Here is a 50,569-nt window from a genome sequence, read left to right as displayed (position 1 = left end):
ATGCGCGCCTCCAGCGCGTCGGGGGTCGGGACGCCGGGGGACCGGGGCATGCGCGTGACAGTACAGGGAACTCCAGACAATTCCAGCGTTTTCCAGCATGGCGGCGGAGGATCCGCCGGTCAGGAACGCGGGTCACGGCGCAGCGGATGCGCCTCGGGCACCTCCACGACGACGATCCTGACGCCGTCGGGGTCCTCGATCCACATCTCCACCAGGCCCCACGGCTCCTCGCGCAGTTCCCGGACGATCCGCGCGCCCGCCGCCGCGAGCCGCTCGTGCTCGGCGCGGACGTCCCGGACCTGGAGCCAGATCATCGGGGACGGGCCCGTGCCGCCCTCGCCGTGCCCCGACACCTCCAGGAACCCCGGGCCGAGGAAGAACACGATGCCGGGGGAGTCCGCCGGGCCGAACTCGCGGTACACGGCGAGCCCGAGGACGTCGCGGTAGAAGCGCTGGCTGCGTCCCGGGTCCGCCGGGCGCAGCAGGATGCGGCTGCTCAGAACCTCCATGCCCCCATCCTCGCGTCCGCCGACCCGGCGTCCCGCACCGCCACCCCGCATGCCAGCCTTGCCACATGTCCGACACCCAGAATCCCGGCTCCGGCGGCGCGCCCGCTCCTCTCCCGGTGGACTCGCCCGTGGAGGCGTCCTACGACGCCGGTGCGGAGACGGGCGCCGTCTGGCTCGTCCGGCACGGCGAGAGCGAGTCGAACGCCGGGCTGCCGACGAACGGCCCCGGCGCCGCGCCGCTGACCGCGCGCGGCCGCGCCGAGGCCGATCGGGTCGCCGCGTCCTTCCCCCGGCCGCCGGGGCTGGTCGTCAGCTCGCCGTTCGTGCGGGCCAGGGAGACCGCGGCGCCCACCCTGGCCCGCTTCCCCGGCGTCCCGTACGAGGAGTGGCCCGTCCAGGAGTTCACCTACCTCGGCGACCTGCACGGGCCGCGGACGACGAACGCGGAACGCCGCCCCTTCGCCGAGGCGTACTGGGACAGGGCGGACCCCGCACTCGTCCTCGGCGGCGACGGCGAGTCGTTCGCCGGCCTTCTCGACCGCGTGCGGGCCTTCACCTCGCGCCTTGAGGACGGTCTCGCGGGGCGCCACGCCGGCGAACTGATCGCCGTGTTCACGCACGGCATCTTCATGCGCGCGCTCATGTGGTCGCTGTTCACCGGCGTGGAGCGCCCCGGCCCGGCGGACATGCGCGCGTTCCGCCGGTTCGCGGACGCGTGCACCATGCCGAACGGGGGCATCGTCGAGCTGCGTCCGCCGCGTCCCGGCACCGGCCGCCGGGGCCTGGTCGTGATCGGCGGCGCGACGGCGCACCTCGCCCCCGCGCCCGCTCCCGCACTTGCTCCCGCGCCTCAGCCGGGGAAGCTCGCGAAGTAGGTCGCGGCCATGTCCTCGTCGCCGTGGCCCTGCGCGAGCGCGCGGCGGAACCGCTCGTTCGCGGCGTCGTTCAGGTCGAGGCGGACCTTGGCGGACTCGGCGGCCTCGTGGATGAGCCGGGTGTCCTTCTCCGCGTTGCGGAGCGCGAAGCTCGGCTCGAAGTCCTCGGACAGGATGGCCTTCATCTTGACCTGGAGGTAGCCGCTGTCCAGCGGGCCGCCCGTGACGACCTCCCCGAACAGCGCCGGGTCGAGCCCGAGCGCCTTCACCAGCGCGAGGGACTCGGCGATGATCGAGGTCGTCGAGATGGCGTAGCCGACCGCGGCGAGCTTCAGCCGCGTGGCCGCCCCCGAGGCGCCGTCCTCGGCCAGCCACAGCGTCTTCGCGCCGACCGATCCGAACACCGGCTCCAGCGCGGCGCGGACGTCCTGCGGGCCGGCGGCCAGGATGATGAGCTTCCCCTGCTCGGCGGGCTGCTTCGTGCCCTGGACGGGCGCGTCGACGAACGTCAGCCCCCGCTCGGCGGCGAAACCGGCCAGCTCCGGCACGGCGGCGACGCCGACCGTGCTCATCTGCGCCCAGACCTGCCCCTCGCGCAGGCCGGGGGCGGCCTCGGTCATGGCGGACAGCACGGTGTCGCCGTCGGTGAGCATCGTGATGACGACCTCGGCGCCCTCGACGGCCTCGGCGGGCGATCCGGCGACGGCGGCGCCGTCGGCCCGCAGCGGCTCGGCATTGGCCGCGGTGCGGTTCCACACGGTCACCCGGTGGCCGTTGCGGAGCAGGTTGCGGGCCATCGGGGCGCCCATGATGCCGGTGCCCAGCAGCGCGACGGTGGTCATGCGAGACTCCCTTTTTCTTGACCGATCATTACAGTTCGTTGAGGATGGTGCGGCACCCGCCGGACCGGGTCTCTACCCGGAAACGGGCAGCGCCCCCAGTGCGGTGTCGACGACCGCGGCGAGGCGGCGCCGGTCGGCGCCGGCCTTGCCCTGGACGCGCAGCCCCTGGACGGCCGTCGTCACGAAGTCGGCGAGCGCGGTGACGTCGGCGTCCGCGGGCAGCTCGCCCCGCGCCCGCCCGCGCCGCAGCGCCCTCTCGACCAGCCCGGCGACCGCGTCGAACGAGTCGCCGACGATCCGCCCGGCCACCGCGTCGCCCGGCAGGCGCTCCACGGCCGCGTTCGTCATCAGGCAGCCGCGCCGCCGCGGGTCGCCGACCGTGTCGTCGACGACGTACAGCAGCAGGTCCCGGACGAGCTCGCGGACGGGCGCGTCGCGCTCCAGGCGAGCGGCGATCCCGGCCAGCGACCGTTCGGAGTAGTGGCGCAGGGCGAGCTCGTACAGGCCGTCCTTGCTGCCGAACGCCGCGTAGAGGGAACCCCGGCCGATCCCGGTGGCCTCGACGAGGTCCTGGACCGACGTCGCCTCGTAGCCGCGGCTCCGGAACACCTCCGTCGCCGCGGCGACCGCGGCCTCGGTGTCGAACTCCCTGCTGCGCGCCATGCGACCGACGCTAGGCGAATCTGTAACGTCCGGTCAAGTTCGGACGCGAGGCCGAAGTCCGCTCAGCCGTAGGCCGGACTGTCCTCCGGGACGTCGGCGTCGCCGTGCGCTCCGGAGCCGGCGCCGTCGAGCGGATCGGTGTAGGGCGCGGCGAACACCTCCAGCGTCCGCTCCAGCTGCGCCGACCACCACGTCACCAGCGCGGCGGAGGCGCGCTCACCCGCGCCGTCCTCGCCCGCGGCGCCGCCCTCCCCGCCGTCGCCGAGGTACCGGTGGCGGAGCGGCGCGACGTCGCACAGCCGCTCCCACCACGTCCGGTGCACGGCGGACTGGATCTGCCCCGCGTCCAGCGGGAACGCGGCCCGGTGGCCCCGCACGAACGCCTGGACGCGGTCGAGGTCGAGGCCCCGGTCGTCGTCGCACGCGAACAGCCGGGCCGCGGCCCGCACCACCTCGCCGGCCACCGGCCCGGTGGTGAGGCCGTCCCAGCCGAGGACGGCCGTGACGTTGCCGGACCCGCCGTAGCGCAGGTGCCGCGCGCCGAACGAGCCGTGCAGGTGGCCGACCGTGCTCACCTCCATCTCCGGCGGCTGGTGGTCGGCCATCTCGTCGAGCAGGGCGCGCCGCTCCCGCAGGCGCCGCGCGGTCAGCGCGTCGAAGTCGGTGCCGCCGCCGTCCGGGACGGCCGCCAGCAGCGCGTCGACCGCCGCGACGGCGTCCGCGGCGCGCGGGGTCGGGACGAGCATGCTCTGCTGCACCGGCGGCGTCAGGCGGTCGAGGCCCGCGTGCAGGCGCCCGAGCAGGCCGCCGAGCTCCTCGCACTGCCCGAAGGTCAGCTCCAGGCCACCGCGCCGCCGCCCGGCGACCCACGGGTACAGGACGTAGCCGCGCCCGCCCGCAGTGACGAGCGTCCGGCCGCCGCGCGCCGGGACCGGCGCGAGCACGGGCAGGCCCGCCGCGTCGAGCGCCGCGGTGACCCGGTGCTGGAACAGCACGCGCCGCCGGTCGGGCTCGGCGTACTCCTTGAGGAAGAACGGCCCCGCGGCCGTGCCGACCCGCCAGCACCGGCGGCCCGGCGCGGTGCGGACGGGCGCCGCGTCGAGGGGCCCGGCGCCCGCGGACCCCTCCGGCGTGAGGCCCCAGCGTCCGAGCAGCCGGGGCGGGGGCGGCTCGGTGTCAGCCTTCTGCGACATCGGCACCTCGGTACCTCGGCGGCCTCGGACGGTCAGCGGTCGAACTGATGTTCCCCACCGACGCTACACGCCCCGGCGCCCGCCGCGAAAGGGAACCGCCCGTCTCAGGCGCGTTCGAGCACGACCACCGGGATCGGCCGGCCGGTCTTCTTCTGGTACTCGTCGTACTGCGGCCAAACGGCGGCCATCTTCTTCCACAGCGCCGGCTTCTCCTCCGGCGTCGCGGTACGCGCCCGCGCCGTGAACTTGTCGCCCTTCACCTGGACCCGCACCTCCGGGTTCGCCTCCAGGTTCCGGTACCAGAGGGGCGGCTCGTCCGCGCCGCCGTTGGACGCCACGACCAGGTACGCGTCGCCCTCCTGCTGGTAGATCAGCGGAGTGGTGCGGGGCTGCCCGCTGCGCCTGCCCGTGGTCGTGAGCAGCAGCGTGACGGTGCCCTGCCATTCGTGCCCGACCTCGCCGTCGGTCTCCTGGTAGCGCTTGACGTGTTCCTTACCGAACAGCATGGTTCCCCTTCCCTCGTCCTACCCGGTCGTCCGGGCGGCGACCGGTCGCGCCGGCGCCGCTCCGCCCGGTGGTCCTTCCCGGTCGGTGCCCGTCGATGCCAGGCGATCACTACGCTGGGCCGGTGAGCGACGCGGCGGAGGTGGCGCGGCGGTGCGCCGAGACGATGTACGCGCGGGACAGGGTCGCCCAGGACCTCGGCATGCGGATCGCCGAGATCGCGCCCGGACGCGCCCGCCTGCGCATGACCGTCGGCGGCACGATGGTGAACGGGTTCGGCATCGCGCACGGCGGCTACCTGTTCCTGCTGGCCGACTCGGCGTTCGCCTACGCCTGCAACACCCATGACGCCGTCACGGTCGCCGCGTCCGCCGACGTCGTCTTCGTCGCCCCGGCCCGCGCCGGCGACGTCCTGGAGGCGACGGCCGTGGAGCGCACCCGCTACGGCCGCAGCGGCGTCTACGACGTGACCGTGCGCCGCGTCCCGGACGGGGAGGTCATCGCCGAGTTCCGCGGCGGCAGCCGGACCCGGAACGAGCGCGTCCTGGACGACGACGCGCCGCCGTGACCGCACCGCCTCCGACCGAGCCGTGTCGCGACCGGCCGGCTCGGGACGTGCCCGGGGTCAGAGCTCGCTGAGGATGCGGGAGAGCTGGCGTCCGGTGTCGTCGGGACGCGCGGCGGTGATGCAGAGGTTGTTCATGGCGCGCATGTAGGTGTCGACGTCCGTCGGCTTGTCGAGGTAGAGCGCGCTGGTGAGCTGCTCCAGGTAGACGACGTCGGACAGGCCGGGCTCGGCGAACCGCAGGATGGTGAACGGGCCGCCCGCCGCGGCGTGCCCGCCCGCGCCGAACGGCACGATCTGCAGCGTGACGTTCGGGAGCTCGGACATCTCGATGAGGTGCTGGATCTGGCGCCGCATCACGTCGCGGCCGCCGAGCGGGCGGCGCACGACCGCCTCGTCCAGGACGGCCCAGAGCGTCGGCGCGCCCGGGGCGACGAACCGCTTCTGCCGGGTCGTGCGGACCTGGACGCGGCGCTCCACCTCCTCCTCGGAGGCTTCGGAGAAGCCCAGGCGGACGACGGCGCGCGCGTAGTCCTCCGTCTGGAGCAGCCCGGGGACGAACTGGAGCTCGTAGGTGCGCAGCAGCGACGCCGCCTCCTCCAGCCCGAGGTAGACCTCGAACCAGCTCGGCAGGACGTCGCCGTACCGGTGCCACCAGCCTGGGGTGTTGGCCTCCTTGGCCAGCTCCAGCAGCGGAGCGCGCTCGGCGGGGTCGGAGACGCCGTACAGGGTGAGCAGGTCGGCGACGTCGCGCTCCTTGAAGCCGACGCGGCCGAGCTCCATCCGGCTGATCTTGGAGTGCGAGCCGCGGATCTCGTATCCGGCCTGCTCGGTGGAGATCCCGCGCGCCTCGCGGAGCCGGCGGAGCTGGGCGCCGAGCAGGATGCGCAGCACCGTGGGGCCGCCCCGCCGGGGATAGTCGATCAGCCGGCCGGCCTGATCGCCCTCGGCCGGAGGGGTGGGTGCAGCTGAATCCTGGGGCAAGGGGTCACCAGCCAGTCGACGGGTCTGCGCGAGGGCGGAACGGCACCGCCCTATGTTAGAGGATGGGACCGCTCTTTTGGGAAGTATGAAAAACGCGTCATCGGTGAAACGACGCCTCCATGGTAGACGGCCCGCGAGGGTGCGGTGAGCGGCCGAACGGCGGCTTCCGGGCCCACTCCCGCCACCCGCGCCCGCCACCTGGCTGAACGCGGTTCGGGCGCCGATCCGGTCACTTGGATCGTGACCATCGCCCGTGACCAGTGCGGTCGGTGGTGGAGCGGGTGCGGAACGTGTCATCCGGCGCGCGGTCCCGCAGGTGCGATGGTCATTTCCGATAAGGGCCCGACCGGGGACGCCCCGGAAAATGGGAAGCCTTCTTATGCGTCCCGCATGGCCAATGGACCCGGTTTATCGCGTCCGCTCGCATGACACCGTAATGACGGACGGCTTGCGCTTCGGAGAACATTTGCCGCGCGCTCCACCCGGTGACCGGCCGGTCGCCTCCGGTGCCGCCCCGGCGGCGTTCCGGCGGCGGCCCGTCTCCCGGCGCCACCGAATGATCCCGTCCGCACCGGGAAGATCGAGCCGGAGGAGCGGGTTCGGATCGTCGGAGGAGCAGGCCCGCCACGAGGAGGAACACCATGAGCAAGCTCTCGGACGACGCCAAGGCGCTGCTGAGCCGCCCGCTGCCGGCCTTCGCCACGACCATCCGCGCGGACGGCTCGCTGCACAACACCGTCGTATGGGTGGACGTGGACGGCGACGACGTCATCATGAACACCGCCGTCGGCCGCGCCAAGGACAAGAACCTGCGCCGCGACGCGCGCGTGTCGGTCAGCATGCTCGACCCCGAGGACGCGTTCCACTGGGTGTCGGTGTCCGGCGAGGCGCGGCTGGAGACCGAGGGCGCGGACGAGGTCATCGACAAGCTCGCCAAGAAGTACCTCGGCCAGGACACCTACCCGTTCCGCCAGGAGGGCGAGGTGCGCGTCACCGTCCGGATCACCCCGGATCACGTGCTCTACAACCCCGGCGGGTGACGAAGCTCTCGTCCCCGTTCTCCCAGCATCCGGCTCCGGTGACGAAGCACACGCCGGATCGGTGCGACTCCCGCGTCCCGCGCGGCGTTCACTGGTTACGCAGGGTTGCGCGCGGCGCTCCGGCGCCGCGGCTCCCGGCGATGCGGATCACACCGCCGTCACCACGCGCATCCTGGGGAGAGCCATGAACGCGACGATGAGAGAGACACCGCAGATCCGTTTCCTGACCTCGGGAGAGGTCACCGCCGACGAGCGCGCGGCGGCCGAGCGCGCCGTCCGCTCGGCGCTGGCCGACGCCCGCGGGGCCGTCACGTCCGTCGAGGTCACGCTGAGCGTCGTGGCCGACGCGTCGCTGCCCCGCCCGGCGCTCGCGCAGGCCGTCGTCGTCCTGGACGGCCGCCGGCTGCGCGCGCAGGCGGCCGCGCCGCGGCTGGAGGAGGCCATCGGCCTGCTCCGCGACCGCCTCGCGCTCCGCGCGTCCCACCTGAGGGCGGGCTGACCCCGCCGCGGCCGCCGCGGCCGCCGCGGCCGTCCTGACGGCGGCGTCCTCCTACGAGGGCGCCGTCGTCAGGCGTCCCGGCGCGCGAAGAGCAGCGCGGCGAGACAGAGGGGCAGCAGCGCGTACGCGGCCATCGCCGCCGCCGCGACGGGCGGCGCGAGCAGGTCACCGTAGATCGAGTCGTCCGCGTCGAGGCCCGCCGCCTGCGTCGCCAGCGCGCCCGGGAGCACCGAGCCGGTCCGAGCGTCCCAGGGCGCGGGCAGGTGGAAGGCCAGCAGCGGGACGATGTGCCACAGGAACACCATGATGGTGATCGCCCCGGCCGCGGACCGCAGCAGGAGGCCCAGCGCGAGGCCGAGCAGCGCGAACACCGCCACCGACGTGCCCTCGACCGCGAACGCGGGCAGATCCTGGCACAGCGACCCGGTCTGGTCGGTGAAGGGCTGGCCGCCGATGGCGAGCCGCGTGCCGATCACCGCCGCCAGCGTCACCGCCTCGCCCGCCGCCAGCGCGACCGCCGCCACCACGACCGCCTTGGCGGCGACCAGCCGTCCCCGGCGCGGCACGGCGACGAGGCTGGCGCGGATCGTCCCGGAACGGTACTCGGACGTCGCGGCGAGCACGCCGAGGATCCCGAGGCACAGCCCAGCGATCCACGGGCCCAGCTCCTGGATCGGCCGCAGCGGCAGATCCGCACGGCGCGCGGGGGAGAGCCCGTCGAAGGCCCGCGCCGCCTGGAAGGCGATCAGCCACGTCAGCACGGCGCAGCCGGCCGCGACGGACAGCACCGCGAAGGTCGAGCGGATCGAGCGCAGTTTGCACCACTCGGCGGCGACCACATCGCGCATCACGCGTCCCTCCGCGAGAACACGAAGGCGCCCGCACCGAGCGACGCCGCCACATACGCCACCAGCAGGAGACTGGCGGCCGCCGGCGGAAGGACGCCGTGGCGCACCGTCACGCCGGGCGCGGGCGCGATCTGATCGGCGAGGTTGCCGGGCATCACCGACCAGATCCGCTCATCCCACGGCGCGGGCAGGAGGGTCGCGAGCGTCGGCAGGACGAACAGGACCCCCGCCCCAGCCGTGATCGTCGCCGCGGTGGAACGCAACACGACCCCGAGCCCCGTGCAGATCAGCGTGACGGCCGCCGCCGTGACCGCCATGAGCAGCAGGTGCGGGACGTGCTCGGCGAACGGGCGCTCGAACGCGGGTAGTGGCCGGTCCCCGACGACGGCCTTCCCGGCGGCCAGCGCGGCGGTAGTGCTCACGAGCCCGGCCACGAGCATGACGGTCCCGGCCACCAGCGCCTTGGCCGCCAGCAGCCGCGGCCGCCGGGGGAGCGCGGCCAGGCTGGTGCGGATCATCCCCGTCGCGTACTCGGACGTCACCGTCAGCGCGCCGAGCACGGCACCGCAGATCGGCAGGGCCAACGCGAGCGGCTGCTCCGGAGGAGCCGAGGCGTACGCCTCCCGGCGCTCCGCCGAGAGGCCGTCCCAGTAGCGGCCCGCGTACCACGACCACCACGCGCACAGCAGCAGGAAGGCGGCGACCGTGCCCAGCACGTACGCCGTCGAGCGGACGGACCGGAGCTTGCACCACTCCGCCGCGATCGCGTCGGTCACGGCGCCACCGCCCCGAACTCGGCGCCGTCCCCGGTCAGCCGCATGTACGCCTCCTCCAGCGACGCGCCGCGCGGCCGCACCTCGTACAGCGGGATGCCGCGCGCCGCGGCATGCTCGCCGATGTCCGCGACGTCCAGCCCGGTGACGGTGAGCGCGCCGTCGGCCGCGGCCTCCACGGACCCGCCCGCCGCGGCGAGCACGCCCGTCAGCTCCGCCGGACGCGGTGACCGCACGACGACCCCGCGCCCGAACCGGTCCGCCAGCTCCCGCACGGACGTGTCGGCGATCAGCCGCCCGCGCCCGATGACGACCAGCCGGTCCGCGGTCAGCTCCATCTCGCTCATCAGATGGCTGGAGACCAGCACCGTCCGGCCCTCGGCCGCGAACCCCCGCATCAGCCCGCGGATCCAGCGGACGCCGTCCGGGTCCAGCCCGTTCACCGGCTCGTCGAACAGCAGCACCCCCGGGTCGCCGAGCAGCGCCGCGGCGATCCCGAGCCGCTGCCGCATCCCGAGCGAGAACCCGCCCGCCCGCTTGCGCGCCACCCCCGCGAGACCCACCCGCTCCAGCACCTCGGCCACCCGCCGCGTCCCGATCCCGTTGCTGCGCGCCAGCCACCGCAGATGGTCGAACGCGGTGCGCCCGCCGTGCACGGCCCCCGCGTCCAGCAGCGCGCCGACCTCCCGCATCGGCCGCCGCAGCTCCACGTACCGGCGCCCGTTCACCAGCGCCTCGCCCGACGTCGCCGCGTCGAGCCCCAGCAGGACGCGCATCGTCGTCGACTTCCCCGCGCCGTTCGGGCCGAGGAACCCCGTCACCGCCCCCGGCCGCACCTCGAACGACAGTCCGTCCACGGCGACCGTCCCGCCGTAGCGCTTGGTCAGCTCTCGTATCTCGATCATGCCGCCAACGGTGGTCCGCGCCGGCCCCGCCGCGCATCGGAACCCGGTCCGGACCCGCCGCTCCCACCACCGCACGAGACGCGCCCGCGGCCCTCCGACCGTGCTCCGACCCCGCCCCGCCGCATCCGACCCAGGGCTGACGCCCGGCGGCACGACGCGGCCCGCGCGGCCGCGCCGCTACCGTCGTGACGTGGACGACTCCGAGCTGCGCTCCCCCTTCGCCCGGCGGCTCAGCACGCGGCAACTCATCGGCGCCGACGCCGCCGTGGGCGTGCTCGGCACCCTGCTGCTCCTGCTGCTCGCCACGACGCCGCCCGTCCCCGCCCTCCTCGCCTGCCCGATCGCCGCCGCGACCGGCCTGCCCCTCGCGGTCCGGCGCCGCTGGCCGGTGCCCGTCCTCACGACCGTCTCCGGCGCCTCCGCCCTCGCGCTCGTCCTCGGCCTGCCCTGGGACTCGTTCGCCGCCGCCGCGTACGCGCTCTACCCGATCGCCCTGACCCGCCCGCACCGCCGCTGGGTGCCGACCCCGCTGATCGGCGCGCTCAGCGCCGTCGCCATCCTCGGCGGAGCCCTCGTCGGCCCCGCGAACTGGCAGGCCCAGCAGATCGGCAAGGCGGTCCTCGGCCTCGCCGTCCTCGGCGCGTCCTGGACGCTCGGCCGCGTCGTCCGCGAGCGCCGCGCGCACGCCGCCCGCTCCGCCCGCCAGCTCGCCGACCGCGCCGTCACCGACGAGCGCCTCCGCATCGCCCGCGAACTCCACGACGTCGTCGCGCACAGCATGAGCCTCATCGCCGTCAAGGCCGGCGTCGCCGTCCACGTCGCCGAGGCCCGCCCCGGCGAGGCCCTCGACGCCCTCCGCGTCATCGAGACGACCAGCCGCGGCACGCTCACCGAGATGCGCCGGCTCCTCGGTGTCCTGCGCGCCGACACCGCAGCCCCCTCGAACGGGATGCCCGACCCCGACCTGACCCCCTCCCCGGACCTCGCCGCCCTCGACGGCCTCGCCGAACGCGCCGCGATGACCGGCGTCCGCGTCGACCTGGACGTGCGGGCCGGCACCCTCCCGGACGGCGTCGCCCTGTCGGTGTACCGCATCGTCCAGGAGGCCGTCACCAACGTCGTCAAGCACGCCGCCCCCGCCCGCTGCCACGTCCTCGTCGAAGCCCGCGCGGGACGCGTCCGCATCGAGGTCACCGACGACGGCCCCGGCGTCCGCGTCCTCCCCGGCGCGGCGGACGGGCAGGGACACGGGCTGATCGGCATGCGCGAACGCGTCATGATGTACGGCGGTGACTTCACCGCGGGCCCCCGCCCCGAAGGCGGCTTCGCCGTGTCGGCCGCCTTCCCCTACGACCCCGCGCGACCGTGAGGCACCCTTGGCAGACATCCGCGTCCTCGTCGCCGACGACCAGGCGCTCCTGCGCGGCAGCTTCCGCGTCCTCATCGACACCGCCCCCGGCCTCACCGCCGTCGGCGAGGCCGGCACCGGCGCGGAGGCCGTCGAACTGGCCGGACGCGAACACCCCGACGTCGTCCTGATGGACGTCCGGATGCCCGAGATGGACGGCATCGAGGCGACCCGGCGCATCAGCGAGAGCCTCCCGGACGTCCGCGTCCTGATCCTCACCACCTTCGACCTGGACGCCTACGTCTACTCCGCGCTGCGGGCGGGGGCCAGCGGATTCCTCCTGAAGGACACCCCGCCCGCCGACCTGCTCTCCGCCGTCCGGGTCGTCGCCGCGGGCGACTCCCTGCTGGCACCCTCCGTGACCCGCCGGCTGATCGCCGAGTTCGTCCGCGGCCCGGGTCCCGGCGCCGCTCAGCCCGCGCCCGCCGGCCTGGACGGCGTCACGGAACGCGAACGCGAGGTCCTCACCCTCGTCGCCCGCGGCCTGTCGAACGCCGAACTCGCCGCGCACCTGCACCTCAGCCCCGCCACGGTGAAGACCCACATCGGCCACCTCCTGGCGAAGCTCCAAGCCCGCGACCGAGCCCAACTGGTCATCGCCGCCTACGAGACCGGCCTGGTACGCCCCCGCTGACAAGCGCTCGCGTTCCAGGACCGAGCCGCCCTCATGCCCGCTCGCGTCGCCGGGCCGGGCTGGCAGGACCGCGCCATGCCCTGCGGCGGCCGCTACAGCAGCACGGGGGCGAGGCGCTCGTACTGATCGGTCGACGCGCCGAGGTCAGGACTCATGACCACGAGACAGACGTGGTCGGCGCCGGCGTCGAGATGCGCGTTGAGCCTCTCGCCGATCCGCTTCTCGTCCCCCCAGGCGAGGCAGGCGTCGATGACCTCGTCGGACCCGCCACCGGACAGCGCCTCGTCACCGAAACCCAGTGTCCTCAGCGAGCGGACATAGGGCGATCCGGGCACCGTGAGCAGCGGTGACTGCCGGGCGATGCCCCGCGCCTCCACCGGATCGGGTTCGAGGATGACGCTCTGCACGACGACCAGCAGCTTGTCCGGCCCGAGCAGCTCCCGCGCCCGGCGCGTGTGCTCCACCGGCATCGCCGCTGGCAGCGCCCCGTCCGCACGGTCGCGCGCCAGCCCCTGCATCTTCGGTCCCAACGCGGCCAGCAGCCGCGGGAAGGGGACGGACGGCACCGGAGCGGCGGCGACCGACGCGTCCATCCCGTCGAGGTACTCGCGCATCTTCCCGAGCGGGCTGGACCACCTCTGCCCGCTGCCCTCCACGATCTGCTCCATGCTGACGCCGACCCCGAGCGCCAGCCTGCCGGGATAGGCGTCGGCCAGCACGGACGCGGCGCCCTGCATCACGGCCGGATGCCGCGCCCACACGTTCGCGATCGCCGAGCCCAGCACGATCCGCTCGGTCGCGGGCAGCATCACGCTCAACTGCGTGAACACCTCTCGCCCGCCGACGGCCTCGTTCACCCAGATCGCCCCGTACCCGGCGTTCTCCATCCGCTTCGCCGCACTCCGCCAGGCGTCCGCGGGAGCCATCGGGGCCATGAGCGCCACCCCGAACCGTCCCAGCCTGCGCCGCGCCTCGTCCACCGCCGTGCCCGTCATCGCCGCTCCTCGCGTCCTGGGGACCGTACAATCGGAACCATCAGCCCGCTTAAGACCGTACCGGAACGATCGCCCCGTTTGTCAACCGAAGGGGAGCCGCCATGGACACCGGCCCGTCCGACCCCGCCGGTGGTCCTCGCCGCGCGGACGCGCGCCGCAACCGCGCACGCATCCTGCAAGCCGCCATGGAGGCCTTCGCCGCCGAGGGCATGCTCGTCCCGCTCGACGACATCGCCCGCCGCGCCGGCGTCGGCGCCGGGACGGTCTACCGGAACTTCCCCACCAAGGAGGCCCTGTTCAAGGCGGTCATCGCTGATCGCGTCGAGCGCATCGTCGACGAGGCCCGAGCCCAGATCGACGCCGAGGACCCGGCCCAGGCGTTCTACGGCTTCCTCTCCTGGGTGATCGAACGCTCGATGTTCAACCACGCCCTCTGCGACGCCCTGGCAGTGGACGGCGGCGTCGCGTCCTTCCATCGCGACGGCCTGGACGAAGAGTTCACCGACGCGCTCGCCGGTCTCCTCCGCAGAGCCCAGGCCGCGGGTGCAGTGCGGGCCGACGTCGACGTCGCCGACGTCCGGACGCTGATGGTCGGCTGCATGTTCATGGAACGCGCCCACCGCGCCACGGGCGCCCCCGGCCGCATGACCGCCCTCGCCTGTGACGGACTCCGCCCGTCCACTGTCACGGAACTCCCCACGAAACGTAACGAAACGAGAACCGCGCCTCGTAACGAAACTCAACACTGCGACGTTTGCGGTAAGCCCCTAGCCGTCGCGCGCACAGGCCGCCCCGCCCGATACTGCAGTGCCGGCTGCAGGCAAAAAGCCCACCGCCGCCGCAACACAACCCCCCGCTGACCCGGTGCCTCCGTCCGCCACCGGGTTCCGTGACTACGAACCTCCCGCCGCAGGACTGGCGAGCCTCGCCCTGACGCATGAGCGATACGCCCCACCTACCGGCAGCACGCTTGACCATGGGCACACGCGAGATCCGCACCGTCCACGACCGCGAAGCGATCACGATGCATCACAGCTACAGCCCCGCGATCGGCGAACCAACGGCAGAGAACAGAGACGGTGCTCGCCGTGCACGTAACCAGGCCGGGCTGCAAGCAGGCACTCGGCCTAGCGGTGCCCACATCTCCGGACCGACGGATGCCTGACAGTCCGGACGAACGGCGTGACCGGTTCGCGAGCGCGGTCGCCACGCCCAAGGGGACCGGAGCACTCTCTAAAAGGACGGATCCCTCAAACACCCCTCAGATCGGCCTGATCCGTCGAGTTCCCAACCCAGATCACCAGAACATCATCGACCAAAACGCCCACCGGGTCCCGCCCTGCCTCCGCGAGCCACTTTTCTCGAACAATAGTTCGAGATAGGGTGCGGTCCCGTGCTGATCGATGAACCCGTCTCCGCGGAGACCACGTCCACGGGGCGTCCGTCCCAGATCTCCGGAGCACGAGGCTGCTACCAGGTGCGGCGCGTCCTTGAGGAGTGGCAGGCGCCCGGCCAGGCGCGCTTCTACCGGCTCCAGGTCATCACCCCGGACGGTCTGGCGATCGCGGAGGTGACCGCCCCGCCCGCGCCCGCCACCGACTCCTGGACCCTCCGCAGAGTCTGGTCCTGAGCCGGTCCTCGGGAACCCGAGAGTCGATCAGTGAGCATCTCCGGCAAGCGCTTGGGCGATCGCCGTGCTGTCCTGGTACTCGCACCAGTGCACCACCAGGCCGTCCCGAACCCTGAGGACGAGAACGAACGGCGCCGTCGCGCGATGCCCGGTCGCGGTCGCCGTTCCCGTCACCTCGTACTGGGCGACGATCACCTCTGGATCGGTGGTCTGATGCAAGGCGATGGTGCGGAACTCATCGAACGTGACCGGTAGCGCCTCCCTGCCCGCCGCGGTGAAAGCGGCGACCTGCTCGCGCCCGGCGATGCGGTGCGGCATGCCCGCTCGCGCGAAGGGCAACTCGACGACCACGTCGTCAGCGCAGAGTTCGCTGGTCAAGCCGGGCTTCCCGGCGAGGACGTTGGCGCGGAAGCGTTCGAAGACCTGCGTCGGGCTCAGCGCCGGGGCGGTATTGGCGGCCATGGGGTTCCCTTCGTGCCAGCCAGAACATGAGTGGTGACTCAGGATGCAAAATATGAGTCTCCACTCATGTTGTCAATGAGAGGATGCCGGAATGACGCCTCCGCCTTCGTCCGATGCTCCGGGAGGCAGGCCTCTGCGCGCGGACGCGCGGCGCAACCGGATCCGCATCCTGACCGCGGCGGAGGCCGTGTTCGCCGAGAAGGGTCCGGACGCCTCGACGGAAGAGGTGGCGGCGCGGGCCGGGGTGGCGATCGGCACCGTCTTCCGTCACTTCCCGACCAAGGACGACCTGCTCGCGGCCATCATGAAGGACCTGCGTCAACGCCTCGCGGAGCAGGCGGACCAGCTGAGCGAGAACGGCGACCCGGCCACCGCCCTGTTCACGTTCTTCACCTCGCTGGTGGAACAGGCCGCAGCGACCAGAACAGTGGTCGACCTGCTCGCGCGTACGGGTAACGAGATAGAACCCGGTGGGCCGATCCGGGAGCTGGAGCAGGCCCTCAGCCGCCTCCTGATCCGGGCGCAGCAAGCCGGCGCCATCCGTCCACAAATCCGGGTGACCGAAGTCATCGCGCTCCTCACCGCCGCATGCCAAGGCGTCCTCAGTGGCGCCTGGAGCGAAGACCTACGGCATCGCACCCTGGAGATCATCTTCAATGGGATGCGCGTCAACTCAGCCACTCACAACACACCGCAAGACTGAGCCACACCAAGCTCCGACTACGGAGTCCGCGACAAGAAGCCCGACAGCTCTCACTAAACCCGCTACCAAACGCAACGCCCCAACAACCCGAGACCCGGCTCCAACATCAGCCGCTCAATCGCGACGTACCAGCACGAAGCGCAGCAAACCGAAGTCACGAAACCCGAACGAGATCAATGCGGCAGTGACAAGCAACGCCTACGGCATCTGAAGGACGACGCGCCCGTCGAAGCCGCCGCGTTCAATGGCCTTCTTCGAGCGAAGTTCTTCGAGGTCATCGGGAGTGAGCCCGTGGAGGGCAGCCAGAGCGTGGACGACCTCCAGAACGTCCGCGAGCTCAGCGGGATTGCCATCGCTCACATACTCGCCGGCTTCCTCGTACAGCTTGGTGCGGAGGAGCAACTCGTACTCCCCGGCATCGGCGATCCGTGAGACCGGTTCGCCTCCACTTCGCTCGATGATCTCGGGTATGCGGTCACGAACGAGCTTCTCGGCCACTCCGCCTTTCCCCTTGGCCCCGTGCACCGCACCACGCCGCCGATCCAACGACTGAATCCATTTCACCGCCACGGCCGCCGTCTGGACGAGCTCGTTACGGAGCCTGGCCGGATCAGACTCCGCCAAAGCCTCGAAGAACTCCTCCGCGAGAATGTGCCGCCACGTCAGCCGTCCGTCCGCCGCTGCCTCACCGCACTCCCTCTTCGCGTCCTCCGCGCGCGGAGTGAACTCCGGCCCACTGCCGTCGGGGAACTCCTGGACGCCCCACATGCGGTCCTGAGCCTCGCGCTCGTCCGCAACGTCCGACAACACCCTGGCCAACGAGCCTGGTACTCCCACAGCCTCCATGCCAGACGACCCTAACGGCCACCAGCGAAGAAGACTCCGGAGTCGCCCCCACTCCCTCAACCACCACCAGAACCACGCCCCCGGAGCACACACCACACGACCACCACCCGCCCCTGAGCACAACTTCCCCGGAGTCTCTGGCATCTCGGGAGGCAAATGAGACGAACTCCGGCATGGACGTCCCGCAAGCAGCCTGCTGGATCCAGGAGCCCAAGAGTCCAGAAGCCCTCGGCGACCGGCGACCCCGGTGGCCCGGGCAGCCCCGGTGCCCGGGCCACCCGGGTGGTCTGGTGGTCCGGGCGGTTCGGTGGTGCGGTGGTCCGGGTTGTTCGGTGGCCGGGTGGCCGGGCGGTCCGGCGGAGCGGTGGCCCGGCGGTCCGGTGGCTCGGTGGTCCGGCGGTTCGGCAGCCCGGTGGCCCGGCGGCCCCCGGTGGCCCGGTGGTCGGGAATGGTGGCCTCGCATCGCGATCCTTGACGTCGACGCGAGCTGGCGATGGCTACTCGCGTTTGAGGAGGCCGGTCAGCCCGGCGACCACGGCGGTGGTGAGCACCCACCCGGCCGTGGTGAACGCCCAAGACCAGTACATGGCGGCGCCGTGGGCTCGCCAGGCCTTCTGCTGGCCGAGGTCCGCGATCGGCAACAGCACATCAAGGGTGTAGCCGAGTGCGTTGAAGTGCGGAGCGCGCGTATCGACGCGTGTCAGGTCGTGCGGGTAGGCGGCGGTGAAGATCCAGGTGCCGAGGGCGAGCAGGCCGACCAGCCAGATGGCGGCCAGCCATGTGCGGTAGCCGTAACCGACGGTCAAATACAGTAGCCAGTTCGCCACCTTGCCCGCCGGGTTGAGCACCGCGCGGCGCCGCCACTGCTTGGCGATCGCGACCTTGCCCGCCGCCTGTTCGTCTCCGGCGCGCCGGTAGGCGGCGGCGAGCTGATCGTACAGTTGCGGCGCGTAGCCGCCGGGGTCGCGGGCCAGCCAACCCACCCGAGTACGGACATCGGCCTTGTCGCTGCGCGGGCCGAGGCTGTCGTAGGTGAATCCTCGCAGGTGGATCGAGGTGGGCCAGGTCGCCGGGTCGTCCTCGAAGATCTCGACGCGGGCGTTGGCGAGGTTTACGCCGCCATCGGGGCGGTGGCGAGGCAGCAGGACCAGGGCGACGGCGGTGGTGCCCTCGAGATCCAGGGCCTGCCGACCCGGCTTGGTGAGCGTGGAGTCGGACAGGTCGAGGTATCCGTCGATGCGGGCCCCGGCCAGCAGCAGTTCTCCTTCTGCCTTGAATCCTGCGCGACAGTGCAGACCGCCACCGGTCGACAGCCGGAAGGCGTACAGGGCCCGTCGGCCTGGGTTGAGGAGCGTGGCGGCTTCGAAGGAGAGCAGGCCGCCGATGCGGGCGCCGACCAGTCGGATCTCTCCCTCGGCGGTGAACCCGTCGGTGGCGTGAACGTCGCCGTCCGCAGCGAGACCGTCGGCGTTCAGCGCCTGGCCGCCGGGGTTGGTGAGGTGGGCGCCGGCCAGTACCAGAGTCCCGCCGACGTGGGCGTTGGGAAGGCGTACTTGCCCGTTGGCGGTGAGTCTCTCGCCCAGCACGCCGTCCTCGACGGTGAGTCGATCGGCGGTCAGTGCGGTGGCGCCGGGGTTGGTCAGGTGCGCCTGGTTCAAGTCGAGTCGGCCGCTGATGCGGGCACCGGGCAGACGTACCTCGCCTTCAACGGACAGGTCACGGCAGAACCTGTCGTGGCCGACCGTGAGCCTGGCGGCGGCCAGCGCGTCGGCGCCGGGCGCGTTGAGCCGGGCCTGGGTCAGGTGCAGGGTGCCGCCGATCGTGGCGCCGCGCAGGTGGACCTCGCCGTCGGCGGTGAATCGATCCCGGCAATCCAGATCGTGTTCGATGGTGAGGCCGTCGGCGGTGAGGGCGTACCCCCGCGGGTTGGACAACCGGGCGCCGACCAGCGACAGTCGTCCCAGGTGCGCGCTGGGCAGGCGTATTTCGCCTTCGGCGGTGAAGCCGTCCCGGCAGGTCATGCTCTGCTCGACGGTCAGGCCGTCGCCGGTCAGTGCCCGCCCGCCCGGATTGGACAACCGCGCGCCGACCATGGAGAGCCGTCCACCGATGCGGGCGCCGGAGATGTGAATCTCGCCGATGGAGGTGAAGCCGTCCCGGCACCACATGCTCTCGGTGACGGTGAGCGCCTCGGCCCGCAGTGCGTGGCCGCCCGGATTGGCCAGGTGGGCAGCCTTCAGCGACAGGTTCCCGCCGATGCGGGCACCTGCCAGGGCGATAGGCCCCTCGGCGGTGAGGCCGTCGAGGTTGAGATCGCCGGTGGTCCGCAACTGGTCGGCGGCCAACCTGGGCAGATGGCAGCCAGGCAGGCGGATCGCGGGCGAGGTGGCTCCGCGCAGGTTGACCGGCTGCTCGATGTGGCAGTCGGCCAGCACCAGCGGGCAGGCCAGCTCGGCCTCCTCCAGGTCGAGTTCGCCGACGATGCGGGCGCCACGCAGCTTCACCGCCCGCAGCCGGCCGCCCTCGGGGGTGTGTTGTCCGGTGAGCAGATCGATCAGCACTCCGGCCCGCACGGTCCGCTCGGCGCCCCAGGCGGTTGCGTGGGCGGGAGCGTCGTGTTGGGCATCGCCGATGCGCAGGTCGACGGGTGTGCCGGTGGCGGCGGCGTGCAGCAGTTGTCGTTCGGCGGTGCCCAACTCCTCCTCGGCGAACTGCGGGCCGACGTGCGGTGCGGTCATCGCGGTGATGCTCCCTGGGATGGTGCAGCTGGGCGGCTGGACGGCATGGTCGGTTCCGGGGGACGCCGGGTTCGGCGACGCCCATGACGCTGGTGTAGCGGTAGGCGCCCGCGATCGACAGGCCAGACAGGTCGTACAGGGCGAGGATGCCGCCGCCAGTGGCGACAGCCTCGTCGAGATTCTGGTCGCGGCGGATGAGCTGGCCGGGCAGACGCAGCTGATACCGGACCCACCACGCGGTCACGTGCCGGGTGGTTCCCCAGTTACGGGTGTGCAGGAACAGGTAGGGGTGACCAAGGTCGGCCACGTTCGGATGCGATGATCCAGGTAGGTGACCGAGCCGGTGGCGGACCGGCTCGACCAGCGGGATCACCTGGTCGCCGACGAGCAGCCGTCCGTCCCAGGTGTCGTCCAGGCAGATGACGGTCAGCTGGCCGATGCGCACCGCGTGGAAGGCTAGCAACGCGGTGATCGGCGCCTCGGCCGGATTGTCGAAGTCCAGCGCGGCGCGCAGCACCTCCAAGTCGACCGGAGCGGGGACCTGTTCGTCGGACGTGGGAACGTCGAGCCGGGCGGTGGGGTTGGCGAACACCAGCTTGCGAGCCCTGCGCACGCGGAAGATCGACCCGCGCCTGGGCAGGCAGCGCCGCCAGCACCTCGTCGCGGCCGATCTTCCGTCGCGACTGGTGTGAGAACGCCCATCGGCGCAGTGCGGGCAGCGCCCCGGGCAGGAGGTAACCCACCACGATGTCGCTACGCGGCCGTACCCAGGGCGCGGTGGCGGAGCCGGCGCGGGCCACCTGGAGCCAGCCCTCCAACTCGGCGTGCATCATCGGTGCGGACAGCTCGGCGATGCCTGCTCTGTCGCAGTGTGCTGGTCACCGGTTGCTGGGTGGCGTAGTGGTCTGCCACCCAGCGCCGGCGCCCAAGTTCGGCATCTTGCGGCCTGTCGGTGTGCGCTCCCGGTACGCGCTGCCCCGCTCGCGTTGCTGCATCTACGACAGAGTGGTGGCAGTGTGCTGGTGGTCGCCGGTGAGCGTTTCAGTCAGGGCGTGGTGTCTCGTCGGGGTCGTAGCTGAGCATCTCGTGTAGGACGGGAGGTAGTTCGTCCCACAGCCATTCGTTCAGTGTGCCGGGGAAGTCATCCGGCGGTCGGATGCGCAGACGGTCATCCGCAGCCTCGCTCAGGCGGACGGGGACGGGGCCGTCATCCCATGCCGGTTCTGTCCCGCCCCAGAAGGCAGCGAAGTCCTCCCCGGCGAGTGAGTACTCGGACGGAAGGACGTGCTCGCCGGCGTGCTTGCCGAGGGGGAGTAGGCGCTGGGCGGTGGCACGGAGGACGTTGAGCGCCGCGAGGTCATGGGCGCAGCCCACATCGACCAGTTCCAGCTCCGGCAGCCCGAAGCGACGCAGGCCTCTGGTCACGAGTTCGACGCACGAACAGCCGTCGACGTCGTCGTCGGCTGCGGTGCATCGGCCGGCGTTTCGGTAGGGCGGCAGCGAGGTGCCGAGCCAGTCGTCCGCGAGGACGAACCCGCTATCGCGTTCGCGAGGTATGGCCGGGAGCACCTGGTCGAGGTCGAGGTCCACGGGCACGCCGCAGACGGACTCGGCGATCGCCTTGGCGGTGGCGCGTGCCAGATGGACGCCCGTGGGGAGATCGCTGACCGGCAGGGTGGACGTCACGCCGATGTGGCGGTCGGCATGGCGTGCGCGTTCGATGTCGTCGATGTCGTGGCCGGTGACCTGGCTGAGGTCCCACGGCGAGTCTTCGGCGCGATGCTCCGCCACTTCAAGGCGTGCTGTGCCGAGGCGTTCCGCGATCTCCAGGGCGTCGCCGCCGGAGAACCGCTGGCGGATCGCGATGGAGACTTCGTCCGGGACGTGGTCGGTGGCGACGACGAAACCCGTGGTGATCTTCTTGGGCACGTTGATGGTGATGGCCATTGCGGTCTCCTCGAATTCCCGGCGGGCGGCGTGTGCTGTCCAGCCTCGAGGAACCGGCGAACCGCCGGAAGTGGAACGCGATTCTGTGGAAAACCAGGGCCGAGGAGATCGGAGATGGGGCACAAATCCGCTTAATCGCGAAATGTCTGAATGGTTCGCGCAGGATGGTGTCTGAGATCACCGGCGTCCATCAGAAAGCGCACGGCAGGGACTTGATCCCGTTGATGAAGCTGGTGCGCTGCCGGACGGGCGGAGCCGAGGCATGGAGGTCGGGGAGGCGCGTGTACAGCTCGCGGAGCAACACCGTGACCTCTCGTCTGGCCAGGTGGGCGCCGAGGCAGAAGTGCGGGCCCGGTGCCCCGAAACCGATGTGCGGATTGGGGGAGCGGGTGATGTCGAAGGCGTGCGGGTCCTTGAACACGGCTTCGTCCCGGTTGGCCGAGTTGTAGTAGAGGATCACACGTTCGCCTGAGCGGTAGACGTGGCCAAGCAACTCGTAGTCGCACTTGAGTGTGCGGCGCATCCACGTCACCGGGGTGGCGTAACGGACGATCTCCTCGACCGTGTCGGGGAGGTGCTTTTCGACGTCCGCGAGGAGCAGGGCTCGCTGATCGGGATGGGCCGTGAGGAGGGCGAGGGCGTGCGAGAGCGCGTTTCGGGTGGTCTCGTTGCCCGCCACCACGAGGAGCGAGAAGAAGCGCGCCAGCTCCAGGTCGGTGAGGGCCTCACCGTCCACGTTGGCGTGCGTCAGAGCGGTCACGAGGTCGTCGGCGGGACGCTCGCGGCGCATGCGGCTGAGATCGCTCATGAGGGCGTGCAAGTAGGAGAACTTCTCGCTCAGAGTCGTGGAGCGGTCCTTGCCGTCCGGGCCGACGTAGTCCGGGTCTCCGATGGCCAGGATCGCGTTCGTGGCGTCGATGACCTCGTCGTAGGCGGAGTCGGGGATGCCCATCATGGAGCAGATGATCCGCAGCGGCATGGGCATGGCGACGTGCTCGACGAAGTCGCAGGGACCCTGTGCGGCGAGGTCGTCCACGATCCGGCGCGCGAGGACGCTCACGTCGCCCGTGAACCGCTGGATCATCCGCGGCGTGAACGAACGGGAGACGATCCTGCGGAGCCTGGCGTGCCGTGGATCGTCAAGGCTGATCATGGAGCCGGAGTACTCCACGATTTGCGGCGGTGGATCGATCAGACTCACCGACGTCGGCTGGGAACTGAACACCTCGGGACGGCGGCTCGCCTCGGTGACCTGGTCGTATCTGGTGAGCGCGTAGAAGCCCGGGGCGTCCGGCAGGGGACAGTAGACCGGTCCCTGCGTCGCCCGGAGCGCTGCGAACAGGTCGTCGCGTTCCGCCTGTGGCTTCGCCCAGAAGTCCAGGTCCGACAGTTGCGTTTCGACAAGGGCATCCATCGTCCCGGATCGCCTTCCGCTGGGAGCGTCGCGGCTTCAGGCTAACCCGAGCGGTCTTGCGAGGCGATCCGCGACAGGACGTGGATTCCCGTAGGAGATCCGGAGACGGTGCGCGCGGACGGGATGGGGCCCGTCCGCTGCGCACGGAACCGTCAGGGCGACGGGGCGGCCCTCTCGCTGTCTACTCGACTGGCGGGGCCGCGGCGGTGTCCACGACGCCGTTGTCGTGGACGAGAGTGCCGATCAGCGGGCGTTGATGTCGGTGTAGTGGCGCTCGGCCGGGCCCACGTACACCTGGCGCGGACGGCCGATCTTGGTGGAGCTGTCGTTCATCATCTCGCGCCACTGGGCGATCCAGCCGGGGAGCCGGCCGAGCGCGAACAGGACCGTGAACGCGTTGGTCGGGAAGCCCATCGCCTTGTAGATGACGCCGGTGTAGAAGTCGACGTTCGGGTAGAGCTTCCGCTCGACGAAGTAGTCGTCGCTCAGCGCGACCTCCTCAAGGCGCATCGCCAGGTCCAGAAGGGGGTCGGACTTGCCGAGCGCCTCCAGGACCTTGCCCGTGGCCTTCTTGACGACCGCCGCACGCGGGTCGTAGTTGCGGTAGACGCGGTGGCCGAAGCCCATGAGCTTGACGCCGGGCTCCTTGTTCTTGACGCGCCGCACGAACGAGTCGATGTCGTCACCGTTCTCGTGGATGCGCTCCAGCATCTCCAGGACGGCCTGGTTGGCGCCTCCGTGCAGGGGACCGAACAGGGCGTCGACCCCTGCGGAGACCGAGGAGAACAGGTTCGCCTGGCTGGAGCCCACGAGGCGCACGGTCGAGGTGGAGCAGTTCTGCTCGTGGTCGGCGTGGAGGACGAACAGCATGTCCAGCACCCGTACGATCTCGGGGTCGATCTCGTACGGCTGCGTGGGCAGACCGAAGGTCATGCGGAGGAAGTTCTCCACGTACCCGAGGGAGTTGTCCGGGTAGAGGAGAGGCTGGCCGATGGACGTCTTGTACGCGTACGCGGCGATCGTCGGCAGTTTGGCGATGAGGCGGATGCTGGACAGGTCGACCTGCTCGGGGTCGAACGGGTCCAGGCTGTCCTGGTAGAAGGTCGACAGCGCGCTGACCGCCGAGGACAGGACCGCCATCGGGTGCGCGCGGCGCGGGAAGGCGGAGAAGAACGCGCGGAACTTCTCGTCCAGCAGCGTGTGGATGCGGACGCTGTCGGTGAACTCCTGGAGCTGGTCGGTCTCCGGCAGCTCACCGTAGATCAGGAGGTAGGCGACCTCGAGGAAGGACGACTTCTCGGCCAGCTCCTCGATGGGGTAGCCGCGGTAGCGCAGGATGCCCGCCTCGCCGTCGATGTAGGTGATCGCCGACGTGGTGGACGCGGTGTTGGTGAAACCGGGGTCGAGGGTGACGTGCCCCGTCTCCTTCAGGAGAGTGCCTACGCCCAGTCCGGACGGGCCCTCCGTCGCCGCCGTCACCTCGAGGGGCATCCGGCCGCCCGCGTGGTTGAGCTCGAAATCCGACATACTCGCTCGCTCCCAACTCCGTCCACACCTGCGTAGACGTTCCGGCTTTCATCGTATCCAGGTGATCACATGGGCCAATCCGGGCAGGTTCGTTGACGGGACCCGCGGTGAAGTACTCCGGTGGAGGCCATGAGCGACCACATCGCCGCCGAGCTCGTCGCGCGCGCCCGCACGGAGATCGCGGCCGCGGCCACGGGCAACCGGTTCCTCGACCTGCTGGAGACGGGTGACTTGCCCCGGGAACGCCTGGCCTGGCTGGCTGCAGAGGAGTATCGGATCGTCCGTAGCGATCGGCGCAGTTTCGCCCTGTTGGCCGCCCGTTTTCCTGATCCGCCCTCGGGTGACCTCTTCCTGTCCCTCGCGCAGGGTGAGGGACAGGCGCTGACGCTACTGGACGACTTCGCCGCGGCCCTCGGCGAAAGTGAGAAGAATCTCAAAGCCTACGAGCCGCAGCCCTTCGCCCAGGCCTATCCGGCGTACCTGGCGCAGAGGGCGGCCTTCGGCTCGGCCGCCGAGGTCGCCTTGGCGATGCTCGCCAACCTGGAGGAGTGGGGCGCCTACTGCTCACGTACGGCTGCGGCCCTACGGCTCCACTACGGCTTCGACGACAAGGCCGTGGGCTTCTTCACCTTCTTCGCTAGCTCGCCCCCGGGCTTTGAGGAGCAGGCTCTCGCCGTCATCGCCGCCGGACTCGCCGCAGGCGAGGATCCCACGGAGATCGCCTGCGCCGCACGTCTCCTGCACGCCTACGAGACGGCCTTCTGGCAGGTACTCGCCGAGGACCTGCCTGACAGTCCCCGTCCCTAAGGGGCCGCTTCGGGGACCTCTCGGACGGTGGGTAGTTCGGCGGTCATCTCGACGAGCGTCCTCTCCTGCACCCCGATCAGCTCCTCCACATCGGTCGGCGGCCATTCGTCGCCGTAATGCGCGTCCAGGAGCGTGGTGAGGGCGGTAAGGACCTGCTCTGGAGAAGGCCGTTCCTGCGGCTCCTTCACCAGGCAGCGGGTCACGAGTCCACGCATGGGATCCGGCAGCCTACTCAGGTCCGGGGCGGCGTGGACGATGCGTCCGCGCACCTTGTGACCGGTGCCGAAGGGCGCGGAACCCGTGGCTGTGTAGACCAGGGTGGCGCCCAGCGAGAACACGTCGCTCTGCGTCGTCACCGGTTCGCCGAGTGCCTGCTCCGGTGACATGTAGGCAGGCGTTCCGAGAACCTCCGAGCGCGACAGGGGCAGGGCGTCCAGGGGCCTCGCGATGCCGAAGTCGATGACCCGGGGCCCGTCCGAGGCCAGCAGGACGTTCGATGGTTTCAGGTCGCCATGGACGATCCCCGCCTGGTGGATAGCGATCAGGGCCTCGGCCAACCCGGCCCCCAGTCGGCATGCCGCCTGCTCGGGAAGCGGACCCCGGTCACGTACGACCCCGGACAGGCTCACGCCGCGGATGTACTGCGTCGCAAGCCACGGCTGGTCCGCGTCCGGATCCGCGTCGACGACGGGGGCGGTGTAGAAGCCGCTGACCGAGCGCGCCGAGGTCACCTCGTGGCGGAACCTGGCCCTCCACCTCGGGTCGCCCAGCAGTTCCGACCGGATGACCTTCACCGCGACCAGCCGCCGGCTCGGCGACGTGGCGAGGAAGACCTCGCCCATCCCGCCGGACCCCAGCCGCGCGACCACACGGTAGGGGCCGAACGTCCGCGGCAACTCTGGCTGCATGGGCACGAATCCGATCATGGTGGGCGCGCTTCATCGTGCCATGGACCGGCTCCACGTCCCGCACTGGCGACGGGTCACGTCCAGGGAAGCGCGCTCCGCTCGGCCCAGTACCTTTCCGGCGGGATGCTCAGACCGGCCAGGATGTCCAACTCGTCCTGGTCGAGCGATACCTTCGTCGCGTCCAGATTGGCCTCCATCTGTGCCGGACTGACTGCGCCGATGAGGACGGTGTCCGCCCATGGACGGCTCAGAGCCGCGGCGAGGGCAAGGGCGTCGGGCTGGACATAGTTCTTGGACGCGACACGGCGCACCGCCATGGGCGGCCTGATGGCGAGTTTCCCATTCGCCATCGCCTCCTTCACGATGACGTGGAGCCCCGACTCGTGCGCCTCCCGTAGAGCGTCCTCCGCAGACGTCTCCAGGATGTTCCACGTCGACTGCACAGTGCTGAAGAGCCGTTGTCCCGCCACCTCCAGGGCCATGGCTCGACGAATCGTGTCGGCCTGACGCGGGCCTGAGGTGGAGAAACCCACCCGTATGCCCTTGGCGGCCAGCTTCGCGAGAGCCGCCTGCAGGCGGACGTCATGGAAAAGAGGGCTGTCCTCGGTGAGGGAGTGCACTTGGTACACGGACAGCGAGCCCTCCAGGAGCTCGGACGTCTCGGCGTACTGGGCGCGGAAGCGTTCGAGGCTGTGCTCCTTGACCTCGTGCACGGGCGCGTCCACCTTCCACTCGCCGACGTACGCGTAGCCCCACTTACTGGAGACGGTGAGGTCCTCCGGCTCGCGCGAGGCGAGCCATTCGCTCAGGAACGCCTCCGCCTTCCCGTAGGAGCGTGCGGCATCCACCCAGCGGATCCCGACCGAGTACGCCACGTCCAGGACGTTCCAGGTCGCTTTGCGCAGGCTGGCGACGGTCCGGTCGAAGGGCAGCTCTTCCGCCCGTCCCACGTTGATGTACGCCGGCCGCCCCAGCGCCGCCAGCCCGATCCCCAGCCGTTGCATCGCATCCATGCCCCCAGCCTGGCATGCCTGGTGCCTCCCTCACCGGGCAAAGGACAGTTATCCAATCTGTCCAGACAATCGAGGAATGTTTTGCTTGCCTGGCGTGTGCCACTTTGAGGTTAATCAAGATGGCACGGATTCATGATCGGCATGGGAGTGGCCATGAATGACGGCGACTGATCAGAGTTATCCACAGAATGGCATTCTGGTGTCCTCTGTGAGCGGCGTGCGTGAGGCTGATGGGTGTCAGCGCTTCACAGCATCACAGGAGGCACGAAGATGCCCGCTCGAATCGTCCGCGGCGACTACGGAATCCACCAACTCGCCAGCCACCTAGGGCTGTCCCCGTGGCAGCTACGCCTCGGCCGAGAGCACGGGATCGTCCCGGCTCCCGACCTCGATGGCGAGCGCTGGTCCCCTGCCCTCGTCGACAAGGCCGAGGACGCCGGTGCCCGGGTGACCTCGACCTTTGGCGAGGAACCCCCGATCGGCTCCGCGAAGGCTGCGGCAAGACTCGCCGCGCGAGTGGGACTCGACGTCGAACGCGGCGACGTCGAAGTGCTCGTCGCACGCGGTGACCTCAACGTTGTCAGCAAGTTCCGAGGCCACCCCGTCTACCTCCTGCGTGACCTGGACCGGCTCGATGCCGACGAGGTACGCGCCGTTGTCTCCGCAAGGAAGGGACCGCTGACCGACAGCGTCGACGCGAGCGGTGCGTCGATGATCCTCGATTGGCCCAGGAAGATCTTCGACCGCATAGCCGTGGAACGAGACCTGGCCTCCGACCAGCTCGGCCGCTACGCGCTGTCGGATATCAAGGCGCTGAGCGCAGATCAGGACCTCGTAAGCCGGGTCACTGAAGAGAGGCGCCGCTTGTTCCACGACCGCTTGCGCAAGTCAGAGATCAAGGTCGAAGACCTCGTTCGCACATGGCTACTCCAGTGCACTGCCTACGTGGACCGCGAACTGGACCACCCGCCGGATACCGCCCCACTCGGCCGGACGCTCCGCGCGCTCGTCACCGCCAGAGCCGAGAGCGCACGCCACGATCCTGGCGTCGCCTGAGCCTAGAGATAGCCGAACGCACGCTCAAGCGAGCGCAGGGGGTATAGGGGCATGCAGACATCGGGCGGTGGCCGCGATCGAACAACGAACTGGGAAGCCTCACATACCGATGCGAGGCGAGAGAGGGATCGGAGGTGAGACCCAAGGTGAGCTTCCCCCCGTGACACGGCAACGTGGGCTGAATTGGCCGTGGGTCAACGGGAGAGAAGTGTGGCTCGGCTGACAGAGAGCGAGGCCTCGTAACGCCAGCCGGCCACCGTGTCACGACGTCGGAGCAGGGACGCAGACCCTCACGCTCCAGTCGAGCATCGGACGCATCCGTACACGATGGGCCTGAACGACACCGTTCTCACCACCAAGCCGGAACCGTCCCGCGGTCATCAATCGCCAGCTCACGAGCCGCCGATGACGACGACTCAAGACCCAATACGCCTATCGAGCCCGCGGCCCGAGCTCGCCATGCCGAGCTCGGAAAGTCGACCCGGAAAGTCGACCCCGGAAAGCCGAGCCCGGAAAGCCGAGCCCGGAAAGCCGAGCCCGGAAAGCCGAGCCCGGAAAGCCGGGCTCGGGAGCTACTTGGCCAGCCACGACGGGGGAGAGCTACAAGGTTCTGATCCAATCGTTGTGGATGCCTACTCAGCGTGGTCAGAACAAATGCCGTCAGCGCAGGGTGACGCGGATGGCTCCGTTGAACGGTGCCAGTGACAACACCGTCCGCGGTGTTCTGAGGTTCGGGTTCTCGGTGAACATAGTGCGTGCGATGTCGAAGAGCACCTCGTCTCTGGTGGCCTGTGCGACTTGGTCGTAGAGGTCGCGGACGGCATCGGTGAGTGCGTCGTCGTTGTCGGCGCTCGCTCCCCAGGTATCCCACAACAGCGTCTCCGCCTTGTTGAGCGCGGCAAGGTCGAGTCGCAGGTTGCCGAGGACGAACCACTCACCCGCCAGCATCCGATCCGGCAGCGGGATTCCGAAGGACGCCGGGTCTGCGTCGCTCGCGCGGATGAGATGCAGTGCGGCGCCGGCGACCAGGAAGCGGTCGCGGGGCACGTTCATGGGATCGAAGTCCACCGCGAGCGCGGTGGTGACGCGCGGGTCGGCGAGTTGTGGGTCGGCCAGCCGCCACCCCTCTCGCTCGTTCCAGTACTCGGTGACCATGTGGTCGAAGTGGAAGCCGCCGGTGCCGAAGTAGTCGGCGAACCCTGACCGGAGCCGGGCGGGGATGCCCGCGTGCCGCAGGAACGAGCAGAGCAGCAGTGCCATGTCGCGGCAGACGCCGACGAACCGGTCGCCCGGCGTGCGGCGCTGGAGCAGCGGAGCGTCGTTTCGATCGGTGATGACAGCAAGGATGTCGTCGAGGTAACGGGTCTCGGCGTCGTTGTGGAGGCGATCCGCCGGGATCTGGTAGTCGAAGAGGTCTCCTTCGAGGCGGTGGATCACTAGGCCTCGCGCGATCTCTGAGAGCCGTGTCGGGTCGGTAGGCAGGGCGTCATAAAGCCGGGTTAGGCGACCGGGGGAAGAGAAGCCGCTTTGTGCTGCGTAGAAGGCGGCGACGTCCGGCGCGAGCGCACGTGCTGGTGGCATAGGGCATCTCCCAGACAAGATGCGCTCCTCGAGCGCAGTACGGTGGCCTGAGGTGAGGCTGTCAAATTTCCGCCGAAATTGTCGAGTGTCGCTGTTTCACGCGCCAGTCGGACGGAAGCAGCAGGCAGTCGTTCTCGTCAGTCGACGTGGAGACTCTGCAGGCGGAGTACGTCGAAGTTGGTCCGCCTTGATCCGTCGCGTTCGATCCGCTTGATCCGATCAGATTTCTCCTCGAACCGACCGGAGGTCCATCCAAGCTAGGTCCAGCGATGACAGCGTCGAGGTCCTGGCGGATTCCGTTGACCAGTGCCGTTGATCCTCAGGGACGGGAAGCCGTAGCTTCGGCGTGTTTCAGCCAGTCAGGCAACCGCCGCCCATCCAGCCCGGCGATCATCCGCGCGCGGCTCGACTTCGAGTACGTCTGCGCGGGCGCTGCGCACGCGCACCAGGCGGGCGAAGGACTCCACACACGCCGTGACGGCCTCCAACTTGGGGGCAGTGGGTCAGCAACTGCTTCAGCCAAAGCACAGCGTTCCGATGCAGGTGGTCGGGCTGATAGAGCCGGTCGGGGTGGCTGGTGATCAGTTGGGTGGTGCGGCGGACGTCAAGTTGCTTGCTGACCTTGGGGGTTTCCCATGGCACGAACGGCCTGCAAGTGACGGCGCACGGTGCGCTGGCTGCCGGTGTAGTCGCGTGGGCGCGTCTTGTCGGATAAGCGGGCGGCGTCGGGCCGCGGCTTGGACGCCGGAGCGAGCAGGTCGATCTGGACTGAGCCGTCGTTGGTGCTGCCTTCATTTCACCGTTCGTGGAGGTAGGGCAGGAATGGGTCGACGCGCGAGTCGCGCCGTCCGCCTCGGGCGGGGGCCAGGTCCTCGGGTCTGGTGGCGTGGTGTAGCGGCGCACGGTCTTGCGCTCCAGGCCGAGCGCTTCGGCGATCGCGAAGATCTCCACGCCCCTGCTCAGCAGCTCGTGCAGCGCCGCGAGCGGTTCGCACCGTTTGGTCGCTTGTAGACCTTCCGACTCGGCGGGGACAGCCGTGGAGGCGGTCGCCTCTGGCGGGACGGACGCCGCCTCTGGCGGGACGGACGTCGCCTCTCCCGGCTGGACGGACGTCGGCTGGTCAGGCTCGGTGTCGTCGGCAGGCTCGGGCAGGCAGGCGCGGTGAGTACGACGCACTTCTCCGCCGCGTCGCGGAGGGTTCTGGCAGACGTGGAAGCAGTCGGAGGCCTGGACGACGTCGGGCGCGGCGTCCGTACGGCCTTCGCACTCGTCCCGACGCGGCCGTGGTACATGATCTTGGCGTCCGGATGCTCCCGCAGCCATGCGGCCAAGGTGTCGGCGGTCCGGCCGCGGGCAGTACATCGACCCGGGCGCCGGTCTCCGTGTTGACCAGAATCGTGGCGTATATGTGCCTCTTGCGGGTGGTGAAAACGTCCACGCCTCTGTACGCGTGGTGTGGCTGTCCGCGGCTGCCTGTGGCTGTCGGCGGCTGCCTGTGATTGCCTGCGGTTGGTCGGGTTGGCCGTGTAGTGCCCCAACAGTGTGTTTGGAGCTGACTGGGATGCCGGATGCTGGTGAGGCGTGCGGCAGGGCGCCCGGCCGGCGTCTGCGTGAGCCGGTCTGTTCTGGGGCGTGTGCGCGCTTGGTCTCTGGCGTTCGGCCTGCCACGCTGGTCCGCGACATTGGGCGGCGGCGTCCGTTTCACTGTGGCCGGTCGGTGGTGCTGGGCATACGAGGCCTGGTTTGCGGTTGGTCTGGGTCGCTCGGGTGATCAGGTGTGGCTCGCTATCACGAACGGGAGAAGGATGATGACCACGACCATCGACAAGGTGGCCTGGATCTACTTGCACGACGGCGAGATCCTGAGTACCCGATCGCGTGGCAAGGACGTCTATTACCTTCCCGGTGGGAAGCGTGAGCCTGGCGAAACCGACGTCGAGACCCTGGTACGGGAGATCGATGAGGAGCTCGCCGTCACGATCAATCCGACCAGTGCCGAGCACATGGGTACTTTCCGTGCCCAGGCGCACGGCCACGCCCACGGGATCGTGGTGCAGATGACTTGCTACACCGCCGAGCATGAGGGGACTCCGGTCCCCAGCAGCGAGATCGAAGAAGTCGTGTGGCTCGCCTATCGCGACCGCGACCGTGTGTCACCCGTTGACCAGATCATTTTTGACCATCTGCACCGGATCGGCCAGCTTCGCTGACTCGGCGGCTCCATCCCGTCTCACCTTCCCATGGCGAAGGATGGAGCGACTTGCACGGCGGTGGGGGTGTTGGCTGGGCGGCGTGGCTTCGAGGCGCAACGTGCCAATTGTTGCGTGCGGCGACGCTGCGCTCGACAGCGGCATGCGGTGGGTCGTCGACTTGGTCGAGGACGATCAACTACCTGTACGGCTGGCTGGACTGGGCGGTCAGCGTGGCCACAGCCCGCTCTGACGACGAGCGGCTGCTGGTGGGCGTGGGCGCAGAGCCGGGTACTCGGTCTGTGAACCGGCGTTCCGTTCGGCGGCGGCACCGTGGGCGACGGAGCACCGGTTCCCGTCTTGGCCGAGCGCGATCTCGCTTGGGCGCTGGTTGAGCTCGACCTTGGCCGCGAGGAACAGCGACCGCTGGCGGGGTGAATGATCGACGCGTTTGTGCCTTGGATGCGGGACGGGCTGCGGGACGGCAGTGCGGCGGGGCGGGCAGTGCGGCGGTGGCGTTCGCGCGGGTTGCTACGGGCCGTGCGTGACGGGTGGCGGGGCGCCGGTGTGGCGGTGGCGTTCGCGCGGGTCGCTACGGGTCGTGTGGACGCTCTCTGGGCGCTCTCTGGCGCCGTGTCTCCGGCTGTGGGACTGTGCGGCCGATGTCTTGCCCGTCCAGGAGGTAGGCGGGATGGTGGGCGTCATATCGGGGGCGTGGCCCGTTGGTGGGGACGTGCTGGCCGTTGCGCCTGGTCTGTGGGCGTCCGCTACGGGCTCTTCTGGACGACGTCTACGGGTCGATCGGAGCCCGTCGCTAGCCGGCTGGTCTTTTGCGGATCTCCGTGGCGGGCGCCGGGTGGACCGTGCCATTCCATGAGGAGGACGGTCGCGTCGTCTCCCAGGCTGTTGACGTGGTCGTCCAGCAGGGTGCGGATCAGGCGGCGCAGCGTCTCCGGGATGGGGTAGCCGTCGGCCATATGGCGGATGACGAAGTCGACGAAGCGCTGGAGGCCGAACTCGCGGCCGTGGCGGTCGCGCGCCTCGGTGATGCCGTCGGTGTACAGCAGCAGCCGGTCACCGGGCTGGAGTTGCTCGGTGCACAGGGTGACCGGCACGTTCAGATCCATGCCCATGGGGTGGGCGGGCGGGCAGGAGAGCCTGCTGGTCCAGCGGCCCTCCCGGATGATCACCGGGGGGTGGTGGCCGCGGTTCACCCAGCTGAGCACGCCGGTCCGGGTGTCGAGATCGGCGAGGATGCCGGTGACGAAGCGGGTGTCCTCGCCGAACTCCTCCAGCAGGATGGCCTCGATGCCGTCGCTGATCTCGTCGAGCGGGGTGCCCTGGCGGCGCTGGTTGCGGCAGGAGGCCATCGCCAGGTTCGCGGTCACCCCGGCGATCACGTCGTGGCCCATCGCGTCGAAGACGGCCAGGTGGACGGTGTTGTCGGCGAGGGCGTAGTCGAAGGCGTCGCCGCCGATCTCGTAGGCCGGCTCCAGCACCGCGCCGATCGCGACCCGGTCGTTGGCGAACGTCAGCGGCGGCAGCAGGTTCCACTCCATCTCCGCCGCCACGTTCATGGGACGGGTGCGCACCAGCCGCGCGTAGGAGTCGCTGTACTGGCGGACGCTGCTCAGGATGAGGGCGATCAGCGAGGCCAGGTGTCGCATCCGCTCGATCAAGATGTTCTCGGCGGGCGCGTCCGCGGCGGCGCGCACGCGCAACACCCCGAGGCGCTCGGTGCCGTCCAGGAGCGGCACCCACCAGCACTCGCCGGGCGAGGCCTCGGCCTCACCGGACCCCTTGGCCGGCAGGATGCGGACCTGCTGGTATGCCCGTCCGGCGAGGCTGCCCTCGACCCGGCGCTCGGCCGGTGCCGCTCCCGCGTCCTGGTGGGCGTCGAGGCCGCGGCCGGTCACCAGGCGCAGCACCGTCTGCTGCATGTCGACGAGGTAGACCAGCACCTCCTTCAGCCCCGCCTCGCCGATGTGCTCGGCGATCAGGCCGGGCAGGCCATCGAACGATGTCAGGTGGCTGGCCTCCAGCAGTCCCGTCAGTGCCCGCTCGAATGAACGTTCATCGCTCATCGGCCCCCGCTCCCGTAACTGCAGTCACAGGAGCCGTACCCGCACCGCGGACATCGCGGTGCAATGATCCGCACAAATCTCCGAAACCGCGCTGTCCTCCGGTTCCGGCCGCGCGGAGACGTCCGTCGCCGCCTTAACTGTTTTGCCGTTTATATGGTGATTGCCGGGTAAAGGTGGCGCATGGTGGCGAACGAGGCCCGGGCCTCCCTGGGGATCTATCTGAACGATCATCTGGCCGGCGCGGCCGGCGGGGTGGAGCTGGCCCGGCGGGTGGCGCGGGTCCACCGCGGGTCGGACGGGGCGGAGCGGCTGGCGCGGCTGGCCGAGGAGATCGCCGCCGACCGCGGGGCGCTGCTGTCGATCGCGGGGGCGCTGGGGATACCGGTCCGCCGGTACAAGAGCGTGGCGATGTGGGGTGCCGAGAAGGCGGCGCGGCTCAAGCTCAACGGGCGGCTGCGCACGCGGGCGCCGCTGAGCGACCTGATCGAGCTGGAGGCTCTGCGGCTGGCGGTCGAGGGGAAGGCCGCCGGGTGGCGAACGCTGCTCGTCCTCGCCGATCGGGAGCCGGACCTGGACGCCGGTGCCCTGCGCCTGTTGCTGGAGCGCGCCGAGAGTCAGATCGCCCTCCTTGAGGAGTTGCGGCTCAGGACCGTCGACAAGGTCTTCGGCGACGCCGCGCCGTTGCCGGCCGAGACCGCCGTCGCCGAGTCCACTGCCGCTGGGACCGCCCGCTCCGAGCCGGAGACGTCCCGATAGAGGTGGTCGGCCGCGATCAGGCGCCGAGGGAAGGGACGCAGCCGTCGCAGGAGCGGTCTGCGGCTGTCCGGCCTGGGCGGCGGCCCGAGGCACTGGCGCGGGCCCAGGTGTCTTCAGTCTGATCGGCGGGGCGTGGCCGTTGGTGAGCGTGCGGAGCTTCGAGTGCGTTCTCGGCTGCGGGGAGGGTGAGTGGCTGGAGCAGACCGTGGCGGGGTCTGCTGATCACGGTCGGCTGGTCGCAGGTGTGGGCGGGCACCTCTCTGGACTGCCTGGCGCAGGCCCGGTGGATCGGCGTGGGTACGGCCGCGACGCTTCAGGCGATCGATCTTGTCCATGTGCCCTGCGGCAGGCTCTGCTGGACCTGCCTGCTGGACGCTGTTATGGAAGCGGAGGGCTCGTCGCTTAATAACGAGCGCGGGGTACTGGCTCGGCGCAGGGCCGAACGGCTGGCTGGCTGATGCGCCTCGACTTGGGTGTTTCATTCCGATTGACTGGGCAGGTGCTGGGATCACCTTCTCCTGCGCGGTGTTGGCGCGTGTCGCTCGGCAGCTAGGAGGCGGTACGGGCCGTAGCGGGGAGGAACGCCGCTGATGAGTACGTTCGTCCTGATCCATGGTGGGGGCGACGCCGGCTGGTACTGGCATCTGGTGGAGGCCGAGTTGCGCGCTCGCGGCCACGACACCGTCGCCCCTGGCCTTCCCGCCGGCGATGAGGTCGCGACCCTGACCGATTACGCCGATGCCGTGGTCGAGGCCGTCGGCGGGCGCCAGGACCTCGCCGTCGTGGGGCATTCGTTCGGCGGGTTCACCGCGCCCTTGGTCGCCGAGCGGCTCAGGGCCAACGTGCTGGTCCTGGTCGCCGCGATGATTCCGTCTCCGGGGGAGGCTCCCGGGGACTGGTGGTCCAACACCGGCTACCACGAAGCCGTGCGGGAGCAGGCCGCCCGTGACGGCGGCGCTACCGGCAACGACGACCCGTACATCAGCTTCTACCAGGACGTGCCGCGCGAACTGGCCGACCAGGCGATGCGCATGGAGCGTGCGCATCCGTCCGCGGCCTCCATGAACGCTCCCTGGCCGCTCAAGGCCTGGCCGGACGTCCCGACGAGGTTCGTCCTATGCGAGCAGGATCGGTTTTTCCCACCCGCCTTCTTCCGTCGGCTGGTGCCCGAGCGGCTCGGCATCGTGCCGGACGAGATCGCCGCCGGGCACTGCGTCGCGCTCAGCCGTCCGAAGGACCTGGCGGATCTGCTGGAGGGGTACACGGACGTTCCCTGAGGCGGGTCGTCCCTGGGGCAAGCCGTCCCTGGGGCAGGCCGTCCCTGAGGCGGGTCGTTCCTGAGGGCGGGTCGTTCCTGAGGCGAGTGTCCTTGAGTCAGGTCGTTCCTGGGGCGGGTCGTCCTTGAGTCAGGTCGTCCTTGATGCGGGTCTTCCTTCAACTGGTCGTTTTTGAGGCGGGTTGTCCTTCAGTTAGGTGGTTCTTGAGTTTCGTCTGTGCGTTGCTTGGCTGCCCATGGTGTGGGTGATGGGCCCTTTGGAGTGGGGACGGCGCTCAGGTGTCGGCCCCCGAGGTGGTGGTTTCTGGATGCGGTGGCTTGAGGTGGACGGGCCTTCGGGGGCTACGGACGTTCAGGGGGCGTGACCTTCAGAGCGTCATCTTCAGGGTGTGTGTGGGCTTCAGGGTGTGGTGGGCCTCCCGGGTGGGTGTCGCGGGGATTGGGGCGGGCTTGACGGGTCAGGCCCGTTTCGGGCCGGAGCGTCGGCCGGAGGGGCGCCGTTTCGGCTGCTGGTGGCCCGCTAGGGCCGCGTGGAGGCGGTCGCGGGCCTCGGTCCGGGACATCGTGGGCAGGCGGTCCGGCAGGCAGGCCGCCAGGTTGGGAGGCGCATCGACCAAGCCGTCGTCGTCGACGACCGCGCGGTCGCCCTTCCATCCTCCGAGGAGGATCGCTGAGACGCCACCTGGGTGGCGGGCGAGGAGGTCGCGGATGCGGGAGGACTCGTTCTCGCAGTCGGCCACCAGGAGGAGGCGTCGCCCCTGGGTCACTCCGGTGCTCTTGCGGATGGCGAGCTCTGTCTCCAGGTAGGCGAGTGCCGCGTCGAGGTTGCCGGGGATGAACAGCCCCGCGGGGGCGTCGTCGAGGAGTTCGTCCTCGTCCAGCCCGAACAGGATGGTCGCGTCGGAGCGGGGGATGACGAGGAGCGAGGTGTCGCCATGCTCGCTGAGTGCGGCCAGGGCGAGCAGGCGGGCCGTGGCGACCGCTCCAGGGCCTGAGAGCCCCATGGCGGACGTGGCGAAGGGGTCGAGGGCCGGTCGGTAGGTGAGGTGGACGGTGTGCGTCCTGGGGGGCGGTACGACGGGAGCCGCCGTCAGGAGAGGACTCGCGGTCGCGGCGGCGTAGATGCGGTGCCGGAAGGGGTAGCAGATCGCGGCTGCGGCGGGGAGGAGGAGGCCCAGCAGCAGTACGGGCTGGAGGGAACGGGTGCGCGACTCCTGGTCGGCGGCCTGTTCGCGCACGCGGGTGGGGGCCGGTGCGGGAGAACTCTCGGTCGGAGGGGGCAGGGCGGGTGACGCGGGCGCTGCGGGCTTGGTGGGGCTGGGCCGTGCCGTTCTGGTCGGCTTGGGGACCGGCTTCTTCGCCGGTCTGGGAGGCGGGACGCGGGTCTCGGTCTCCGGAGTCGGTGCGGGGCGGCTTGGCCGAGGCGCGTCCGGGCCGCGGTGCGTACGTCTCTTCATGGATTTCTCGTACATCGCCAACCAGGCCTCCTTGCACATCCGGGCGGTGTACCAGTCGCCGATGCCTCCGGGATGGCGGCAGATGGACGGTATGGGTCTACGGGGATCGGGCTCGCTCTGCATGGCCGCGCCGGCCGGTGCGGAGAAGCCGAGCGAGATGGCACCGGCCATCGCCGTGCAGCCCAGGACTCCGCAGGTGCAGCGGAGGATCTCGCCGACGACGTCGGTCAGTCTGGGATCAGCCAGGAAACGGTTCATCTTCGCCCCGGGGGATCGCGTTGGTCACCGTGAATGCCGATCGTAGTCAATTTGGCTACGCAGCGTTGAACATTGGTGACAGTCGATTGTCTTGATCGATCGACGGCGGTCCATCGGGGTGAGGGTGGTGCTCCCACTCGGGCATCGCGGTGCGACTACCCGCCGGACGCGAGGAAGCGTGGGTCACCGCCTGCCGGGGGTCGGAACGGGCGTTGTCTCAGTGGGCACACTGGATCGTCGGCCGATGGGCGGATGCTCGGCGCGCTCGCGCTTCGAAGCCTGTGTCGCCGACATCGCTTCGGAGAAGGCGACGCCTCGTGGGCGAGGGTCGCGTCGGGCCGGTCGGGGACCTGAGCACGTCGCTTCGCGTAGCTCACCTTGCGGGTTTCTGGGCGGCGGTTCCTCGCCTGTCGGCAGATGCAACTCACTCTGCGGATGCATCACCGCGGCACCCGGTGATGCACCTGTGGCCGCGAGGCCGGAGCCCGGTCGGTGACGTTCCAGCCGTTTCATGCGGCTTTGGGAAGTGGGGTGTCGGCCGGGGAACTGAGGACGTCGTAAAGGCCGAGCGGAAGTGCGTCGCCCCAGAGCCATTCGTTGAGCGTCCCCTCGAAATCGTCTGGGGCGCCTACGGCGAGGAGGCGCGGGGTCACGAGGTCGAGGCGGGCTTGGAAGGGGGTGGAGGAGGTCAGGCGCTCGCGGCGGGTGGATCCCCAGAAGTCTTTGAAGTCGCCTTCGGTGATGGCGATGTGCGCGTCGATCGTGCGGGTGGAGGCCGCGGGACCGGTGCTCAGCCAGGACCAGTGGTCGGTCAGCAGGCGCCGGGCCGCGGTGCGCAGGACGTTCAGCGCGGCGAGGTCGTGCGGGCAGGCGACGTCCGTGATCTGGAGTTCGGGGAGGCCGAAGCGGCGGAGACCGCGGGTCCGCAGGTGGACGCAGGAGCAGCCGTTCACGCCTTCGGGGTCGCGTTCGGGCTCGGGTGCCGTACATCGGCCGTTCGCCCGGAACGGAGGCAGCACGTCGCCCAGCCAGTCGTCGGCCAGGACGAAGCTCGTCCGTTCGGCGGTGGGAGGGGCGAGGATGTGCCCGGTGACGAGGTCGGCGGCGACTCCTCCGGTGGCGTTGGCGAGGGCGTGGGCGGCGGCGCGGGCGACCTGGACGGCGCGGGGCTGGTCGGTGATCGGCGCGCAGGCGGTGACGACGGCGAACTCGTCGGCCTCGTGGAAGACCCGTTCGGCTCGCCGCTGCTCGGGGAGTGCGGCTCGGATGCGGGTGGGATCCCACCGGAGGCAGGCGAGGTCCTCGTGTCTGACCTCCAGCTGGGCTGTGCCGAGCCGTCCGGCGAAATGTGCCGCGAACGCGGCAGACGAGTCGCGCAGGAGCAGGGCGGGCAGGTCGTGCGGTACATGTTCGGCCGCCACGGCGAAGCGCGCGGTCGTGGTCGACGGGACGGGAAAAGTGATCGTAGCCATTGCGCCGTTCCTTCCTTGCCTGACGAGGACACGGCCAGCATGTGTCCGCCGGTGTCGGCGAGACCTCTAGAACCTCGTTCTGTGGATATCTCTTCGCGGTGAGGGACGTCCGGGGGCGACACTGAGGCCATGGAGATCAAGGGCGAACGGGTGGTCCTGCGGCCGGCGACCGGCCAGGACGCGGAGAAGCTTCACGAGATCGTTCGCGAGCCGGCGGTGGCGGCGTGGTGGGCGCCGCTGGAGGGGTTCGAGGGCATGCTCGCGGTCGTGCATGACGGTGAGGTCGTCGGGGCCATCCAGTACGACGAGGAGCTCGACGAGGATTACCGTCACGCGAGCATCGACGTCTTTCTGAGCGGGCGGCACCAAGGGCGTGGCCTCGGCACGGACGCGGTGCGGACGCTCGCCCGGTGGCTCGTCCAGGAGCGGGGGCATCACCGCGTCACCATCGACCCGGCGGCGGCCAACGCGGCGGCGATTCGTTGTTACGGGAAGGTGGGGTTCAAGCCGGTCGGCATCATGCGCGAGTACGAGCGCGATCCGCTGACGGGGGAGTGGCGGGACGGGCTCCTGATGGACCTGCTGGCGCGGGAACTGGCCGATTGAGCGGCAACCGCCGCGCCTGCCGCAGGCCTGGTGGAGAGTGCTTCAGCTCACAAGGTGATCCCTGGACGGCGAGCCCGGTCGCAGCCAGGGCCGATGGCGCGCTCCAGTGAGCTTCGTCCGGGAGTGGACCGCAGGGCGTTATCCGTGGGACCGCCTGGGCCGGAGAACCGGACCGGAACACCGCTCCCACTGGGGTTCAAGGACCGTGTGTCTAGTTCCGACACGCCGCTCACCGTGGAAAAGACCAGCTTCGGCCGATTTCGCGTCGAATCGCGCGGCATCACGGGCGTAATTGGGGGGAATGTGTACGTTGGGTAGATCAACACTGCTGTGAGCTGCGGGGACGGTCCCGCCGCCCAGCTTCGGAACAGGAGGTCTCCGTGACCCGAACGCTGTCGAGGGGCACCCGCGTCACCGGTGCCGAACGCACCCAGCTCGCCGCGGAGCTCGCGCCGCGCTACGCGGCCGGCGAGAGCATCCGCGACCTGGCGGCCGAGACGGGCCGTTCGTACGGATTCATCTACAACGTCCTGAAGGAGTCGGGCGTCCCGCTGCGCGGGCGCGGCGGCAACACCCGCCGCAAGAAGGACCAGTAGCTCCCAAGCCGCAAGGATCGATCGCATGACCGGACGTCCCCCTCGCCCCCCGGGGGGACCCCGAGCGCTAGGAACGGCGAGACGCCCCGGTGACCTCGGAGCGCCCGTTCAGACTGGCGAGGTCTGCCGCCGCCCGTCCGGCCACCCAGCCCTCGTAGTTCGAGACCGAACCCGCCCTGCTCCTGGCCAGGTTCGGGAACATCGTGTCGACGGCCCGTTCGACGGCCCGGTCGCGTGCGGCCAGCACGGGAAGCAGATCCTTCCCGCCTGACCCCGCCGCCGCCCGGCTTGTCGCCTCTCCGGCCGCCTCCCGCAGCCGCTCCCCGATGCGGGCCGCATACGCGTTGAGGAAAGCGTGGCGGAACGAACGCGTCCGCGACCGTCCCCGCTCGTCGCGCCTCGGCCCCGCGTGCACCATGGCCGCTGTCGCCTGCACCAGCAGGGACGTGAACAGCATCTCCACCGCCGCCAGATCGGCCGTGAAGCCGAGGACCGTGGAGAAGCCCAGCTCCCGGTGCCACACGGCACGGCACCGGTTGGCGTCCGCCACGACCGTCAGCAGCACCGCCTTGGGCGCGTCATAGGGGTTGTCCACCGCCACGCGGCGACCGGCGGGGCCGCCCTGGTCGCCTGTCTCCGCGGCCAGCAGCGCATGGTCGATGCTGTGGCGCGCTATGAGCTCCTGAGCGCGCGCGCTCAGGGCCTCGGCCTCTTCAGGAAACTCCGTCGATTCGGCCTTGGCCAGCAGAGCCCGCACCTTGGCGAGCATCCGCTGATCGACCTCGCGGACGCGGGCCTGCGGCGGGGCCGAGGTCTCCGTGCGGGGCGTCCCTGGCCGCGAGCCGATGCTCGCCAGCCTGGGCAGGCCTTGCAGGAGGTGGAGGAGCTCGACGGCGCAGGCGACCATGACGGCGCGGTCCACGCGCTCGCGCCCGCACCACGCGGCCGGGTGCTCGTCGTCGTCCTCCCACCAGACCTCGGCGCCGAGGGCCGCGAGCTGCTCGCGCCACTGGTCGTCCACCGTCGCGGCGGAGTAGGCGCGCATCTCCGCGGCGATCGCGTCGGCCGCCAGGCGCCCGTGCCGGGCCGTGTAGCGCCGTCCGGCGAAGCGGACGACGTCCGCCGGCTGCCAGTTCCGCTCCCACGCCGCGGTGATCCCCTGCCGCAGCCGCCCGGCGAGGCAGCGGTCGACGGCGCGGGCCCATCCGCCGGGCTCCGGGCGCCCGGCCAGCTCGCCGACCAGGTACCGGAACGCGGCACCGTCCTCCCGGGCGACCGCGCGCACGGCCTCGGCCGTCAGCTCCTCGGCCGCCTCCGCGAGCGAGGGCCCGCTCGACCTCGTCCCCGCCTCCCCGGACCGTGGTCGCCACCACGCCTTCCGCACCGGTACTCCCGTCGTCGAGGCTTCGCACTTGGCCCGACGATCCTGCCACGCACGCGTCCGTTCCCGTGCGGGGACCTGCTCCCGAACCCGGAGTTCGCCGATCGTTCGCTTGGGACGCCGCCACGTCCGAGCATCACCCGGCGTCCGATCACAGGAGGCCGTCCGCCTCCTGTACTGGGGTCTTCCGCTGGACTCACGGACTGTGCGGCCCCGGCCGGCGCGACCCGGTCGCGCCGTGTTCAGGTGGGGGACTTCTCCCCTTCCAGTGGCGGCAGTTCGGCCATGGCGGGGGAGTCCTCCCAGATGCGCAGGGCCCGCCAGACCTGCTTGCTGACGGGGTTGATCAGGCCGATGTCGGAGCACAGCTCGCGGACGTTGGAGACGGCGCGGGAGATGAGGCGCTGGGAGTCCTCGGCGGCCCAGTAGGTGTGCTTGAGGACCTCGTCCGGGATCTGGAAGCGGCGGCCCATGGCGGCGGGCGGCGTGAGGATGAACAGGGCGCCGAGCTTCATGGTGGGCGGGACGGCGAGGCTGAGGACGAACCGCTGCGGCGCGGGCATGCGGGGGACGCGGCGGCGCAGGAAGCGGTGCGCGAAGGAGATGTGGCGGGCCTCCTCGGCGACGTGGATCGTCATGATCCGGGTGAGGATCGGGTGGCGGGCGGAGCCGTCGCGGAGCATGCGGCGCTGGACGTGGTCGATGGGCTCCTCGCCGGCGAGGACGAAGAAGAAGAACAGGGTGGGCGCGAAGACGCTGAACGGCTGGGTGAGCTCGCCGAGGAGCCGGACCGGCCAGGGCATGCCCTCGACGGGCGTGCCGCTGCGGTTGACGAACTCCTGGAACATCATCCCGTGATGGCCTTCCTCGATCATCTCGTGGTAGACGTACCGGAACTCGGGGGAGTCGTTGGGCAGGCGGTAGGCGTAGGTGAGCAGGCCGCGCTTCAGCACGTTCTCGAACTGCATGCCGACCTTGCAGACGTTCGCCTGGCGCCACAGCCCGATGCGGGCCTGGACGTCCTCGGGCTGGGCGAGGTACCAGGGGTGGGAGCCGAGAGGGTCGACCTTCGGGAGGATCCAGCGCGGGTCCTCCGGGTCGATGGCGCTGTCGGGGTCGTCCCAGGGGATGTCGGCGTACGGCTCCCAGTGCTTCTCCACCGACGCCTTGGAGAGGCGCCGCAGGGCCTTCTCGTACACCGCGTCCTGCTCGTCGGTCTCCGGGGTCCGTGCTCGGGGCATGACCGCTCCCTCCACCGTCGAAGATGCGGGGACCTGGCGTCCGCCGGCTTGACGTGTTCGGGCCGTGCGCGGGTGTGGGCGCCCCTGGCCGCGGTGGCGGGTACCGGGCCCGTGGGGCGGGCGCACGCATGTCAACGTAGGTTCGGCGGTCGAGGACGGTCAACGGCGCCGTCGCGCCGCGTGCGCGCCGGGACGGGGGCGGCGGCCTGCGGCGATCGCGGGGCGTGCGCGGGCCGGGTCCGGCGAGATGGCCGGGGGCGGTCAGAGGACCGGATGTCCGAAAAGTGGTGTCAGCTGATGCTGTGTCCGTCTCCGCGCATCTCGTCGACGACGACGCTCTGGTAGTCGCGGGAGGTGTCGGGCACGTAGCTGAGGCGGGCGAGCGCCTTGCCGTCGGCGTCCCTGATCTCGAAGTGGTAGCCCTCCGCGGGGTCGCCGACGTGCGCGGCGGCCTGGTCGTGGCGCAGCCGGCACATCGTGTCGACCTTCTCGAGCGCGATCTTCAGGCTGCCCGCGTCGCTGATGAGCCGCGCCGGCTCGCTGGTCTCCCAGATCTCGAACATGCTCGCGTCCTGTCGGCGGTCGGTCGGAAAGGAACGGGCGGGTCATTCCTGGCGTCGGGGACAGCTTGAACCGGTTTGGTGGATCTTTCAATCAGTGCGGATATCAGATTGATCACCATTCGCAGCCGGGCACGCTCGCAGCGTCATGACGGCGCGTGACCGCTCCGGCGGCTTTCCCAGCCTAGTGCGGCCCGGATAGGGTCGGAGGGTAACCGAATGTCATTCGGAAGGGGTCGCCGTGGGATACCGCGTCGTGTCCATCGTCCGTGACCACGCGCGCGAGCGCGGGGCGGCGCCCGCCCTCACCGGGGACGGCCGCACCGTCGGCTACGCGGAGCTCGACGAGCGCTCCAGCTGGGCCGCGCGCGCCCTGGAGGCCGCGGGGCTCGGATACGGCTCGCGGGTCGCCTACGTCGGCAAGAACGCGCCGGAGTTCTTCGACGTGCTGTTCGGCGCGGCGAAGATCGGCGCGGTGACGGCGCCCGTCAACTGGCGGCTGACCCCGGCGGAGATCGCGGCGATCGTCGCCGACGCGGAGGCGGCGGTGACGGTGCTCGACGCCGAGTTCGCGTCCCTGGCCGGCGACCTGCCGGGACGCGTCGTCCTGACGGGGGACGGGTACGAGCGCTGGCTCGCCGGCCATCCCGCCGACGACCCGGGCTTCGTCGGCGAGCCCGGCGACATCGTGGTGCAGCTCTACACGTCGGGGACGACCGGAGTCCCGAAGGGCGTCCAGCTCAGCAACGCGAACTTCGAGGTGGGCGAGCGGATGGCCGCCCGGTGGCGGCTGGACGGCTCGTCGGTGAGCCTCGTCCCGATGCCCCTGTTCCACATCGGCGGCAGCGGCTGGGCCCTCGCCGGGCTGTACGCGGGCTGCCGGCAGGTGCTCGTGCGCGACATCGACCCGGTCGCGCTGGTGGACGTCTTCGAGCGCGAGCGGATCACGAACGCGTTCATCGTCCCGGCCGTGCTCCAGTTCATGTGCCAGGTGCCGGGCGCCGCCGGACGGGACTACTCGGCGCTGCGGGCGATCACCTACGGCGCGTCGCCGATCACGTCCGAGGCGCTGCGCCGCGCGCTCGACACGTTCAGGGCGCCGCTGTTCCAGCTCTACGGGATGACGGAGACGACCGGCGCGATCGTCCAGCTCGATCCCGAGGACCACGATCCCGGGGGGCCGCGCGCCCGCCTCATGCGCTCGGCCGGGCGCCCGTACGCGTGGGTCGAGGTGCGGATCACCGAGCCGGGCGGGGACGCGGAGCGGGCGCCGGGGGAGGTCGGCGAGGTGCTGGTCCGCTCGGCGCAGAACACGCCGGGGTACTGGAAGCGGCCCGAGGAGACCGCGCGGCTCCTCGCCGGGGACGGCTGGCTCCGCACGGGCGACGCCGGCTACGTCGACGACGAGGGCTACCTGTTCCTCACCGACCGGATCAAGGACATGATCGTCACCGGGGCCGAGAACGTGTACCCGATCGAGGTGGAGGAGGTCCTCGCCGCCCACCCCGGCATCGCGGACGTCGCGGTCATCGGCGTCCCGGACGAGCGGTGGGGCGAGACCGTCAAGGCCGTCGTGGTCCGCGCGCCCGGTGCCGGCCTCGATGCGGACGAGGTCATCGCCTACGCCCGCGAGCGGCTGGCCGGCTTCAAGCGGCCCCGCTCGGTCGACTTCGTCGAGGCGCTGCCCCGCAATCCGAGCGGCAAGATCCTCAAGAAGGACCTGCGCGCCCCCTACTGGGAGGGCCTGGGCCGCACCATCGCCTGAGCCTCCGGGGCCCGTTCGAGGATCACACGGGTTCGGCGACTTCGACGCGGGCCTCCTTGGCGGCCGGTTCGGCGAAGCGGAGAAGCGCCTCGCCTTCGGTGGTCAGAGCCGCCAGGGCGGACGAGGGGAGGGGCTCGAAGGGGCGGAGGCGGAGCGTGGCGATCCTGCGCTTGTACTCCAGCTCCCAGGTGCCGTGGGCGAAGCCGTCCCAGAGGAAGACGGCCCGGACGCGGAGGTTCTTCGTCGTGAGGGACGGGCGGTGGGCGTCGGCGATGATCCGCCTGCGGTCCGCGTGGGCGAGGACGAGGCTGTCGAACTCCGGCAGGAAGCGCGCCGGAGCGGGGACGTCCTCGGCCGGGCGCGGCGCGTCGGGCAGGTCGAACAGCTCGCGGCCCTTGTCGTCGGCGAAGACGCGGAGGCCGGGGCGGAGCCGGTCGAAGACCTCGCCGAGCGCGGGGAGCCCTGACCAGGTCTGCGCGTCGGCGGCGGACGCGGGGCCGAAGGCCGCCAGGTAGCGCAGCATCAGGGAGTCGAGCGCGGGGGGCGCGAGCGGAGCGTCCAGCCATGTGTCGGCCAGGGCGAACCGGGAGGTCCGGGGGAAGCCCCACCGGTCCTCGGTGGGGACCATCACCAGCGGCACGCACATCCGTACGGCGTAGCCGAGGGCGCGCTCGTTGACGTCCGGGAACCCCTCCTGGAGATGGGCGCGCACCTCGTTGAAGGTGCGGGGCCCCTCCTGGAGGAAAGCGCGTGCGGCAGGCACGACCTGTTCGAGGTCGAGGCCCGCGGCGCGGTCGCCCAGCACGCGCATCGCGGTGTCGAGCATCGGCTGCATCGTCGTGCGGAACGCGATGTAGTCCGACGCGGTCACCAGGTGCAGCGTGGCGCGCATCATCGTGGCCCGGACGAGCGACCGATCGTGCATCGCCGTGTGGAGGTCGGACGCCTGGAAGCCGTCCACGCGCGTCCACAGACCCAGGAAGGGCGGCTTGGGTTCCTGCGCCTGCATGGCGCACAGGCGTGCGACCGCGTCGGCGACCGGGATCCGCTCCCGGGCGAGCAGGAGCTGCCGTGCCAGCGTGGCCCTGTTGAGAGTCTGGACACTGAGGGTTTCCGCCATGGCGACCGTCATTCCTGGGAGACAGCGAGCAGGCCGACACTACTCACTGCGGCGGACGTTCCAGCGGAACGGGAACGGCGCGGTCCTAGGGCGGCGGAGTGGCCGCGACCTCGGCGACGACCTCCCGGACGCAGCGGCGCAGCCAGGCGTGGGCGGGATCGGCGTCGTAGCGGACGTGCCAGCCCATCGACAGGTGCAGCGGCGGCAGTTCGAGCGGGACCGGAACCCGCTCCAGGCCGAGCCGGTCCACCAGGCGGCGATGGAGCCGCTCGGACGCGAAGCCCATGAAGTCCGTCTCCTGGACGAGGAGCAGGGCCGTGCTGACGTTCGGCACCGTGCCGGCGAGGCTCCGGGAGCGGCCCATGCCGGCGAGCAGTTCGTCCATGGGCCCGGTCAGGCGGCCGCGGCGGGTGTTGACGAGCTGCGCCGCGGCCGTCCACTCCGCCAGCGACGGCTCGCGGCCCGCCAGGGGGTGGCCGGGCCGGACCACGGAGATGAAGCGGTCCTCCAGGAGCGGTTCGATCCTCGTGTCCGGGTGCTCGCCGATGACGCCGATCTCCAGGTCGACGGTGTCGCGGCGCAGGGCGTGGGTGTCACGCGGGCCCTCGGCGAGGAACCGCAGCGTGACGTCCGGCGCCTCGCGGTGGACGCGCTCCAGCAGCGGGCCGCCGATCACCGCGACGGTGCCCTCCTCGGCCTGGAGCGTGAAGGCGCCGGTCAGCGTGGCCGGGTCGAGGTCGCCGCCGGCGGAGAACAGCGTCCGCGCGCGCTGGACGAGCTCGTGCACCTCGGCGCGGACGGCGAGCGCGCGCGGCGTCGGGACCATCGCTCGGCCGGAGCGGACCAGCACCGGGTCGCCGAGGGCCTTGCGGATCCGTCCGAGCGTCCGGCTCATCGCCGGGCCGGACAGGTGCAGGCGCTCCGCGGCGCCGGTCACGCTGCCCTCCTCCAGGAGGGCGTCCAGCGCGACGAGCAGGTTCAGGTCCATTCTGGATTGCACTGGACGCACTCCTCGACTGCAAAAGATGCATTTGAAGGCAAGTCAGGGCCAGCCTACGGTGGTGTCAGGCGGAGGGTGCGCGGCCCGGGACATCCCCCCTCCGCCCGATCACGGCGCGTTCACCGCGCCTTCCGAGCTCACCTGAGCGAACTCCGAGCGAACTCCGAGGTACCCCCATGTCGATCGATGCTGCCCGCGCTTCCGCGTCCCCGGGGCACGGAAGCCCCCCGGCGCGCGGGATGGCGCCGCTGATGTCGGCGTGCGTCGTGCTGGTGGTGGCGATGGTCGCCGCCATCAACCTGGCCATCCCGAAGCTGTCGGCGAGCTCGCTGGACCCCTCGTCCACGGAGCTGCTGTGGATCGTGGACTCCTACGTCCTCGTGTTCGGCTGCCTGCTGATCCCCGCCGGAGCCCTCGGCGACCGGTACGGCCGCAAGGGCGCGCTGCTCACCGGGCTCGGCGTGTTCACGGCCGGATGCCTGGTGTCGGCGGCGGCGCCCGGCGTCGCCGTCCTGATCGCGGGCCGGCTCGTGACCGGGGCCGGCGCCGCGCTGATCATGCCCGCGACCCTGTCCCTCCTCCTCCAGGTCACCGAGCCGGCGAGGCGGCCCCAGGCCATCGCCACCTGGACGGCCGCCACCGGCGTCGCGGGCGCCGTCGGGAACCTCGGCGGCGGCGCCGTGCTGGAGTGGCTGCCCTGGCAGGCCCTCTTCGTCGCGGGGGCGCCCCTCGCCGCCGTGCTCGGCGTCCTCGTCGCGCGGCTCGCCCCGCGCGGGGACCGGCATCCCGCCGACCTGGACCTGCCCGGCGCCGCGCTGCTCACCGCCGCGCTGTTCGCCCTGCTGTTCGGGATCATCGAGGGGCCCGAGCGCGGCTGGGCGTCCGCGCCGGTGCTCGGCGGCTTCGCATGCGCGGCCGTGCTGCTCGCCGTGTTCGTCGGGCACGCGCTGCGGGCCGCGCATCCGCTGCTCGACCCGAGGGTGTTCGCGATCGCTCCGCTGCGCGCCGGCGTGCTGGGAGTGGGGCTGTCGTTCTTCGGCCTGTTCGCGCTCTTCTTCGTCAACGCCCAGTACCTCCAGTACGCCAAGGGGTTCTCGCCGCTGGTCACCGGCATCGCGATCGCCCCGCTGGTGGTCGGGATGATCCTCGTCTCGCGGCGCAGCGTCGGCCTCGCGCGGCGGTTCGGAGCCCGTCCCGTGGTCGCGGTGGGGATGGTGACGCTCGCCGTGGGCCTCGGTGCGCTGTCCTTCGCGGACGCCGCGACGCCCTACTGGCTCTATGCGGGCATCCTCTTCGTGATGTCGCTCGGCATGGGCCTGTGCGTGCCGCCGCTGTCGGTCGGGGTCATGGCCTCGCTGCCGCCGGCGCGGTCCGGCCTCGGCTCGGGGCTGAACGGGGCCGCGCGGGAGATCGGCAGCGCGCTCGGCGTGGCCGTGCTCGGAACGGTCCTCACCGGCCGGTTCGCGGACGCCCTGCCGACCGCGCTGGCGGGCCACGCCCACTCGGCGGGCGAGGCCCTCACCGTCGCGGACGCCGGCGGCGGAGGGGCGGCGACGCGCGCGCAGGTCATCGACGCCTTCACCGGCGCCATGTCGGCCGGGTACCGGGTCGTCGCGGTCATCGTGCTCGCCGCGGGACTGCTCGTCGCGCTCGGCGTGCCGGGACGGGACCGCGCGGCCAGGTGAGATCGCCCCCTGGCGGTGGCGGCAATGGAGATATATCGTGTCTCGTCGACGGACGAGATATATCGTGACCGAGGGAGTGGGTGTGGCGACGGAACAGCGTGTCCCCGCGCGCGGGGTCCGGAAGAGGCTGCTCGACCTGATGTTCGTCCGCGGCCGCGTCGAGGACGTCCGGCCCGCGCCCGGCCGGATGCGCTGGATCCGCCTCGGCGGGGTGCCCGGCCTGGAGTGGACGCCCGGCCAGCAGGTCCGCGTCCATGTCGCCGACATCACCGCCGCGCGGACGTGGGTCAGCGGCGCCGTCCGCAACGCCCTCCGGACGTACTCGGTGTGGGACTACGACCCGTCCGCCGGCGTCATGGAGCTGTGCGTCATGGACCATCCGGGGGACGGGCCGGGGGCGCGCTGGGCACGGAACGCCCGTCCCGGGGACGAGGTCGTCTTCGGTAAGCCCGAGGGGAAGTTCGCGCTGCGGACCGGCGCGTACCACCTTTTCGCCGGAGAGGAGACGGCGTCGGTCCCGTTCGGCGCCATGCTGCGCGCCCTGCCGGCGGACGAGGCCGTGTTCGGGGCGATCGAGACCGCGCGGCCCGAGGACGCGCTCCCGCTGCCCCGGGCCGCGGAGCTGTCCTGGTGCCATCGGGGCGACGCCGCCGCAGCGTCGTCCGGGGTCCTCGTGGACGCGGTGCGCGCGCTCGATCTCCCGGACGAGCCGGGGACCGCCTACGTGGCGGGGGAGGCGCGCACCGTGCAGGCCGTCCGGGCGCACCTGGTGGACGAGCGGGGCTGGCCGCGCCGGTCGGTGCAGGTCAAGCCGTTCTGGACGCCGGGGAGGCGCGGCCTGGAGTGATCCTCAACGAGCGGCGGCGGCCGGGGTTACGGGCCAATATTTTCCAGAATGCACGTGCATCAGCCCTTGCACCTGCACGCCATTCCTAGCAGGATTGCCCCGGACCCCCGCACGTGAACTCCCCGGAGATCGCGATGACCGCACACTTGAACGACAGCGACCGACAGGCGCTGCGGCTGGCCCAGGATCTCCGTGAGGAGATGCGGGCGGCGCTCCCGCAGCTGGCAGCGGCCCCCTCGGTCTCCCCATTCGTCGACCAGACCGGGACGCCGAGCGTCCTGCTCCGGATGGACGCCGACACCGCCCGCGCGCTGATGGCCGTGCTGGCCGAGCGGCGGATCGAGCGGGCGGGAGCGCCGCCCGCGCAGAGATCGGAAGAGCGTCGTGTAGGGAAAGAGTGTAGATCT

At 71.0% G+C, this 50,569-nt stretch carries 50 protein-coding genes; 23 read left to right on the top strand and 27 right to left on the bottom strand.

Features of this window, described 5'->3' with window-relative positions; translation table 11 throughout:
- Window positions 1-119 precede the first annotated feature (119 nt).
- Complete coding sequence (locus tag E1300_RS19310; protein ID WP_131758414.1) at window positions 120-509, bottom strand: VOC family protein; 390 nt, start codon at window positions 507-509, stop codon at window positions 120-122.
- 65 nt (window positions 510-574) lie between these two features.
- On the opposite strand from E1300_RS19310, the gene E1300_RS19305 reads away from it, so the two are divergent.
- Complete coding sequence (locus tag E1300_RS19305; RefSeq protein WP_131758413.1) at window positions 575-1,384, top strand: histidine phosphatase family protein; 810 nt, start codon at window positions 575-577, stop codon at window positions 1,382-1,384.
- On the opposite strand, the gene E1300_RS19300 is transcribed toward E1300_RS19305, so the two are convergent.
- From E1300_RS19300 to E1300_RS19285, 4 genes are all read right to left on the bottom strand, one after another.
- Window positions 1,360-2,226 (bottom strand): NAD(P)-dependent oxidoreductase, encoded by an 867-nt coding sequence (locus E1300_RS19300; protein WP_131758412.1) that lies wholly within the window; start codon window positions 2,224-2,226, stop codon window positions 1,360-1,362. The genes E1300_RS19305 and E1300_RS19300 overlap by 25 nt on opposite strands.
- Window positions 2,227-2,298: 72 nt before the next feature.
- Complete coding sequence (locus E1300_RS19295; protein WP_131758411.1) at window positions 2,299-2,889, bottom strand: TetR/AcrR family transcriptional regulator; 591 nt, start codon at window positions 2,887-2,889, stop codon at window positions 2,299-2,301.
- Window positions 2,890-2,951: 62 nt separating this feature from the next.
- Window positions 2,952-4,082 (bottom strand): aminoglycoside phosphotransferase family protein, encoded by a 1,131-nt coding sequence (locus tag E1300_RS19290; protein WP_242619238.1) that lies wholly within the window; start codon window positions 4,080-4,082, stop codon window positions 2,952-2,954.
- A gap of 104 nt (window positions 4,083-4,186) precedes the next feature.
- Entirely contained in the window at window positions 4,187-4,588 is a 402-nt protein-coding gene (locus tag E1300_RS19285; protein WP_131758410.1) for a nitroreductase family deazaflavin-dependent oxidoreductase, read from the bottom strand.
- Window positions 4,589-4,683: 95 nt separating this feature from the next.
- Here E1300_RS19285 and paaI point away from each other — a divergent pair, with 95 nt between their 5' ends.
- Complete coding sequence (gene paaI / locus E1300_RS19280; protein ID WP_131758409.1) at window positions 4,684-5,154, top strand: hydroxyphenylacetyl-CoA thioesterase PaaI; 471 nt, start codon at window positions 4,684-4,686, stop codon at window positions 5,152-5,154.
- 57 nt (window positions 5,155-5,211) lie between these two features.
- Here the strand turns inward: paaI and E1300_RS19275 are convergent, their stop codons facing one another.
- Window positions 5,212-6,078 (bottom strand): Sco1979 family transcriptional regulator, encoded by an 867-nt coding sequence (locus E1300_RS19275; RefSeq protein WP_131758420.1) that lies wholly within the window; start codon window positions 6,076-6,078, stop codon window positions 5,212-5,214.
- 698 nt (window positions 6,079-6,776) lie between these two features.
- On the opposite strand from E1300_RS19275, the gene E1300_RS19270 reads away from it, so the two are divergent.
- Both E1300_RS19270 and E1300_RS19265 read left to right on the top strand, forming a co-directional pair.
- Window positions 6,777-7,175, top strand: coding sequence for a PPOX class F420-dependent oxidoreductase (locus E1300_RS19270; RefSeq protein ID WP_131758408.1), 399 nt, complete (start codon window positions 6,777-6,779; stop codon window positions 7,173-7,175).
- Between the two features lie 196 nt (window positions 7,176-7,371).
- A complete protein-coding gene (locus tag E1300_RS19265; RefSeq protein WP_131758407.1) occupies window positions 7,372-7,674 on the top strand; it encodes a hypothetical protein in 303 nt (100 codons plus the stop codon).
- 68 nt (window positions 7,675-7,742) lie between these two features.
- Here E1300_RS19265 and E1300_RS19260 read toward each other — a convergent pair whose 3' ends face one another.
- The 3 genes from E1300_RS19260 to E1300_RS19250 are packed head-to-tail and all read right to left on the bottom strand — an operon-like array spanning window position 7,743 to window position 10,200.
- Window positions 7,743-8,522, bottom strand: coding sequence for an ABC transporter permease (locus E1300_RS19260; RefSeq protein WP_131758406.1), 780 nt, complete (start codon window positions 8,520-8,522; stop codon window positions 7,743-7,745).
- Window positions 8,522-9,298: an ABC transporter permease subunit gene (locus E1300_RS19255; RefSeq protein WP_131758405.1), complete on the bottom strand. Its 777-nt coding sequence runs from the start codon at window positions 9,296-9,298 to the stop codon at window positions 8,522-8,524. Before E1300_RS19255 ends, E1300_RS19260 begins: the two co-directional genes overlap by 1 nt.
- Window positions 9,295-10,200 (bottom strand): ABC transporter ATP-binding protein, encoded by a 906-nt coding sequence (locus E1300_RS19250; protein ID WP_131758404.1) that lies wholly within the window; start codon window positions 10,198-10,200, stop codon window positions 9,295-9,297. Before E1300_RS19250 ends, E1300_RS19255 begins: the two co-directional genes overlap by 4 nt.
- 190 nt (window positions 10,201-10,390) lie before the next feature.
- Between E1300_RS19250 and E1300_RS19245 the strand changes: the two genes are divergently transcribed.
- Together E1300_RS19245 and E1300_RS19240 are read left to right on the top strand one after the other, a co-directional pair.
- Window positions 10,391-11,569 carry a sensor histidine kinase gene (locus E1300_RS19245; RefSeq protein ID WP_207399847.1) on the top strand — a complete coding sequence of 393 codons (1,179 nt, stop codon included), beginning with the start codon at window positions 10,391-10,393 and terminating at the stop codon, window positions 11,567-11,569.
- A gap of 7 nt (window positions 11,570-11,576) precedes the next feature.
- On the top strand, window positions 11,577-12,242 hold the full coding sequence (locus tag E1300_RS19240; RefSeq protein ID WP_131758402.1) for a response regulator: 666 nt from the start codon (window positions 11,577-11,579) through the stop codon (window positions 12,240-12,242).
- 92 nt (window positions 12,243-12,334) lie between these two features.
- Here E1300_RS19240 and E1300_RS19235 read toward each other — a convergent pair whose 3' ends face one another.
- Window positions 12,335-13,237 carry a TIGR03620 family F420-dependent LLM class oxidoreductase gene (locus E1300_RS19235; RefSeq protein ID WP_131758401.1) on the bottom strand — a complete coding sequence of 301 codons (903 nt, stop codon included), beginning with the start codon at window positions 13,235-13,237 and terminating at the stop codon, window positions 12,335-12,337.
- Window positions 13,238-13,338: 101 nt separating this feature from the next.
- On the opposite strand from E1300_RS19235, the gene E1300_RS19230 reads away from it, so the two are divergent.
- Window positions 13,339-14,097 carry a TetR/AcrR family transcriptional regulator gene (locus E1300_RS19230; protein WP_131758400.1) on the top strand — a complete coding sequence of 253 codons (759 nt, stop codon included), beginning with the start codon at window positions 13,339-13,341 and terminating at the stop codon, window positions 14,095-14,097.
- A gap of 533 nt (window positions 14,098-14,630) precedes the next feature.
- Window positions 14,631-14,867, top strand: coding sequence for a hypothetical protein (locus E1300_RS19225; RefSeq protein WP_131758399.1), 237 nt, complete (start codon window positions 14,631-14,633; stop codon window positions 14,865-14,867).
- A 27-nt stretch (window positions 14,868-14,894) separates the two neighbouring features.
- Here the strand turns inward: E1300_RS19225 and E1300_RS19220 are convergent, their stop codons facing one another.
- Window positions 14,895-15,329, bottom strand: a complete 435-nt coding sequence (locus E1300_RS19220) for a nuclear transport factor 2 family protein (RefSeq protein ID WP_207399846.1) — start codon at window positions 15,327-15,329, stop codon at window positions 14,895-14,897.
- 91 nt (window positions 15,330-15,420) lie between these two features.
- On the opposite strand from E1300_RS19220, the gene E1300_RS19215 reads away from it, so the two are divergent.
- Window positions 15,421-16,032, top strand: a complete 612-nt coding sequence (locus tag E1300_RS19215; RefSeq protein ID WP_131758398.1) for a TetR/AcrR family transcriptional regulator — start codon at window positions 15,421-15,423, stop codon at window positions 16,030-16,032.
- A 198-nt stretch (window positions 16,033-16,230) separates the two neighbouring features.
- Here the strand turns inward: E1300_RS19215 and E1300_RS52585 are convergent, their stop codons facing one another.
- Window positions 16,231-16,878: a nucleoside triphosphate pyrophosphohydrolase gene (locus E1300_RS52585; RefSeq protein ID WP_242619236.1), complete on the bottom strand. Its 648-nt coding sequence runs from the start codon at window positions 16,876-16,878 to the stop codon at window positions 16,231-16,233.
- A gap of 497 nt (window positions 16,879-17,375) precedes the next feature.
- Window positions 17,376-19,616 (bottom strand): hypothetical protein, encoded by a 2,241-nt coding sequence (locus E1300_RS19200; protein WP_131758397.1) that lies wholly within the window; start codon window positions 19,614-19,616, stop codon window positions 17,376-17,378.
- 19 nt (window positions 19,617-19,635) lie between these two features.
- Between E1300_RS19200 and E1300_RS19195 the strand changes: the two genes are divergently transcribed.
- Genes E1300_RS19195 through E1300_RS19190 form a run of 3 tightly spaced genes read left to right on the top strand, consistent with a single transcriptional unit; the run spans window position 19,636 to window position 20,308 of the window.
- Entirely contained in the window at window positions 19,636-19,938 is a 303-nt protein-coding gene (locus E1300_RS19195; RefSeq protein ID WP_131758396.1) for a hypothetical protein, read from the top strand.
- A 9-nt stretch (window positions 19,939-19,947) separates the two neighbouring features.
- Window positions 19,948-20,076, top strand: a complete 129-nt coding sequence (locus E1300_RS53465; protein ID WP_278045367.1) for a hypothetical protein — start codon at window positions 19,948-19,950, stop codon at window positions 20,074-20,076.
- Window positions 20,036-20,308, top strand: a complete 273-nt coding sequence (locus E1300_RS19190) for a hypothetical protein (RefSeq protein ID WP_131758395.1) — start codon at window positions 20,036-20,038, stop codon at window positions 20,306-20,308. Before E1300_RS53465 ends, E1300_RS19190 begins: the two co-directional genes overlap by 41 nt.
- 349 nt (window positions 20,309-20,657) lie before the next feature.
- Here E1300_RS19190 and E1300_RS19185 read toward each other — a convergent pair whose 3' ends face one another.
- The 3 genes from E1300_RS19185 to E1300_RS19175 all read right to left on the bottom strand — a co-directional run bounded on the left by E1300_RS19185 (window position 20,658) and on the right by E1300_RS19175 (window position 24,504).
- Window positions 20,658-21,563 (bottom strand): hypothetical protein, encoded by a 906-nt coding sequence (locus E1300_RS19185; protein ID WP_131758394.1) that lies wholly within the window; start codon window positions 21,561-21,563, stop codon window positions 20,658-20,660.
- Between the two features lie 190 nt (window positions 21,564-21,753).
- On the bottom strand, window positions 21,754-22,977 hold the full coding sequence (locus tag E1300_RS19180) for a cytochrome P450 (RefSeq protein ID WP_131758393.1): 1,224 nt from the start codon (window positions 22,975-22,977) through the stop codon (window positions 21,754-21,756).
- A 243-nt stretch (window positions 22,978-23,220) separates the two neighbouring features.
- Complete coding sequence (locus E1300_RS19175) at window positions 23,221-24,504, bottom strand: citrate synthase (protein ID WP_131758392.1); 1,284 nt, start codon at window positions 24,502-24,504, stop codon at window positions 23,221-23,223.
- A 129-nt stretch (window positions 24,505-24,633) separates the two neighbouring features.
- Here E1300_RS19175 and E1300_RS19170 point away from each other — a divergent pair, with 129 nt between their 5' ends.
- The gene (locus tag E1300_RS19170) at window positions 24,634-25,311 is read left to right on the top strand and encodes a thiaminase II/PqqC family protein (protein ID WP_131758391.1); all 678 of its coding nucleotides are present in this window, start codon (window positions 24,634-24,636) and stop codon (window positions 25,309-25,311) included.
- On the opposite strand, the gene E1300_RS19165 is transcribed toward E1300_RS19170, so the two are convergent.
- Window positions 25,308-26,219, bottom strand: a complete 912-nt coding sequence (locus E1300_RS19165; RefSeq protein WP_242619239.1) for a serine/threonine-protein kinase — start codon at window positions 26,217-26,219, stop codon at window positions 25,308-25,310. The two genes, E1300_RS19170 and E1300_RS19165, sit on opposite strands and share 4 nt — an antisense overlap.
- Window positions 26,220-26,293: 74 nt before the next feature.
- A complete protein-coding gene (locus tag E1300_RS19160; RefSeq protein WP_131758389.1) occupies window positions 26,294-27,232 on the bottom strand; it encodes an aldo/keto reductase in 939 nt (312 codons plus the stop codon).
- Between the two features lie 270 nt (window positions 27,233-27,502).
- On the opposite strand from E1300_RS19160, the gene E1300_RS19155 reads away from it, so the two are divergent.
- Complete coding sequence (locus tag E1300_RS19155; RefSeq protein WP_131758388.1) at window positions 27,503-28,288, top strand: hypothetical protein; 786 nt, start codon at window positions 27,503-27,505, stop codon at window positions 28,286-28,288.
- Window positions 28,289-28,948: 660 nt separating this feature from the next.
- Here the strand turns inward: E1300_RS19155 and E1300_RS19150 are convergent.
- Window positions 28,949-29,869 carry a transglutaminase-like domain-containing protein gene (locus E1300_RS19150; RefSeq protein WP_131758387.1) on the bottom strand — a complete coding sequence of 307 codons (921 nt, stop codon included), beginning with the start codon at window positions 29,867-29,869 and terminating at the stop codon, window positions 28,949-28,951.
- Between the two features lie 1,808 nt (window positions 29,870-31,677).
- Between E1300_RS19150 and E1300_RS19145 the strand changes: the two genes are divergently transcribed.
- On the top strand, window positions 31,678-32,079 hold the full coding sequence (locus E1300_RS19145) for an NUDIX hydrolase (RefSeq protein ID WP_131758386.1): 402 nt from the start codon (window positions 31,678-31,680) through the stop codon (window positions 32,077-32,079).
- A 746-nt stretch (window positions 32,080-32,825) separates the two neighbouring features.
- Here E1300_RS19145 and E1300_RS19140 read toward each other — a convergent pair.
- Window positions 32,826-34,142, bottom strand: coding sequence for a PP2C family protein-serine/threonine phosphatase (locus E1300_RS19140; protein ID WP_131758385.1), 1,317 nt, complete (start codon window positions 34,140-34,142; stop codon window positions 32,826-32,828).
- A gap of 180 nt (window positions 34,143-34,322) precedes the next feature.
- Here E1300_RS19140 and E1300_RS19135 point away from each other — a divergent pair, with 180 nt between their 5' ends.
- The gene (locus tag E1300_RS19135; protein WP_207399845.1) at window positions 34,323-34,898 is read left to right on the top strand and encodes a hypothetical protein; all 576 of its coding nucleotides are present in this window, start codon (window positions 34,323-34,325) and stop codon (window positions 34,896-34,898) included.
- 590 nt (window positions 34,899-35,488) lie between these two features.
- A complete protein-coding gene (locus E1300_RS19125) occupies window positions 35,489-36,175 on the top strand; it encodes an alpha/beta hydrolase (RefSeq protein WP_131758384.1) in 687 nt (228 codons plus the stop codon).
- Between the two features lie 457 nt (window positions 36,176-36,632).
- On the opposite strand, the gene E1300_RS19120 is transcribed toward E1300_RS19125, so the two are convergent.
- On the bottom strand, window positions 36,633-37,412 hold the full coding sequence (locus E1300_RS19120; protein WP_131758383.1) for a hypothetical protein: 780 nt from the start codon (window positions 37,410-37,412) through the stop codon (window positions 36,633-36,635).
- Window positions 37,413-38,398: 986 nt separating this feature from the next.
- The gene (locus tag E1300_RS19115; protein ID WP_131758382.1) at window positions 38,399-39,361 is read right to left on the bottom strand and encodes a hypothetical protein; all 963 of its coding nucleotides are present in this window, start codon (window positions 39,359-39,361) and stop codon (window positions 38,399-38,401) included.
- Between the two features lie 129 nt (window positions 39,362-39,490).
- On the opposite strand from E1300_RS19115, the gene aac(6') reads away from it, so the two are divergent.
- Both aac(6') and E1300_RS19105 read left to right on the top strand, forming a co-directional pair.
- Window positions 39,491-39,967, top strand: coding sequence for an aminoglycoside 6'-N-acetyltransferase (aac(6'), locus tag E1300_RS19110; RefSeq protein WP_131758381.1), 477 nt, complete (start codon window positions 39,491-39,493; stop codon window positions 39,965-39,967).
- A gap of 380 nt (window positions 39,968-40,347) precedes the next feature.
- Window positions 40,348-40,563, top strand: coding sequence for a helix-turn-helix domain-containing protein (locus E1300_RS19105; RefSeq protein ID WP_131758380.1), 216 nt, complete (start codon window positions 40,348-40,350; stop codon window positions 40,561-40,563).
- Window positions 40,564-40,630: 67 nt separating this feature from the next.
- Here E1300_RS19105 and E1300_RS19100 read toward each other — a convergent pair whose 3' ends face one another.
- From E1300_RS19100 to E1300_RS19090, 3 genes are all read right to left on the bottom strand, one after another.
- Window positions 40,631-41,947 (bottom strand): DUF2786 domain-containing protein, encoded by a 1,317-nt coding sequence (locus E1300_RS19100; protein WP_207399844.1) that lies wholly within the window; start codon window positions 41,945-41,947, stop codon window positions 40,631-40,633.
- Between the two features lie 239 nt (window positions 41,948-42,186).
- Entirely contained in the window at window positions 42,187-43,185 is a 999-nt protein-coding gene (locus E1300_RS19095; RefSeq protein WP_131758379.1) for an AurF N-oxygenase family protein, read from the bottom strand.
- Between the two features lie 290 nt (window positions 43,186-43,475).
- The gene (locus E1300_RS19090) at window positions 43,476-43,748 is read right to left on the bottom strand and encodes a hypothetical protein (RefSeq protein WP_131758378.1); all 273 of its coding nucleotides are present in this window, start codon (window positions 43,746-43,748) and stop codon (window positions 43,476-43,478) included.
- A 253-nt stretch (window positions 43,749-44,001) separates the two neighbouring features.
- Between E1300_RS19090 and E1300_RS19085 the strand changes: the two genes are divergently transcribed.
- Window positions 44,002-45,510, top strand: coding sequence for a long-chain-fatty-acid--CoA ligase (locus E1300_RS19085; RefSeq protein ID WP_207399843.1), 1,509 nt, complete (start codon window positions 44,002-44,004; stop codon window positions 45,508-45,510).
- Between the two features lie 22 nt (window positions 45,511-45,532).
- On the opposite strand, the gene E1300_RS19080 is transcribed toward E1300_RS19085, so the two are convergent.
- On the bottom strand, window positions 45,533-46,630 hold the full coding sequence (locus E1300_RS19080; protein WP_131758376.1) for a winged helix DNA-binding domain-containing protein: 1,098 nt from the start codon (window positions 46,628-46,630) through the stop codon (window positions 45,533-45,535).
- A gap of 85 nt (window positions 46,631-46,715) precedes the next feature.
- The gene (locus E1300_RS19075) at window positions 46,716-47,630 is read right to left on the bottom strand and encodes a LysR family transcriptional regulator (protein WP_207399842.1); all 915 of its coding nucleotides are present in this window, start codon (window positions 47,628-47,630) and stop codon (window positions 46,716-46,718) included.
- Between the two features lie 176 nt (window positions 47,631-47,806).
- On the opposite strand from E1300_RS19075, the gene E1300_RS19070 reads away from it, so the two are divergent.
- The 3 genes from E1300_RS19070 to E1300_RS54335 form a co-directional block, all read left to right on the top strand.
- Window positions 47,807-49,315 (top strand): MFS transporter, encoded by a 1,509-nt coding sequence (locus E1300_RS19070; RefSeq protein WP_131758375.1) that lies wholly within the window; start codon window positions 47,807-47,809, stop codon window positions 49,313-49,315.
- An 82-nt stretch (window positions 49,316-49,397) separates the two neighbouring features.
- The gene (locus tag E1300_RS19065) at window positions 49,398-50,162 is read left to right on the top strand and encodes a siderophore-interacting protein (RefSeq protein WP_207399841.1); all 765 of its coding nucleotides are present in this window, start codon (window positions 49,398-49,400) and stop codon (window positions 50,160-50,162) included.
- A 146-nt stretch (window positions 50,163-50,308) separates the two neighbouring features.
- Window positions 50,309-50,569, top strand: a 261-nt coding sequence (locus tag E1300_RS54335) for a hypothetical protein (RefSeq protein WP_131758374.1), incomplete at its 3' end; no start/stop codon positions are given.

The sequence above is a fragment of the Actinomadura fibrosa genome (genome assembly GCF_900659615.1).
Lineage (GTDB): Bacteria > Actinomycetota > Actinomycetes > Streptosporangiales > Streptosporangiaceae > Spirillospora > Spirillospora fibrosa.
Note: the sequence above shows the minus strand (reverse complement) of the source record. Positions and strands in the feature narration are given on the sequence as shown.

What these genes read in the sequence shown, in the direction of transcription:
- E1300_RS19310 (WP_131758414.1), bottom strand. Translation starts at nt 509, where the DNA reads ATGGAGGTTCTGAGCAGCCGCATCCTGCTGCGCCCGGCGGACCCGGGA.
- E1300_RS19305 (WP_131758413.1), top strand. Translation starts at nt 575, where the DNA reads ATGTCCGACACCCAGAATCCCGGCTCCGGCGGCGCGCCCGCTCCTCTC.
- E1300_RS19300 (WP_131758412.1), bottom strand. Translation starts at nt 2,226, where the DNA reads ATGACCACCGTCGCGCTGCTGGGCACCGGCATCATGGGCGCCCCGATG.
- E1300_RS19295 (WP_131758411.1), bottom strand. Translation starts at nt 2,889, where the DNA reads ATGGCGCGCAGCAGGGAGTTCGACACCGAGGCCGCGGTCGCCGCGGCG.
- E1300_RS19290 (WP_242619238.1), bottom strand. Translation starts at nt 4,082, where the DNA reads ATGTCGCAGAAGGCTGACACCGAGCCGCCCCCGCCCCGGCTGCTCGGA.
- E1300_RS19285 (WP_131758410.1), bottom strand. Translation starts at nt 4,588, where the DNA reads ATGCTGTTCGGTAAGGAACACGTCAAGCGCTACCAGGAGACCGACGGC.
- paaI (WP_131758409.1), top strand. Translation starts at nt 4,684, where the DNA reads ATGCCAGGCGATCACTACGCTGGGCCGGTGAGCGACGCGGCGGAGGTG.
- E1300_RS19270 (WP_131758408.1), top strand. Translation starts at nt 6,777, where the DNA reads ATGAGCAAGCTCTCGGACGACGCCAAGGCGCTGCTGAGCCGCCCGCTG.
- E1300_RS19265 (WP_131758407.1), top strand. Translation starts at nt 7,372, where the DNA reads ATGAGAGAGACACCGCAGATCCGTTTCCTGACCTCGGGAGAGGTCACC.
- E1300_RS19260 (WP_131758406.1), bottom strand. Translation starts at nt 8,522, where the DNA reads ATGCGCGATGTGGTCGCCGCCGAGTGGTGCAAACTGCGCTCGATCCGC.
- E1300_RS19250 (WP_131758404.1), bottom strand. Translation starts at nt 10,200, where the DNA reads ATGATCGAGATACGAGAGCTGACCAAGCGCTACGGCGGGACGGTCGCC.
- E1300_RS19235 (WP_131758401.1), bottom strand. Translation starts at nt 13,237, where the DNA reads ATGACGGGCACGGCGGTGGACGAGGCGCGGCGCAGGCTGGGACGGTTC.
- E1300_RS19230 (WP_131758400.1), top strand. Translation starts at nt 13,339, where the DNA reads ATGGACACCGGCCCGTCCGACCCCGCCGGTGGTCCTCGCCGCGCGGAC.
- E1300_RS19220 (WP_207399846.1), bottom strand. Translation starts at nt 15,329, where the DNA reads ATGGCCGCCAATACCGCCCCGGCGCTGAGCCCGACGCAGGTCTTCGAA.
- E1300_RS19215 (WP_131758398.1), top strand. Translation starts at nt 15,421, where the DNA reads ATGACGCCTCCGCCTTCGTCCGATGCTCCGGGAGGCAGGCCTCTGCGC.
- E1300_RS52585 (WP_242619236.1), bottom strand. Translation starts at nt 16,878, where the DNA reads ATGGAGGCTGTGGGAGTACCAGGCTCGTTGGCCAGGGTGTTGTCGGAC.
- E1300_RS19200 (WP_131758397.1), bottom strand. Translation starts at nt 19,616, where the DNA reads ATGACCGCACCGCACGTCGGCCCGCAGTTCGCCGAGGAGGAGTTGGGC.
- E1300_RS19195 (WP_131758396.1), top strand. Translation starts at nt 19,636, where the DNA reads ATGGTGCAGCTGGGCGGCTGGACGGCATGGTCGGTTCCGGGGGACGCC.
- E1300_RS19190 (WP_131758395.1), top strand. Translation starts at nt 20,036, where the DNA reads ATGACGGTCAGCTGGCCGATGCGCACCGCGTGGAAGGCTAGCAACGCG.
- E1300_RS19185 (WP_131758394.1), bottom strand. Translation starts at nt 21,563, where the DNA reads ATGGCCATCACCATCAACGTGCCCAAGAAGATCACCACGGGTTTCGTC.
- E1300_RS19180 (WP_131758393.1), bottom strand. Translation starts at nt 22,977, where the DNA reads ATGGATGCCCTTGTCGAAACGCAACTGTCGGACCTGGACTTCTGGGCG.
- E1300_RS19175 (WP_131758392.1), bottom strand. Translation starts at nt 24,504, where the DNA reads ATGTCGGATTTCGAGCTCAACCACGCGGGCGGCCGGATGCCCCTCGAG.
- E1300_RS19170 (WP_131758391.1), top strand. Translation starts at nt 24,634, where the DNA reads ATGAGCGACCACATCGCCGCCGAGCTCGTCGCGCGCGCCCGCACGGAG.
- E1300_RS19165 (WP_242619239.1), bottom strand. Translation starts at nt 26,219, where the DNA reads ATGCAGCCAGAGTTGCCGCGGACGTTCGGCCCCTACCGTGTGGTCGCG.
- E1300_RS19160 (WP_131758389.1), bottom strand. Translation starts at nt 27,232, where the DNA reads ATGGATGCGATGCAACGGCTGGGGATCGGGCTGGCGGCGCTGGGGCGG.
- E1300_RS19155 (WP_131758388.1), top strand. Translation starts at nt 27,503, where the DNA reads ATGCCCGCTCGAATCGTCCGCGGCGACTACGGAATCCACCAACTCGCC.
- E1300_RS19150 (WP_131758387.1), bottom strand. Translation starts at nt 29,869, where the DNA reads ATGCCACCAGCACGTGCGCTCGCGCCGGACGTCGCCGCCTTCTACGCA.
- E1300_RS19145 (WP_131758386.1), top strand. Translation starts at nt 31,678, where the DNA reads ATGACCACGACCATCGACAAGGTGGCCTGGATCTACTTGCACGACGGC.
- E1300_RS19140 (WP_131758385.1), bottom strand. Translation starts at nt 34,142, where the DNA reads ATGAGCGATGAACGTTCATTCGAGCGGGCACTGACGGGACTGCTGGAG.
- E1300_RS19135 (WP_207399845.1), top strand. Translation starts at nt 34,323, where the DNA reads ATGGTGGCGAACGAGGCCCGGGCCTCCCTGGGGATCTATCTGAACGAT.
- E1300_RS19125 (WP_131758384.1), top strand. Translation starts at nt 35,489, where the DNA reads ATGAGTACGTTCGTCCTGATCCATGGTGGGGGCGACGCCGGCTGGTAC.
- E1300_RS19115 (WP_131758382.1), bottom strand. Translation starts at nt 39,361, where the DNA reads ATGGCTACGATCACTTTTCCCGTCCCGTCGACCACGACCGCGCGCTTC.
- E1300_RS19095 (WP_131758379.1), bottom strand. Translation starts at nt 43,185, where the DNA reads ATGCCCCGAGCACGGACCCCGGAGACCGACGAGCAGGACGCGGTGTAC.
- E1300_RS19090 (WP_131758378.1), bottom strand. Translation starts at nt 43,748, where the DNA reads ATGTTCGAGATCTGGGAGACCAGCGAGCCGGCGCGGCTCATCAGCGAC.
- E1300_RS19080 (WP_131758376.1), bottom strand. Translation starts at nt 46,630, where the DNA reads ATGGCGGAAACCCTCAGTGTCCAGACTCTCAACAGGGCCACGCTGGCA.
- E1300_RS19070 (WP_131758375.1), top strand. Translation starts at nt 47,807, where the DNA reads ATGTCGATCGATGCTGCCCGCGCTTCCGCGTCCCCGGGGCACGGAAGC.